Consider the following 57671-nt stretch of genomic DNA (forward strand, 5'->3'; position numbering starts at 1 on the left):
GGGCACCAAGTGGGACATCGCCCACGACAGGCTCAACGTCACGGCGGCGATCTTCCGCACCGAACTGGACAATGCCTGGGAATACCAGGACGGCGAATCCGCCCCGGTACGCGCGTTGCCCGCCAAGCGTGTAGACGGCATCGAACTGGGCCTGCAAGGCAATATCACCCCGCGCTGGACCGCCTACAGTGGTTTCTCGGCACTCAAAAGCACCCAGACCAAAGGCATCAACAAAGGCGCCGAAGCCAAGAACGTGCCCGACCTGACCGCCAACCTGTGGACCACCTACGCCGTCACCGACGCCCTGAGCCTCAGCTACGGCGAGCAATACGTGGGTCGACGCCGCTACACCGACAATAAATACGTCGGCGGCTTGAACAACAACAGCAGCTACGCCAACGGCCCGTCCGGCGTGTATGCGATCTACACCCGCGACCACGAAAAAGCCCCCGGCTACTGGCTGAGCAACCTGGCCGCGCAATACAAGGTGAACAAGGACACCACGGTCAACCTCAACCTCAACAACGTGTTCAATAAGTTTTATTACAGCCAGGTCGGCGCGTCCCTCGACGGCTTCCAGCTCTACGGCATCCCAGGCGCCGGGCGCACCCTCACCGCCAGCGTCGACTATGAGTTCTGACCCGTGCTGATCGAAATCCCGGCATTGCTCAGTGCCAGCGAAGTCGACATCACCGTGGCCGCCTTGCTCGATCAGCCCTGGGTGGACGGCAAGGTGACGGCCGGGCAGCGCTCGGCCATGGCGAAAAACAACCGGCAGTTGTCGCAGGATTCGCCGGTGGCCATTCGCATTGGCGAACAGATCCTGGCGCGGCTATCGGACAACGCGCTGTTTATGTCCGCCGCCTTGCCCAAGCGCATTTACCCGCCGCTGTTCAACCGCTACAGCGGCGGCGAGGCGTTCGACTGGCATATCGACAATGCCATTCGCGGCCTCAAGGGCGTGCGCGAACGGGTGCGCACCGACATCTCCGCCACCCTGTTCCTGGCCGACCCGGCTAGGTACGACGGCGGTGAACTGGTGATCCGCGACACCTTCGGCGAGCACGCGGTGAAGCTGCCCGCCGGCCACCTGCTGATCTATCCCGGCAGCAGCCTGCACAAGATCAACCCGGTGACGCGTGGCGAGCGCCTCGCCAGTTTTTTCTGGATCGAAAGCCTGGTGCGCGAAGACAGTCAGCGCCAGTTGCTATTGGACATGGACGTCGCGATCCAGACCCTCACCGCCCAACACGCCGACCATCACGCGCTGCTGCAACTGAGCGGCGCTTATCACAACCTGTTGCGGCGCTGGAGCGATGTCTGATGCGCCGCCTTCACCTGGAGTCCCTGCCATGTTGAAACCCCGTCACCTGCTCAAGCTGGGTGTGCTGTTCGGCGCCCTGGTCCTTGGCCACGCTGAAACCGCTGCCGCCCATGAAGTCACCGACGTGCTGGGCCGCAAGGTCGAAGTGGCTGACACCGTAAAGCGCGTTGTCCTAGGTGAAGGCCGGCTGATTTCGGCGTTTGCGTTGCTGGACAAGGACGCGCCCTTCCAGCGCATCGTCGGCTGGCAGAACGATTTGCGCCTGCTCGACCAACACACCTACAACGCCTACGTGGCGAAATTTCCCACAGTGAAAGACATCCCGCTGATCGGGCAAGCGTCGGAACAAAGCGTCAGCGCCGAGGAAATCCTTTCGCTGAAACCTGACCTGGCAGTGTTCAGCATTTCCGGTCACGGCCCGACCGAACACAGTCCGGTCGCCGATGTGCTGGCCAAGGCGGGCATTCCGGTGGTGTTCGTCGACTTCCGCATCAACCCGGTGCAGGGCACTCACACCAGCATGACCGCGCTGGGCCAGGCATTGGGGCGTGAAGCCCAGGCCAAGGCGTTCCTGGGTTTCTATGACCAGCACATCAAGGTGATCACCGATGCGGTCGCCACCTTGCCGGCAGGCCCGCGCCCGAGTGTGTTCCTCGAACTGCTGGCCGGCGTTTGGCAAGCGCCGGGGCATACCACCGGCAAGAGTGGCATGGGCGAACTGATAGCACTGGTCGGCGGGCGCAATATCGCCGCTGGCGTGGTGCCGGGTGCGTTGGGCGATATCAGCGTCGAGTACGCGCTCAAGGCCGACCCGGATGTGTATATAGCCACCGGCAACCGCAAGCCCGGCTTGATCCTGGGCGCGGGTGTTGGCGCAGATGAAGCCCACGAGGCGCTGGACCGGGTATTGGCGCGTCCCGAATTCGCCAATCTTCGTGCAATCCGTGAGGGCAATGCCCACGGCCTGTGGCATGACTTCTATAACTCACCGTACAACCTGCTGGCGATTGAATCGTTGGCCAAATGGGTGCACCCAGAGCTGTTCGCCAAGCTGGATCCGCAGGCGACCATGAACCAGATCAACGCGCAATTCCTGGGGATGCCGTTGCAGGGTGCCTATTGGATCGACAGCAAGCCCAAGTAACGTTTATCGCCCTATTGGAATGCAGTCAGTGTGGGAGCTGGCTTGCCTGCGAAAGCGGTGTCTCTGTCACCTCATTCAGTGACTGACACTCCGCTATCGCGGGCAAGCCCGCTCCCACATTTAGATCTTTATTGTTTTTGAAATTGTGTGAGCCCAATGACCACTCAAACCCTCGACCTTGCCAGCGCCACCCACGGCTACCGTCGCCTGTTGGCGCGGCGCGCCTGGCTGCTGGGCCTGCTCGGTACGGCGCTGGCGTGCGCCATCCTCGTGGACCTTGCCAGCGGCCCCTCGGGTATGGGCCTGCTGGCCTTGCTCGACGGCATCCTGCACCCCTCGCACCTGAGCGCCACCGACCAGGTGATCATCTGGAACGTGCGCCTGCCCTACGCGCTGATGGCGGTGCTGGTCGGGTGCGCGCTGTCGCTGGCCGGGGCCGAGATGCAGGCAATCCTCAACAACCCGCTGGCCAGCCCGTTTACCCTCGGCGTGTCGTCGGCGGCGGCGTTGGGGGCGTCATTGGTGATTGTGTTTCCGGTGACCACCCTGTGGGTGTCGGCCAATACCGCGATTTCCATCTCGGCCTTCATCTTCGCTGCGGCGTCGGTGTTTTTGCTGCAAGCCATGTCACGCCTGCGTGGCGCAGGGGTAGAAAGCCTGGTGTTGTTCGGCATCGCGCTGGTGTTCAGTTGCAACGCGGTGGTCGCCCTGTTGCAACTGGTGGCCACCGAAGACGTACTGCAACAATTGGTGTTCTGGACGTTGGGCAGTGTGACCCGCGCCAACTGGGACAAGCTCGGCATCCTGGCGCTGGTGGTCGCGGTGGTGCTGCCGTTTTCCTTTGCCGCCGCACCGCGCCTGACCCTGTTGCGCATGGGTGAAGACCGCGCGCAAAGCTTTGGCGTGGACGTGAAGCGCCTGCGGTTTTTCTCACTGCTGCGCATCAGCCTGCTGTCGGCCACCGCCGTGGCCTTTGTGGGCACCATCGGGTTTATCGGCCTGGTCGGTCCGCATATCGCGCGGATCCTGGTGGGCGAAGACCAACGCTTCCTGTTGCCGGCCAGCGCCCTGACCGGCGCTTTGCTGCTGTCGCTGTCGTCGATTGCCAGCAAGCTGATCATGCCCGGCGTGATTGTGCCGGTGGGCATCGTCACCGCGTTGGTGGGCGTGCCGATTTTCGTGGTGCTGGTGTTCAAGCGGGGGAGACAGTTATGAGCGAAGGTTTGAGCGTACACAACGCCCAAGTGAGTTACGGGCGCCGGCAGATCGTGTACGACCTGAGCCTGCCCACCCTGCCCCACGGCAGCCTGACCGCTCTGATCGGCCCCAACGGCGCGGGCAAGTCCACCCTGCTGCGTGCCGTGGCCGGGCTGGAAAAGATGCAAGGCGTTGTACGATTGGGTGACCTTGACCTGTCGGCCATGTCTGTCGCCGAGCGCGCGCGGCGGGTGACCTACATGCCGCAGAACCTGCCGCCGGGCCTGAGCCTCAGCGTGATGGAAAGTGTGATCGCCGCCTTGCGCGTAGCGAATGTCGAGGGCATCCCGTTGTCCAGCGACGCCTGCCTGCGTGAAGCCTTCGACGCCTTGCAACGCATTGGCATCGCACATTTGGCTGATCAACTGTTGAGCACGCTCTCCGGTGGCCAACGCCAATTGGTCAGCCTCGCCCAACTCATCGCGCGTCGCCCGCAGGTGATGCTGCTGGACGAACCCACCAGCGCCCTCGACCTCAATTACCAACTGAAAGTCATGGAGTGCGTGCGCGATTTGGTGCGCGAACACAACCTGATCGCCGTGGTGGTGCTGCACGACATCAACCTCGCCGCACGCTTCGCCGACCATATTGCCGTGCTGCGCCAGGGACGCTTGTATGCCAGCGGTGCAGCGAATGACGTGCTTAACCCACTGCTGTTTGCCGAGGTGTATCGCGTGCGGGCACGCATCGAGCGCTGTTCGCAGCACACCGTGCAGGTGTTGGTGGACGGCGCCTTTTAATTTGCTTCTAAGGGTATGCGCAAATGTTTCATTGAATTTTCGCACACCCAACATTACCTATACCTACAGGCATTCGCTCAAGCATCACCACTTTTGGAGAGCTTCATGATCGACCTGTATTACTGGACCACCCCCAACGGTCACAAAGTATCGCTGTTTCTGGAAGAAGCCGGCCTGCCCTATAAGGTGCACCCGATCAATATCGGCCAGGGCGAACAGTTCAAGCCTGACTTCCTGAAGATCGCTCCCAACAACCGCATTCCAGCCATCGTCGATCAGGATCCGACCGACGGTGGCGCGCCGATTTCGCTGTTTGAATCCGGCGCCATCCTGTTGTACCTCGCGGAAAAAACCGGCCAGTTCATTCCCAAAGACCTGCGTGGTCGCCAGGAAGCGCTGCAATGGCTGTTCTGGCAAATGGGCGGCCTGGGCCCGATGGCCGGCCAGAATCATCACTTCAGCCAGTTCGCGCCGGAGAAAATCCCTTACGCGATCAAACGCTACGTGGATGAAACCGCGCGTCTTTATGGAGTGCTCGACCGGCGCCTGGCGGACCGTGCGTTCGTGGCGGGTGAGGCCTACAGCATTGCCGACATGGCGATCTACCCATGGATTGTTTCCCACAAGTGGCAGAGCCAGCGCCTGGAAGACTTCCCACACCTGCATCGCTGGTTCAACAGCATCAAGGAGCGGCCGGCAACAGTGCGCGCGTATGAGCTGGTGCAGAAAGTGAACCCGCCCAAATCCTGAGTTGAAGCCTTGCTCGGTCCAAATGTGGGAGCGGGCTTGCTCGCGAAGGCGATCTGTCAGTCGACATATTCGGTGACTGACACTCCGCCTTCGCGAGCAAGCCCGCTCCCACATTATTCTGTGCAAGACTCAAGATCTAACGGTTAACCCAAACTCCCGCTTGCGTCGTTTCGCCGCGCTCACTAACGTAGCGCCTTTACTGACGCTACCCCCGCAGGAGCTTTGCCATGGCCTCGCCAGCCCTCTCACATTTTCTTCCCCGGTTCGGCGTTGCCGCGGCAGTGGCCAGTGCATTAAGCCTGGCCGGTTGCCAGCTCCAGAGCACCCAGGACACCCTGCCCCCGGTCGCTGGCGTACAGCCGCTCAAAGGCTTGGCGCAGAACGTATCGGTACGCCGCAATGCCCAGGGCATGCCGTTGATCGAAAGCAACACCTTCCATGACGCGCTGTTCAGCCTCGGTTATGTGCACGCCAGCGACCGCATCACCCAGATGGTCACCCTGCGCCTGCTGGCCCAGGGCCGCCTGGCGGAAATGTCCGGGCCCGAGGTGCTGGATGTCGACCGCTTCATGCGTGCGGTCAACCTGAAAAAAAGCGCCGGCGAGTTGTATAACGCGTCGAGTCCGCGCCTCAAACGCTTCTTCGAAGTGTATGCGCGTGGCGTCAATGCCTACCTGTTCCGCTACCGCGACAAGCTGCCGCCAGACCTGGCACAGACCGGCTACAAGCCCGAGTACTGGAAGCCGGAAGACTCGGCACTGCTGTTCTGCCTGCTGAATTTCAGCGAATCGGCCAACCTGCAGGAAGAAATTTCTTCGCTGGTGCTGGCGCAGAAAGTCGGCGTCGACAAACTCGCGTGGCTCACCCCAAGTGCGCCGGACGAAGCGATCCCGCTGGCCGAGGCCGAGAAACTCAAGGGCGTGAACCTGGGCCAGATCACCGGCTTGGCCGGGCTCGACGCGGTCGGCCAGCAACTGAGCAGCCTCAATTCACTGGCGGTGACCACGTCGAGCAACTGGGCGATCGGCCCGCAACGCAGTCGCAGTGGCAAAAGCCTGCTGGCAGGCGACCTCGCCGCCCAGCCGCAAGCACCGTCTCCGTGGAGCTACGTGCAGATCCGTGCACCGAAGTACCAGGCCGTGGGCACCTCGATTGCCGGCCTGCCGACCCTGCTGTCCGGTTTCAACGGCAAGGTCGCGTGGAGCATGAGCACAGTCAAGGGCGACACCCAGGACCTGTTCCTGGAAAAAGTCAGACGCCAGGGCAGCGCGTTGTACTACGAGAACAACGGCAAATGGCTGCCGGCCGGCGTGCGTAACGAAACCTTCTTCATCAAAGGCCAACGCTCGATTCGCGAAGTGGTGTACGAAACCCGTCACGGCGCCCTGCTCAACAGCAGCCAGGCGCTGACCACCGGCCTGGGCCTGGCCTTGCAAACTGCCGACTTCAAGGACGACAAGAGCCTGGATGCGTTCTTCGACCTGTCCCGCGCGCAGAACGCCGGCAAGGCCTCGGACGCAACCCGCGAGATTCGCGCCATTGCGCTGAACATGGTGTTTGCCGACGCCAGCAACATTGGCTGGCAAGTCACTGGCCGCTTCCCCAACCGCCGCGAAGGCGAAGGCCTGCTGCCCTCGCCGGGCTGGGACACGCGCTTCGATTGGGACGGTTACGCCGACGCGATGCTGCACCCCTATGACCAGGACCCGGCCCAAGGCTGGATCGGCACCGCCAACCAGCGTACCGCGCCGCGCGGTTACGGCATGCAGCTGTCCAACTCGTGGGACGCCCCGGAACGCAGCGAGCGCCTGGCGCAATTGGCCAATGCCGGCAAGCATGACAGCCGCAGCGTGATTGCCATGCAGTACGACCAGACCACCACTTTTGCTGCCAAGCTCAAGACCCTGTTCCAGGCACCGGGTATGGCCCAGCCGCTGAAACAGGCGATTGACGCGCTGCCTGCCGCCGACCAGGCCAAGGCACGTGAAGCGCTGGCTCGCCTGATGGCGTTCGACGGTCGCCTGGCGTCCACCTCCGCCGACGCGGCGCTCTACGAGCTGTTCCTGCAGGAAAGCACCAAGCAGATCTTCCTCGACGAACTCGGCCCGGAAAACAGCGCCAGCTGGAAGGCGTTTGTCAGCAATGCCAGCCTGTCCTACGCCGCCCAGGCCGACCACTTGCTGGGCCGTGAAGACAGCCCGTTCTGGGATGACGTGCGCACCCCGCAGAAGGAAGACAAACCGGCGATCCTCGCCCGCAGCCTGGCCGCTGCGATCACTGCCGGTGATAGCCAATTGGGGGCCGATCACAAGGCCTGGCAGTGGGGCAAACTGCACACCACCACTTGGAAAAACATCAATGGCCAGGTGATTCGCGGCCCACTGGCGTCCGGTGGCGACCACAACACCTTGAACCCGGCGCCGTACAGCTGGGGCCAGGACTTCACCACCACCCAGGTACCGGCACTGCGCATGATCGTCGACTTTGGCCAGGTGGAACCGATGATGGGCCAGGGTGGCACCGGCCAGTCCGGCAACCCGGCCAGCCCGAACTATGCCAACGGCATCGACCCTTCGCTCAAGGCGCAATACCTGAGCTTCCCGATGCAACCGCAGAACTTCGAGAAGGTGTATGGGAAGGCTCGGTTGACCCTGACGCCGGGCAAATAATCCGGCAAGTGTGGGGCGGGTTTTTACTGTGGTGAGCGAGCTTTTACTGTGGTGAGCGAGCTTTTACTGTGGTGAGCGGGCTTGCCCCGCGCTGGGTGGCGAAGCCGCCCTAAAACCAGGCGACCTGTTTCTGACTGGAAGCATGCGTTGACTGGATAGGGGCCGCTTCGCGCCCCAGCGCGGGGCAAGCCCGCTCGCCACAACAAGCCCGCTCACTACAATAGTTAATCGAACTTCTCATCGCCCGCCCGCCTCCTACCTGATAAGCCCATCGCCCCCGGCACGCCCATGGACCTTGTCATCGCCCGCCCCGAAGGCCTCTACTGCCCCGCCGGAGATTTCTACATCGACCCCTGGCGCCCGGTGGAGCGCTCGGTCATCACCCACGCCCATGGCGACCACGCCCGCACCGGCAACCAGCACTACCTGGCGGCAGCCCCCGGCGAAGGCATCCTGCGTTCACGGCTGGGCCAGGACATCAACCTGCAGACCCTGGCCTACGGCGAGACACTGGTCCACCACGGCGTCACCTTGAGTTTTCACCCCGCCGGGCATGTCTTGGGTTCGGCCCAGGTGCGCCTGGAATACCGGGGCGAAGTCTGGGTCGCATCCGGTGACTACAAAGTCGAGCCCGACGGCACCTGCGCGCCCTTCGAACCGGTGCGCTGCCACACCTTTATTACCGAGTCGACCTTCGGCCTGCCGATCTACCGCTGGCAGCCCCAGGCGCAGATCTTCGCCGGGATCAACGATTGGTGGCAGGCGAATATCGCCGCCGGCAAGGCCAGCGTGTTGTTCTGTTACTCCTTCGGCAAGGCCCAGCGGATCCTGCATGGCATCGACGCCAGCATTGGTCCGATCCTCAGCCACGGCGCGGTCGAGCCGTTGAACCGGGTGTACCGCGAGGCCGGCATCTATATTCCTGAAACCCTCTACGCCGGTGACTTCAAGAAAACCGACCCGCTGTTGCGCCAGGCCCTGATCATCGCCCCGCCGTCCGCAGGCGGCAGCAGTTGGATCAAGCGTTTCGGCGACTACAGCGACGCCTTCGCCAGCGGTTGGATGCGCCTGCGTGGTACCCGTCGGCGGCGCGGGGTCGACCGTGGCTTCGTGCTTTCGGACCACGCCGACTGGCCCGGCCTGTTGTGGGCCATCGAGCAAACCGGCGCCGAGCGGGTGATGGTTACCCACGGTTCCGTCGGTGTGTTGGTGCGCCACCTGCGGGAAAAAGGCCTGGATGCCCAGGGTTTCACCACTGAATACGGCGATGACGAAGAGGAGGCCAGCGCATGAAGGCCTTCGCCGAGCTGTACGCCAACCTCGACGCCACCACCTCCAGCAACGCCAAGCTGGCCGCGCTACAGGCCTACTTCCGCGATGCTGCGCCGGAAGATGCGGCCTGGGCCGTGTATTTCCTTTCCGGCGGACGCCCTCGGCAACTGGTGCCGACGCGCCTGCTGCGGGACATGGCCACTGAAGCATCGGGTATCGAGCCGTGGTTGTTTGAAGAAAGCTACCAATCAGTGGGCGATCTGGCAGAAACCATTTCCCTGCTGCTGCCGGAATCTACCTACACCTCGGAGGACGGCCTGGCGGTGTGGCTGGAGGAAAAACTCCTGCCCCTGCGTGGCTTGCCGCCATTGGAATTGGCCGAGCGTCTACCTGCGTTATGGGCGCAACTGGATCAACCCAGCCTGATGGTCTGCATCAAGTTGATCACCGGCAGCTTCCGTGTGGGCGTGTCCAAGCTACTGGTGACCCGCGCCCTCGCCGCAATGGCCGATCTGGACAGCAAGCGCGTGGCGCAACGGCTGGTGGGCTACACCGATCTGTCTAACCGTCCTACGCCGCAGGGTTATCTCAAGCTCATCGCCGCCGAATCGCCCGACGAACATGCGCAACGCGGCGGGCAGCCTTATCCGTTTTTTCTCGCCCATGGTTTGGCGCAACCAGTGGAGCAATTCAACGATTTGCTTGGCTCTCCCGCCGACTGGCAAGTGGAATGGAAGTGGGATGGCATCCGCGCGCAGCTGGTGAAACGTGACGGCCGCCTGTGGATCTGGTCGCGTGGCGAAGAATTGGTGACTGAGCGCTTCCCCGAACTGCATAGCTTGGTAAGCGGCTTGCCCGACGGCACGGTGATCGACGGCGAAATCGTGGTGTGGAAAGACGCGGTGCAGCCGTTCGCGCTGCTCCAACAACGGATTGGGCGCAAGACCCTGAGCAAAAAAGTGCTGGAGGACGCGCCAGTTGCGGTGCTGGCCTACGACCTGCTGGAACATCAGGGCGACGATTGGCGCAACCACACCCAGGCTGAGCGTCGCACGCAACTTGAGCAGGTAATTGCCCAGTGCAACCAGCCGGTATTACTGGCATCTCCCCTATTGACCGGTGCAACCTGGGAAGAACTGGCCGAACAACGCGAAGCCTCGCGCAGTCTCGGTGTGGAAGGCATGATGCTTAAAGCACGCGATGGCCTGTACGGCGTGGGCCGCACCAAGGACATGGGCGTGTGGTGGAAGTGGAAGGTGGACCCGTTCAGCGTCGATGCGGTGTTGATCTATGCCCAACGCGGTCATGGTCGACGCGCCAGCCTCTACAGCGACTACACGTTTGCCGTGTGGGACGGCCCGCCCGGCAGCGAACGCACGCTAGTGCCATTCGCCAAGGCCTACTCCGGCCTGACCGACGAAGAGATGCGCAAGGTCGATGCGATTGTGCGCAAGACCACGGTGGAAAAGTTCGGCCCGGTGAGCAGTGTTACCCCGAGCATGGTGTTCGAACTGGGGTTCGAAGGCATTGCCCTGTCCAAGCGGCACAAGAGTGGGATTGCGGTGCGGTTTCCACGGATGTTGCGGTGGCGGCAGGATAAAACCGTGGAAGACGCTGACAACCTCGCCACCCTGCAAGACCTCCTGACCTGATTCCTGGTTAAAAATGGCACAAATCCTTGTGGGAGCTGGCTTGCCTGCGATGGCGGCGTGTCAGTGAAAAATGAATTCGCTGATCCACCGCCATCGCAGGCAAGCCAGCTCCGACATTATTGATCTGCGCCAGAACCAAATTGGTGCACTGTTTTTTGCGCGCCCATTTTCGGGCATCTCCTACACTCAGCTCTCCCTTGTCCCACCTTTTAAAACGACCATTCGGAACTACATTCGGAACTATGGTGCAGAAATTGCTACTTGTGATCCGTCTGACACCGTTCAGTAACAGTCCTAAACGCGCCACAAGCGCTTATCTTGGTTTCCAGGGATTACATAATGAAAAAAGCATTGCTGACCCTTTCTGCACTGGCTCTGTGCATGGCCGCAGGTACCGCGCTGGCCAAGGAATACAAGGAACTGCGTTTTGGTGTCGATCCGTCCTACGCGCCGTTCGAATCCAAGGCCGCCGACGGCAGCCTGGTAGGCTTCGATATCGACCTGGGCAATGCGATCTGCGCCGAGCTGAAAGTGAAGTGCAAGTGGGTCGAAAGTGATTTCGACGGCATGATTCCAGGCCTCAAGGCCAACAAGTTCGACGGCGTGATTTCGTCCATGACCGTGACCCCGGTGCGTGAAAAGGCCATCGACTTCTCCAGTGAACTGTTCTCCGGCCCGACTTCGCTGGTGTTCAAGAAAGGTGCTGGCTACTCGACGCCTGAGTCCCTCAAGGGCAAATCCGTGGGCTACGAGCAAGGCACCATCCAGGAAGCCTACGCCAAGGCCGTACTGGATAAAGCCGGTGTGACCACCAAGGCCTACGCCAACCAGGACCAGGTGTATGCCGACCTGACCTCCGGGCGTCTCGACGCATCCGTGCAGGACATGCTGCAAGCCGAACTGGGCTTCCTGAAGTCGCCGGCAGGCGCCGGTTATGAAGTCAGCGCGGCCATCGACGACCCATTGCTGCCGTCGAAAACCGCCATCGGTATCAAAAAAGGTAACACTGAGCTGAAGGCGCTTTTGGATAAAGGTATCAAAGCGTTACACGATGATGGCACCTACGCCACCATCCAGAAGAAACACTTTGGCGATCTGAACCTGTACAGCGGCAAATAATGCCTGGAGCGCCCTTCCCCTGGAGGGGCGCTTTTTTATCGCCATAGGTCCTGATTTATGTTCGAAGAATTGTTGCAAACCCTCGGGTTGAGCGCGCTCAGCCTGAAGGGTTTCGGCCCGCTGTTGCTGCAAGGCACCTGGATGACCATCAAGTTGTCGGTGCTGTCGCTGGCCGTCAGCGTATTGCTGGGGCTGATTGGCGCCAGCGCCAAACTGTCCAGCCTGCCCTTCCTGCGCATCCCCGCCCAGCTCTACACCACGCTGATCCGCGGAGTGCCCGACCTGGTGCTGATGCTGCTGATTTTCTACAGCCTGCAAACCTGGTTGACCGGCCTCACCGACTTCATGGAATGGGAATACATCGAGATCGATCCATTCAGCGCCGGGGTGATCACCCTGGGCTTTATCTACGGTGCGTACTTCACCGAGACCTTTCGTGGCGCGATCCTCGCGGTGCCGCGCGGCCAACTGGAAGCCGCCACGGCTTATGGACTCAAGCGCGGCCAGCGGTTTCGCTACGTGACCTTCCCGCAGATGATGCGCTTTGCCTTGCCGGGTATCGGCAATAACTGGATGGTGATGCTCAAGGCCACGGCCCTGGTGTCGATCATCGGCCTGGCCGACCTGGTCAAGGCGGCCCAGGACGCCGGCAAGAGCACTTACCAGCTGTTCTATTTCCTCGTACTCGCCGCGCTGATCTACCTGTTGATCACCAGCGCGTCCAACTTTGTCCTGCGCCGCCTTGAACGTCGCTACTCCGCCGGCGCCCGGGAGGCCGTACGATGATCGAACTCTTGCAGGAATACTGGCGCCCCTTCCTTTATAGCGACGGCCAGCACATCACGGGGCTGGCCATGACGATGTGGCTGCTCACCGCAGCCCTGGTCATCGGCTTCCTGGTGTCGATCCCGCTGTCCATCGCCCGTGTGTCGCGCAAGCGCCTGGTGCGCTGGCCGGTGCAGTTCTACACCTACCTGTTTCGGGGCACGCCGCTCTATATCCAGTTGCTGATCTGCTACACCGGCATCTACAGCATCGCCGCCGTGCGCGAGCAGCCGTTGCTGGATGCGTTTTTCCGCGATGCGATGAACTGCACCATCCTGGCGTTTGCTCTCAACACCTGTGCCTACACCACGGAGATCTTCGCCGGGGCGATCCGCAGCATGGCCCATGGTGAAGTCGAGGCGGCCAAGGCCTACGGCTTGAGCGGCTGGAAGTTGTACGCCTATGTGATCATGCCGTCGGCGTTGCGTCGTTCGCTGCCCTACTACAGCAATGAAGTGATCCTGATGCTGCACTCGACCACGGTGGCCTTCACCGCGACGATCCCGGACATCCTCAAAGTGGCGCGGGATGCCAACTCGGCTACTTTCATGACCTTTCAATCATTCGGTATCGCTGCGCTGATCTACCTGACCGTGACCTTTGCCCTGGTCGGTCTGTTTCGTCTGGCAGAGCGCCGCTGGCTGGCTTTCCTCGGGCCGAGCCATTAAGCAGCTTTTCATTTTCAGGAGCATTCATGCGGCATCACGTCCATGAGCTGATCGCGCCGGTGCCAGGCACGGCGCGGCAGATTCACAGTTTTCACTTCGGCCCGGAACAGGCCGAGGGCAAGATCTACATTCAGTCATCGCTGCATGCCGATGAGCTGCCGGGCATGCTGGTGGCCTGGCACCTCAAGCTCCGCCTGGCAGAGTTGGCAGCGGCCGGGCGCCTGCGCAGCGAGATCGTGCTGGTGCCCATCGCCAATCCGGTGGGCCTGGAGCAGGTGTTGATGGATATCCCGCTGGGCCGCTACGAGCTGGAGAGCGGGCAAAACTTTAATCGCCTGTTTGTCGACCTCAGTGAAGCGGTGGGTGACCAGATCGAGGAACGGCTGGGGGACGATCCCCAGCGAAACGTCGAGCTGGTGCGCTCCGCGCTGTCCTCCACCCTCGCCGCGCAGCGTGCCGAGACCCAACTGCAATCCCAACGCCTGGTGCTGCAACGCCTGGCCTGCGATGCCGATATGGTGCTGGACCTGCACTGCGACTTCGAAGCGGTGGCGCATCTGTACACCACCCCCGAGGCCTGGCCGCAGGTGGAGCCGTTGGCGCGCTATATCGGTTCGGAGGCCAATTTGCTCGCGACCGATTCCGGCGGGCAATCCTTCGATGAGTGTTTCACCCTGGTGTGGTGGCAGTTGCAGCAACGTTTCGGCGAGCGTTTCCCGATCCCCATGGGCAGCTTTTCGGTCACCGTCGAGCTGCGCGGCCAGGGTGATGTCAACCATGGCCTGGCGAGCCTCGACTGCCAGGCGATCATCGATTACCTGATTCACTTCGGCGCCATTGCAGGCGATGCCGCACCGCTGCCCGACCTGCCCTACCCGGCCACGCCGCTGGCCGGCGTTGAACCGGTGGCGACCCCGGTGGGCGGCCTGCTGGTGTTCAGCGCCCTGCCGGGTGAATACCTGGAAGCCGGGCAACTGATCGCCGAAATCATCGACCCCATTTCCGACCGCGTAACGCCCGTGCACTGCCAAAAGGCCGGCCTGCTTTACGCCCGTTCGCTGCGCCGCATGGCCACTGCCGGGATGGTCATCGGCCATGTCGCTGGCACCGAGGCCTACCGCAGCGGCTATCTACTTTCGCCTTGAGGATGCATGCCCCATGTACAAATTGACCGTTGAAGGCCTGCATAAAAGCTATGGCGACAATGAGGTGCTCAAAGGTGTTTCGCTCAAGGCCAAGACCGGCGACGTGATCAGCCTGATCGGCGCCAGCGGCTCGGGCAAGAGCACCTTCTTGCGCTGTATCAACTTCCTGGAAACGCCCAACGACGGCGCCATGACCCTCGACGGCCAGCCGATCCGCATGGTCAGTGACCGCCACGGCATGCGCGTGGCCGATGACGCCGAACTGCAGCGCTTGCGCACGCGCCTGGCGATGGTCTTCCAGCACTTCAACCTGTGGAGCCACATGAGCGTGCTGGAAAACATCACCATGGCCCCGCGCCGGGTACTGGGTTGCAGCAAGAAGGATGCCGAAGACCGCGCCCGTCGCTACCTGGACAAGGTGGGTTTGCCGGCGCGCGTGGCCGATCAATACCCTGCGTTCCTGTCCGGCGGCCAGCAGCAACGCGTCGCCATCGCCCGCGCCCTGGCGATGGAACCGGAGGTCATGCTATTCGACGAACCCACCTCGGCCCTCGACCCGGAACTGGTGGGTGAAGTATTGAAGGTCATCCAAGGCCTGGCCGAGGAAGGCCGCACCATGATCATGGTGACCCACGAAATGAGCTTCGCACGCAAAGTATCGAGCCAAGTGCTGTTTCTGCACAAAGGCCTGGTGGAAGAACAAGGCGCACCCGAGGACGTGCTGGGTAATCCGAAGAGTGAGCGTTTGCAGCAGTTCCTGAGTGGTAACCTGAAATAATCTGTAGGAGCCGCTTACCGGAGAAGAGCATAGGTATCCACGCAACCCTGAAGCCCCAGCGCAACCCACGACGCGAAGCGAGCCGCCCTTGATCTTGATCTTGATCTTGATCTTGATCTCGCTTTTGATCTTAGGCGCCCCGTCAAACACGCTGGCCGGAATTCGACAGGGATTTGGGGGGTAAACCGGCAGGGATGCCGGTTTAGCCGCCCCGCGCCATGGATGGCGCGTGGCGGCGGCCCCCCAAATCACTGTCGGATTACGGGCACACCGAGCCTAGGCGAGGTGCCGAGTGTTGGGGCAAGAGCCTTTTGCTTACTTTTGGGCTTTTCAAAAGTGAGCCGCCGTAAGGGCGGAACCCATAGCAGCCGTTACCCAAATAACGGATATGTACCCGATCAGATCCAACATCCAGGTCGGCTGTCAGGCCGCCTTCGCAGGCAAGCCAGCTCCCACATTTTCGAATCGCGGGGTGACAGTTAGATTGTGGCCGGCTGTCAGGCTGCCTTCGCTGGCAAGCCAGCTCCCACATTTGGATCGCGGGGCAGCAGTTAGAGAGTGGTCGGCTGTGAGGCCGCCTTCGCAGGCCAGCCAGCTCCCACATTTTTGGATCGCGGGGGGACAGTTAGAGTGTGGTCGGCTGTCAGGCCGCTTTCGCAGGCAAGCCAGCTCCCACATCTTTGAATCGCGGGGTGACAGTTAGATTTTGGTCGGCTGTTAGGCCGTCTTCGCAGGCAAGCCAGCTCCCACATTTTTGGATCGCGGGGGGCAGTTGGAGAATGGTCGGCTGTGAGGCCGCTTTCGCAGGCAAGCCAGCTCCCACATTTTTGAATCGCGGGTGACAGTTAGATTTTGGTCGGCTGTTAGGCCGTCTTCGCAGGCAAGCCAGCTCCTACAGTTGGATCGCGGGGCAGCAGTTAGAGAGTGCTCGGCAGTTAGGCCACCCTCGCCAGCAAGCCAGCCCCTACAAGGATTACGTTAAACCTTTGATGCCCGGTGAAGGTCTGTGGAATAGACCTTCCAGAGTTCAGCCACCGCATGGCAAAACCCGTCGACTTCGCCAAACAATGGTTCGCCACTAAAGGCTGGAAGCCGTTCGCCTTTCAAAAAGACGTCTGGGCGGCGGTCAAGGGCGGCCAGTCAGGGCTGCTGCATGCCAGCACCGGCGCGGGTAAAACCTACGCACTGTGGTTCGCCGCCCTCAATCGCTTCGCCATGACTCGCCCACCCGCTACAGGTAAACGCAAACCACCCGCTGAGCCGCTGACGGTACTGTGGATCACGCCTATGCGTGCCCTCGCGGCCGACACCGCCCGAGCCCTGGAGGCGCCGCTTGAAGCCTTGCAGATTCCCTGGAGTGTCGGCCTGCGCACCGGCGATACCAGCAGCAGCGAGCGCGCCCGCCAGACCCGTCGCCAGCCCACCGCACTGATCACCACACCGGAAAGCCTGACCCTGATGCTGGCACGCGCCGACAGCGAAGTCAGCCTGGCGCACCTGCGCATGGTGGTCGTGGATGAATGGCACGAATTGATTGGCAACAAGCGCGGCGTGCAGCTGCAACTGGCACTGGCGCGGCTGCGGCGTTGGCATCCGGATGTGATGGTGTGGGGTATCTCGGCGACCTTGGGCAATCAATCCCACGCCTTGGAGGTATTGGTCCCACAAGGTGGCGGGGTCAATGTGCAAGGGAAAACGGCTAAACAATTGAAGGTCGACACCTTGCTGCCACCCGTCGCCGAGCGTTTTCCCTGGGCCGGGCACATCGGCCTGAAGATGCTGCCTCAAGTGGTGGCTGAGGTGGACGCCAGCAGCAGTTGCCTGGTGTTTACCAATACGCGGGCGCAGTCGGAAATCTGGTATCAGGCGATATTGGATGCACGCCCTGACTGGGCTGGGGTGATCGCCCTGCACCATGGCTCACTGTCGAGAGAAACCCGCGATTGGGTAGAACGAGCATTGAAAGACGGCCAGCTCAAGGCCGTGGTGTGCACATCGAGCCTGGACCTGGGGGTGGATTTCCTGCCGGTGGAACGGGTGCTGCAGATCGGCTCGGCCAAAGGCGTGGCGCGCCTGATGCAACGCGCCGGGCGTTCGGGGCATGCACCCGGGCGCCCCTCGCGGGTAACGCTGGTGCCGACCCACAGCCTGGAACTGGTGGAAGCCGCGGCGGCCCAGGATGCGATTGCCCAGCGGCGCATTGAAGCGCGCGAATCACCGCACAAGCCATTGGATGTGCTCGTACAACACTTGGTCAGCATGGCGCTCGGTGGCGGCTTTACGCCCGACGCGCTACTGGCCGAAGTGCGCGGTGCCTGGGCCTATCGCGACCTGACGGACGAAGACTGGGCCTGGGCCCTGGGGTTTGTGCGCCATGGCGGCTTGTCGCTGACGGCCTACCCGGATTACCGCCGCGTGGAGCCGGACGAGCACGGCATCTGGCGTGTGCCCGATGCGCGGCTGGCGCGTCGTCATCGGATGAGTGTCGGCACGATTGTCAGCGATGCCAGTATCCAGCTGAAGTTCTGGAGCAAGGGCGGTGGCGGCAAGAACCTGGGGAGCGTCGAGGAAGGCTTTATCGCGCGGCTCAAGCCGGGTGATGGCTTCTTGTTCGCGGGGCGATTGCTGGAGTTGGTGCGGGTGGAAAACATGACCGCCTATGTGCGCCGCAGCACCGCCAAAAAGGCTGCGGTGCCACGCTGGAATGGGGGGCGCATGCCGCTTTCCAATGAGCTGGCGCAAGCCGTGGTCGAGCGTTTTGATGCGGCGGCGCACGGGCACTATGAAGGCCCGGAAATGCAGGCGGTGCAAACCCTGCTGCAAACACAGTTGCGCTGGTCGGGCCTGCCGACACGCGAGCATTTGCTGGCCGAGGCGCTGAAGTCGCGAGAGGGGTGGCACCTGTTTCTGTACCCATTCGCCGGGCGCCAGGTGCACTTGGGCCTGGCAAGTCTACTGGCATGGCGGGTGAGCCAGCAGCAGGCCGTGACGTTTTCGATTGCCGTCAATGATTACGGGCTGGAGTTGTTGAGCGCCACCGCCGTGGATTGGCCGGTGTTGCTGAATGACGCGCTACTGAGCCCTGAGCATTTGCTGGAAGATGTGGCGGCCAGCCTGAATGCCGGGGAGTTGGCCCTGCGCCGCTTTCGCGAAATCGCCCGCATCGCCGGGCTGGTGTTTGCCGGTTATCCAGGAGCGCCGAAAAGTACGCGGCAAGTGCAGGCCTCCAGCGGATTGTTCTTTGAGGTGTTCAAGCAATATGACCCGCAGAACCTGCTGCTGACCCAGGCCGGGGAAGAAGTCCTACGCGACGAGTTGGATATTCATCGGCTGGAAGCGACATTGCGTCATCTTTCAGCGCTCAAACGCGACCTGCACCTGATTGAACGGCCTACGCCCTTGGCCTTTCCGCTGCTGGTAGAGCGAATGCGCGAAAGCTTGAGTTCGGAAAAACTCTCGGAGCGCATTGCACGGATGGTCAAGGACCTGGAAAAAGTCGCGGATAACGGGAAGCGCTGATGCATTGCTCACTGACGCTTGAGGGTGAAGAGTTGTGGCTGCTGGCGGAAAAGGCCGTGTATTGGCCTGCGCGCCAATGCCTGCTGATTGCCGATGTACACTTCGGCAAGGCTTCTGCCTATCGCAGCCTGGGACAGCCGGTGCCACAAGGGACTACCACCGAGAACCTGCAGCGCCTGGATCGGTTGCTGTCTACGCTACCGTGCGCGCAGGTGATCTTTCTCGGCGATTTCCTGCACGGCCCCGGGTCGCACGCCAGCGGCACCCTGAGCGCGCTGAGAGCCTGGCGCGCACGCCATCCCGACGTGTCGATGACCCTGATTCGCGGCAATCACGACAAACGCGCAGGGGACCCGCCTGTCGACTTGAGGATTGAGGTCGTCCCCGAGCCACTCCTGATGGGTCCCTTCGCCCTGCAGCACGAACCGGACGCCCATCCCAGCCATCATGTACTGGCTGGGCATGTTCATCCGGTGTATCGCCTGCGCGGCAAGGGTCGGCAGAGCCTGCGGCTGCCGTGCTTCCAGATCGGCACGCGGGTCAGCTTGCTGCCGGCGTTTGGCGCGTTTACCGGTGGCTTTGCGGTGGAACAGATCGATGACGGTCGAGTCTTTGTGATCGGCGACCACGAGGTATGGCCAGTGCGGTGACCGGCCTCCCAGGTATCAGGCGACAGGCGCGGGCGGCGGCTCGTCCGGCAGGGTTGGCTCACCGGGCTCGGTGGGTTGTGGGTAATCCGGCTCGGGTTGGCCTGGGATGCCGCCTGCATAAGCAGGATCGGCCATCAGGGACCAGGCCAGAACGCCAATCTGATTGGGTTCAAGCCGGGCAAGTTCTGCGCTGATTCGCGGGTCGATCTTCATAAGGTACTCCTCAAGCGTGGCTCGACGCGTTTTACACGCGCCGAGGCAGTACACCTAGATAGAGTCACTTTCTGCAGACTAATTCCCTTTGCACGTAAGACCTTTCGATCAAGCGCGTGGGAGGGTGACGCCGCGCTGGCCTTGGTACTTGCCTGCGCGGTCTTTGTAGGACACTTCACAGTCCTCGTCGGACTGCAGGAACAGCATCTGCGCCACGCCCTCGTTGGCGTAGATCTTCGCCGGCAAGGTGGTGGTGTTGGAGAATTCCAGGGTCACGTGGCCTTCCCACTCCGGCTCAAGCGGCGTCACGTTGACGATGATGCCGCAACGCGCGTAGGTGCTCTTGCCCAGGCAGATGGTCAGCACGTCGCGGGGAATACGGAAGAATTCCACGGTGCGCGCCAGGGCGAAAGAGTTGGGCGGAATGATGCACACGTCGCTTTTGACGTCGACGAAGCTCTTTTCGTCGAAGTTCTTCGGGTCGACGATCGCGGAATTGATGTTGGTGAACACCTTGAATTCATCGGCGCAGCGCACATCGTAGCCGTAGCTGGAAACGCCGTAGGAAATCACAGGGGCATCGCCTTGGCCACGGATCTGGCGCTCGACGAACGGTTCGATCATGCCGTGCTCTTGCGCCATGCGGCGAATCCACTTGTCCGATTTGATGCTCATGGCGGGTGTCCTGAATAGCGAGGTGGAAAAATTCTGTTGGGCATCTTACCGGGGCCGGCGTTGGGGTTCAAAGGCCACAAGGCTTTTCTTGACGAATGCGCCTGCTCCTATAAGCCACAGCCAGTGGGGCCGGGACCCGCATAGCCGTACAGGGTGACTGGAAATACCACCGCCAGTCACGAAATTGGAGAAACCTTCGGAAATACCATTGGCACGTTCCGGAAAAAGGGTTAAGGTGGCGCCACTGTGCTGCTTGTGTCACTGAGAATCTCTACACGATATGTTGAATTTCGATCCAACCATCTCCAAGAATTTTTCCTGCTCTTTGCACTCAGTCTCGGCCAGGGCTTTTCCTGAGTCGCAGTTAACTTTGTCCAAGGAGATACACCATGTCTAATCGCCAAACTGGTACCGTTAAGTGGTTCAACGATGAAAAAGGCTTCGGCTTCATCACTCCACAATCCGGTGACGACCTGTTCGTTCACTTCAAAGCTATCCAATCCGACGGCTTCAAAAGCCTGAAAGAAGGCCAACAGGTTTCTTTCATCGCTACCCGCGGTCAGAAAGGCATGCAAGCTGAAGAAGTTCAAGTTATCTAACTTGTACTGACTTAGTCGAAAAGACCCCGCCCTTAAAAGCGGGGTTTTTTTATGCGTGGGATTCGGTGCTACACCCTCCCCTGTAGGAGCCAGGCTTGCCGGCGATGGCGGTCTTGAGGGCCTCATCGCCGGCAAGCCGGGCTCCTACAGGGGCAGTTGTTGGCAACGAATGCTCAGCGCACAGCAAAACGCCCGGTGCATTCCCATGCACCGGGCGTTTTGTCATAGCGGTCTTATCAATCGTTACTGAAACAACGACTCACTCGACAAGCCATTCTTCTCCAGGATCTCACGCAAGCGCTTGAGCCCTTCCACCTGGATCTGCCGCACCCGCTCACGGGTCAGGCCGATCTCCAGGCCTACGTCCTCCAAGGTGCTGCTCTCATGGCCGCGCAGGCCGAAGCGGCGAATCACCACCTCACGCTGCTTGTCCGTGAGTTCCGACAGCCACTGGTCAATGCTTTGGGAAAGATCATCGTCCTGCAACAGCTCGCAAGGATCTGTAGGGCGATCATCCGTCAGGGTGTCCAGCAGAGTTTTATCCGAATCCGGACCCAGCGAGACATCGACCGAAGACACGCGCTCATTCAAGCCGAGCATGCGTTTGACCTCCCCTACCGGTTTCTCCAGCAGGTTGGCGATCTCTTCGGGCGAAGGTTCATGATCGAGTTTTTGGGTAAGCTCACGCGCCGCCCGCAGGTAGACGTTGAGCTCCTTGACCACATGGATCGGCAACCGGATCGTGCGGGTCTGATTCATGATCGCCCGTTCGATGGTCTGGCGAATCCACCAGGTGGCATAGGTTGAAAAGCGGAAGCCCCGCTCAGGGTCGAACTTCTCCACCGCCCGGATCAAGCCCAGGTTGCCTTCCTCGATCAAGTCCAACAGGGACAGCCCGCGATTGACGTAGCGCCGGGCGATTTTCACCACCAGTCGCAGGTTGCTTTCAATCATGCGCTTGCGCCCAGCCGGGTCGCCCTTTTGCGACAAGCGCGCAAAATGGACTTCTTCTTCGGGGGTCAGCAGAGGGGAAAAGCCGATTTCATTGAGGTACAGCTGAGTCGCATCGAGCGCCCGTGTGTAGTCAATGTACTTATGTTGCTTTAACGCGGTGGAGTTCTTGGATTTGGTGCGAACTGAAGGTACAGCAGGTCCCTCATTCGACATCGATTCCGTAGCGATACCGGTCTCCATAAGGAGAACCTCATCGTCGATGTCAAACTCCGGCGCTTCTTTACTGAGAGCCATTGTTATAGTCCTTTGGTGAGTTCGACCTCAAGCTCAAGCGACGCCTTTATCCTTGGCAACGCTGGAGCCTGTTCCTTCTACGTGAGGGAACAGGCTGTGCAACACATCAACGACGGGGTAGGAATTGCAGTGGATCTACAGGCTTCCCTTGACGGCGAATCTCAAAGTGCAGTTTCACCCGGTCCGTACCAGTTGACCCCATTTCGGCAATTGTCTGTCCGACTTTGACCTGCTGCCCCTCCCGAACCAACAGCCTACGGTTATGGCCGTAAGCACTGACGTAGGTATCGCTGTGTTTGATGATGACCAGCTCGCCGTAGCCCCGTAAACCACTCCCGGCGTACACCACTGTCCCATCAGACGCAGCTAAAACAGGCTGTCCCAAATCCCCGGCGATATCAATGCCTTTATTCAAACTACCGTTTGAAGAGAATTTTCCAATCAGCACCCCGTTTGAGGGCCATCCCCAACCGGTCGGCGCCGGCCCGGCAGGTGGCAACGGCGCGGGTGCCGGCTTGGCTGCAGGCGCAGGCGCAGCGGTGCCCGCAGGCCGGGTGATGATCGTGGTTTTGCTCGAAGACGATGGCGAAGATCCAGTGTTTGTCACAACTGCCGTAGGCGCTGAACCGGTACGACCGTCGAAGCGAATCGTCTGGCCGGGATGTATCGTGTAGGGCACAGGAATATTGTTACGAGCTGCGAGCGCCTTGTAGTCCCAGCCATAGCGGAAGGCAATCGAGAACATCGTATCGCCCTTGCGCACTACATATTGCCCGGTCGTCACCGTCGGTTTTTGCGGCGCCGCATTATTACGGTCAACCACCCGCGCGCCGCTGCTTGGCGAGCTGGAACACCCTGCCAGTACGGAACTGAAGACGAGGCCAAGCACCAGTCGATGAAAGCTTGTTTTACTCATACGCTGCGCAAGACCTGTGAGACTCACCCGCCGCTCCCTTTGTGGTGGCTGAACATGAACGCCTGTACCAGGCTTGAAATATGACGCAAGTATAACTGGGCATTGGCGTTTTACCGGCACACGTCTGAAACCCATCAATCAGCGTGTTGAATCGTGGCGCCGATCATGTTGACTCAATAGACCCCGCTGTAAGACACATCCCCGCCAGCAGAATTCACCGCCGGCAGAAATTGATCAGGCCAGCGGGCCATTGAGCAACGGCACAAACCGAACGGCCCCCAGTACATGCCGGGAAAAGCCTTCGTCCTCACGGATAATGAGCATCAACTGTTGCACCTCACCGGAGCCCACCGGGATTACCAGGCGCCCGCCGGGAGCGAGCTGATCGAGCAGTGCTTGCGGAACGTCGGTGGCCACGGCGGTCACGATGATGCCGTTGTAAGGCGCCAGCGCCGGCCAGCCTTCCCAGCCATCGCCCCAACGGAAGACCACGTTGCGCAGGTTCAGCTCCACCAGGCGCTCCTTGGCGCGGTCTTGCAACACCTTGATGCGCTCCACCGAGAATACCCGCTCCACCAGTTGCGCCAGCACGGCGGTCTGGTAGCCGGAGCCGGTGCCGATTTCCAGCACCTTGTCCAAAGGCCCCGCCGCCAGCAGCAGCTCGCTCATGCGCGCCACCATGTACGGCTGGGAGATGGTCTGGTTGTGGCCGATGGGCAGTGCCGTGTCTTCGTAGGCACGGTGGGCCAGGGCTTCATCGACAAACAGGTGCCGCGGCGTGCGCCGGATCACTTCCAGCACCTGGGCGTTGGACAAGCCCTCTTCGTACAAGCGCTGGATCAGGCGTTCGCGGGTACGCTGGGACGTCATCCCGATCCCCCGGCGCAGCAAGTCGTCTTGTTCACGGCCCATCAGCGCAGCCCCTCCAGCCAGCCATCGAGACCACTGAAGGCATCACTGAAGGTACGGTCAAACTGCAATGGGGTAATCGACACATAACCTTGCATCACCGCATGAAAGTCCGTGCCCTCTCCGCCGTCTTCGGCATCACCTGCTGCGGCGATCCAATAGCCTTCCTTGCCACGCGGGTCGACCACCTTCATCGGCGCCGCCGCACGGGCACGATGGCCCAGGCGCGTCAGCTGGATGCCGCGAATGTGATCAAGGGGCAGGTTGGGAATATTGACGTTGAGCACTGTGCGCGGCGGCAGATTCAGGGAGCCATGGGCCTCCACCAGCTTGCGTGCGAAATACGCAGCGGTGGGCAGGTTGTCCAGTTGGCGCGAGGCAAACGAAAAAGCGAACGCGGTACGCCCCAGGAAACGCCCTTCAAGCGCTGCCGCCACGGTACCGGAATACAGCACGTCATCCCCCAGGTTTGCACCCAGGTTGATGCCCGACACCACCAGATCCGGCTCCTGCTCCAGCAGGCTGTTGATCGCCAGGTGGACGCAGTCGGTGGGGGTGCCGTTCACACTGATAAAGCCATTGGCCAGGACTTGCGGGTGCAGCGGACGGTCGAGCGTCAGCGAACTGCTGGCGCCGCTCTTGTCCTGGTCGGGGGCAACCACCACGCACTCGGCATAATCTTCCAGCGCAGCATAGAGCGCGGCAAGGCCGGGTGCGGTGGCACCGTCATCGTTTGATATCAGAATACGCATGGGTTGTCCGTCTGCCCCACCGGCACCAGATCAACAAGCTCGCGCACCAAGGCAGTGGCGAAGCATCCGGCCGGCAGGACGAATTCCAATTGCAGAATGTCCAGCGAGGGATAATGCCACGTCAAACCGCCAATGGGCAGTCGCAGAATGCGACGTTCCTGGCTCATGCCCGCATTCACCAGCCAATCGCGCAGGTCTGCTTCATCGGCGGCAACCGCCTGTTCCAGCTCAAAGGTTGCACCACTGGCAGGTGAATCACCTTCGCCCCACTGGGGGCCGGTCGGGTGCAGGTCCAGGATCGCCAGGCGCGGGTCACTGCATTCGGCTTCGCCTGCCGGGAAAAAACTGCGACTGTCGGTAAACGCCAACAGGTCACCGACTTGGGCTCGCTGCCAGGAGCCGTCGGCCACACGTGCCGCCAGCACCTTGTTGAACAGGAAACTGCGCGCCGTGGACAGCAGGCGTGAACGCACATTGCGCTGCTCCGGCAAGGCTTTGCGCGCGGCCCACTCACGGGCATCGACGACGTTACCGCCGTTATGACCAAAGCGCTGGGCACCGAAATAGTTGGGAATGCCATGCTGGGCAATCAGCTGCAACCGTGCGTCGAGGGCGGCGGTATCACCGGCCAACTGCGTCAGGCGCAAGGTGAAACCATTGGCCGAGTGCGCGCCGCGCTGCAACTTGCGTTTATGGCGAGCGGTCTTGAGGATCTTGAGGGTGTCGTTTTGCGCAGCGCTCATGTCCGGGTCGGCCTTGCCTGGCAGCTGCACGCTGAACCATTGGCGGGTCAACGCCTGGCGATCCTTGAGCCCGGCATAGCTGACGGTGCGCAACGGCACGCCTGCCGCCTTGGCGATACGCCGCGCGGCTTCCTCGGTGTTGAGGCCACGCTTCTCCACCCACAACCAGAGGTGCTCGCCCTCGCCGGTCAACGGGATATCCAGCACTTCGTCAACCTGGAAGTCTTCGGCGGTCGCCTTCAGGACCGCGCTGCCCAGGACCTCGCCATAGGCCCGTGGCCCCAACAGTTGCAGATCATTCATGCGCGCAGCAACAAGGCAACGGAGTGCACGGCGATGCCCTCTTCACGACCGGTGAACCCGAGCTTTTCGGTGGTGGTGGCTTTCACGTTCACTTGATCCAGTTCAATTTGCAGATCCGCCGCGATCAACGCGCGCATCGACTCGATATGGGGAGCCATCTTCGGCGCCTGGGCCACGATGGTGTTGTCGACGTTGCCGACCTTCCAGCCCTGGGCATGGATCAGGCCGACCACATGGCGCAGCAATACACGGCTGTCCGCGCCCTTGAAGGTCGGGTCGGTGTCCGGAAAGTGCTTGCCGATATCGCCCAACGCCGCCGCGCCGAGCAAGGCATCGCTCAAGGCATGCAACACAACGTCGCCGTCGGAATGAGCCAGCAAACCATGGTGGTGAGCAATGCGCACGCCGCCCAAGGTAATGAAATCGCCTTCAGCGAAACGGTGCACATCGTAGCCGTGGCCAATACGCATAAAAAAACGCCCCGATTTAATTCAGGGCGTGATTCTACCTACTTTTGCCTCACATTAACCGAGCAAAGCACGGCCATGGTGTCGCAAATGATCTTCGATGAAGCTGGCGATAAAGAAGTAGCTATGGTCGTAGCCGGGTTGCAGGCGCAGTTCCAACGGATGGTTGGCCGCCTTGGCCGCTTGCTGCAGGGCTTCAGGCTTGAGTTGCACGGCGAGGAAATCGTCGCGGTCGCCCTGATCCACCAGCAGTGGCAGCTTTTCCGAGGCTTCGCTGATCAGCACGCAGGCGTCCCACTCGCGCCATTTTGAGCGTTCTTCGCCCAAATAACGCGAGAAGGCTTTCTGGCCCCACGGGCAATCCATTGGGTTGTTGATCGGCGAGAACGCCGACACCGACTGGTAACGCCCAGGGTTACGCAGGGCGCACACCAGCGCTCCGTGGCCACCCATGGAGTGGCCACTGATGCCGCGTTTGTCCGACGCCGGGAAATGCGCTTCAACCAACGCAGGCAATTCCTGCACCACGTAGTCATGCATCCGATAGTGCTTGGCCCAAGGTTCCTGCGTGGCATTCAGGTAAAAGCCTGCGCCGAGGCCGAAGTCCCAGGCGTTGTCCGGATCACCCGGCACGCCTGGCCCACGCGGGCTGGTGTCTGGCGCAACGATGATCAACCCCAGCTCGGCGGCCATGCGCTGGGCGCCGGCCTTCTGCATGAAGTTCTCATCGGTGCAGGTAAGCCCGGACAGCCAGTACAACACCGGCAACTTGCCGCCCTGCTCCGCTTGCGGTGGCAGGTAGACGGCGAAGGTCATGTCGCAACCGAGCACATCGGAATGATGCTTGTAGCGTTTATGCCAGCCGCCGAAGCTTTTCTGGCACGACAGGTTTTCCAGACTCATGGCCGACCTCAGAAGTGGATGACGGTACGAATGCTCTTGCCTTCGTGCATCAGGTCAAACGCTTTGTTGATGTCTTCCAGGCCCATGGTGTGGGTGATGAAGGTGTCCAGCGGGATCTCGCCGGCCTGGGCCATTTCCACGTAGCTCGGCAGTTCGGTACGGCCGCGCACGCCACCAAATGCCGAACCGCGCCAGACGCGGCCGGTCACCAACTGGAATGGACGGGTGGCGATTTCCTGGCCTGCACCGGCCACGCCGATGATCACCGACTCGCCCCAGCCTTTGTGGCAGCACTCGAGGGCGGCACGCATCAGTTGCACGTTACCGATGCATTCAAAGGAGAAGTCCACGCCGCCGTCAGTCAGGTCGACGATCACGTCCTGGATCGGACGATCGTAGTCTTTCGGGTTGATGCAGTCGGTGGCGCCCAATTGCTTGGCGATCTCGAACTTGGCCGGGTTGATATCGATGGCAATGATGCGGCCAGCCTTGGCCTTGACCGCGCCGATCACCGCCGACAGGCCAATGCCGCCTAGGCCGAAGATGGCCACGGTGTCGCCCGGCTTGACCTTGGCGGTGTTGATCACCGCACCGATGCCGGTGGTGACGCCACAGCCCAGCAAGCAGACTTTTTCCAGTGGTGCTTCTTTAGGAATCTTGGCCACGGAAATTTCTGGCAGCACGGTGTACTCGGAAAAGGTCGAGGTGCCCATGTAGTGGAAAATCGGCTGGCCCTTGTAGGAAAAACGCGTAGTGCCGTCCGGCATCAGGCCTTTGCCCTGGGTGGAACGGATGGCCTGGCAGAGGTTGGTCTTGCCCGACAGGCAGAATTTGCACTTGCCGCATTCCGGGGTGTACAGCGGGATCACATGGTCGCCGACAGCCACCGACGTCACGCCTTCGCCGATCGCTTCAACCACGGCACCGCCTTCGTGACCGAGGATCGACGGGAAGATACCTTCCGGGTCCGCGCCCGACAGGGTGTAGGCGTCGGTATGGCACACGCCGGACGCGACTACGCGCAACAGCACTTCGCCCGCCTTGGGCATGGCCACATCCACTTCGACGATCTCCAGGGGCTTCTTGGCTTCGAAGGCTACGGCGGCGCGGGACTTGATCATCCGGGTTTCTCCAGGGAGTTAAAAACTGAGACGTAGAGTGTAAAACATGGCTATCTGATTAATAATCCAGGCCAAAGCAAAACTTTATTGCTGTACAGGGACAATCACCATGCTGGAAAACCGCTGGGAAGGCATCGATGAGTTTGTCGCGGTGGCCGAATGCAGCCAGTTCACCGCAGCAGCGGAACGGTTGGGGGTGTCTTCATCGCACATCAGCCGGCAGGTCGCACGCCTGGAAGAACGCCTGCAAACGCGATTGCTGTATCGCAGTACGCGCAAGGTGACCCTGACCGAAGCGGGCCAGACCTTCCTGCAACACTGCCAACGCCTGCAGGATGGTCGCGAAGAGGCCCTGCGTGCGGTGGGCGATCTCACCAGCGAGCCCAAGGGCATGTTGCGCATGACCTGCGCGGTGGCGTACGGCGAGCGCTTCATCGTGCCGCTGGTCACACGGTTCATGGGGTTGTACCCGCAGTTGCGGGTGGATATCGAGTTGAGCAACCGCCAACTGGACCTGGTGCACGAAGGCCTCGACCTGGCCATTCGCCTGGGGCGTTTGCAAGATTCGCGCATGGTTGCCAGCCGACTGGCGCCGAGGCGCATGTACCTGTGCGCGTCGCCGTCCTACTTGGCGCGGTATGGTCGGCCACATAGCCTGTCGGAATTGAGTCGGCATAACTGCCTGATCGGCAGCTCGGATATCTGGCAACTGGCCCAGGACGGGCGGGAATTTTCTCAACGTGTGCAGGGAAACTGGCGCTGCAACAGTGGGCAGGCGGTGCTGGATGCAGCGTTGCAGGGTGTCGGGTTATGCCAACTGCCGGACTATTACGTGCTGGAGCATCTGCACAGTGGTGCGCTGGTGTCGTTGCTGGAGGCGCATCAACCGCCGAATACGGCGGTGTGGGCGCTGTATCCGCAGCAGCGGCATTTGTCGCCGAAGGTCAGGAAGTTGGTGGATTTCTTGAAGGAGGGGCTGGCTGGGCGGCCGGAGTACAGCCAGTGATTATTGGCTGTTTGTGCCGGTCTCTTCGCAGACAAGCCTGCTCCCGCATTGACTGCATTCCTGCAGGGTAAACGCGGTCAAATGTGGGAGCTGGCTGCCTGCGATGAAGTCGACGCGGTTTAACTGCCTACCCGCGATTCGCCCAGCGCAGCCGCAACCACTCCAGATCTTCCGGCCGGGTCACCTTGATATTGTCCGAGCGCCCTTCGATCAGGCGCGGCGCCTGGCCGGACCATTCCATGGCTGATGCTTCATCGGTGATGACTGCATCCGCCACCAGGCTGTCGGCCAAGGCACGGTGCAAAGCACCCAGGCGGAACATCTGCGGCGTGTAGGCCTGCCAGATCAGGCTGCGGTCGACGGTTTCCACAATGCGACCGTGCTTGTCGGCGCGCTTGAGGGTGTCGCGGGCCGGCACGGCCAATAGGCCACCGACCGGGTCATCCGCCAGTTCAGTCAAGAGTTTGTCGAGATCGTCACGGCTCAGATTGGGACGCGCAGCGTCGTGCACCAACACCCAGTCGTCGTCATGGGCGCCCAGGGCATTGAGTTGCAGCAAGGCATTGAGCACCGAGCCCGAGCGCTCCGAACCGCCGTCCGCACGCTGGATACGCGCGTCTGCAGCACAGGCCAGGGTCGGCCAATAAGGATCATCAGTCGCGAGACTGACCACCAGCCCCTTGAGGTTCGGATGGTCGAGAAAACAGCCGAGGCTGTGTTCGAGAATTGTGCGCCCGCCCAGTTGCAAGTATTGCTTGGGACGGTCCGCAGCCATACGGGCACCGACGCCCGCGGCAGGAATCACGGCCCAGAAGGCCGGCAAACGGTCACTCATTGGGCCAACTGGTAGAGGGTTTCGCCCTCCTTGACCATGCCTAGTTCATGACGGGCCCGCTCTTCAACGGTCTCCGTGCCTTTTTTCAGCTCAAGCACCTCGGCATCGAGGACGCGATTGCGTTCCAGCAGGCGTTCGTTTTCGGCGTGCTGGTCGGCAATTTGCTGGGTCAGGTCTTTTACCTGCGCAAAGCTGCCATTACCCACCCATAGGCGGTACTGCAGGCCAGCCAGCAACAAGAGCAAGACGAGGAACAACCAATTGGGACTGCGCATCGAATATCGGGTATCCAGTGAAAAAAGACCGCCATGCAAAACTTTTGCAGCAACTGATAGCACGAAGCCTGGAAAAACCAGGCTTGTGCTTGATAGCCATCAGATTAGCGTCGAATTACACACTGTCGTGAGTTTTCCGACGCAATCCGCCGACCTTTTACCATTTTTACCACGTAGCGATCAGCCGCGAAACTCGCCGCGACCGTTGTACTTGGCCTTGCCAGCCAGTTGCTCTTCGATACGCAGCAATTGGTTGTACTTGGAAACGCGGTCGGAACGGCACAGGGAACCGGTCTTGATCTGGCCTGCCGAGGTGCCCACGGCCAGGTCGGCAATGGTCGAATCTTCGGTTTCGCCGGAGCGGTGCGAGATCACGGCCGTGTAGCCCGCAGCCTTGGCCATCTGGATGGCTTCCAGGGTTTCGGTCAGGGTGCCGATCTGGTTGAACTTGATCAGGATCGAGTTGGCGATCTTTTTATCGATGCCTTCTTTCAGGATCTTGGTGTTGGTCACGAACAAGTCGTCGCCCACCAGTTGGATCTTCTCGCCGATCTTGTCGGTGAGGATTTTCCAGCCGTCCCAGTCGGACTCGTCCAGGCCGTCTTCGATCGAGATGATCGGGTAGCGCTGGGTCAGGCCCTTCAGGTATTCCGCGAAACCTTCGGAGTTGAACACTTGGCCTTCGCCGGACAGGTTGTATTTACCGTCCTCATAGAACTCGCTGGCCGCGCAGTCCAGGGCCAGGGTCACGTCGGTGCCCAGCTTGTAGCCAGCGTTGGCGACGGCTTCGGAGATCACTTTCAGTGCATCTTCGTTGGACGCCAGGTTCGGTGCGAAACCACCTTCGTCACCCACAGCAGTACTCAGGCCACGGGCCTTCAGCACAGCCTTGAGGTGATGGAAAATCTCGGTACCCATGCGCAGGCCTTCGGAGAAGGACTTGGCGCCAACCGGCTGTACCATGAATTCCTGGATGTCGACGTTGTTATCGGCGTGTTCGCCACCGTTGATGATGTTCATCATCGGCACCGGCATCGAGTAGACACCTGGAGTACCGTTGAGGTTGGCAATGTGAGCGTACAGCGGCAGGTCCTGGTCCTGAGCAGCGGCCTTGGCGGCTGCCAGGGACACGGCGAGGATGGCGTTGGCGCCCAGGCTGCCTTTGTTTTCGGTGCCGTCGAGCTTGATCATCGCGTGGTCCAGGGCTTTCTGGTCCAGCGGATCCTTGCCCAGCAACAGGTCACGAATCGGGCCGTTGATGTTGGCTACAGCCTTGAGTACACCCTTGCCCAGGTAACGGCTCTTGTCGCCATCACGCAGTTCCAGCGCTTCGCGCGAACCGGTGGAAGCACCGGACGGCGCGCAGGCGCTGCCGATGATGCCGTTATCGAGAAGCACGTCGGCTTCGACGGTGGGGTTGCCACGGGAGTCGAGAACTTCACGACCTTTGATGTCGACGATTTTTGCCATTGTTGTAAACACTCCAAAGTTGACGAAAACGACGCAGCTGAAGGAAATCTTTTGACCGACCGCAAGGGTGGAACAACGAGGCAGGCTTGCAGACGACAAGGCTCAGGCCCGCAGGCCTGAGCGTAAAGCGTGGGAAATTCTACCGGAGAAACGAAGCTTACGCGGTCTCTACCGTCGGAAAACTCTTGACCAGTTCGTCCAACTGCTTGAGCTGGGCCAGGAACGGCTCCAGCTTGTCCAGGCGCAGGGCGCATGGGCCATCGCACTTGGCGTTGTCCGGGTCCGGGTGGGCTTCCAGGAACAGGCCGGCCAGGGACTGGCTGATGCCCGCCTTGGCCAGGTCCAGCACCTGGGCACGGCGCCCACCCGCGGAATCGGCGCGACCACCGGGCATTTGCAGCGCGTGAGTCACGTCGAAGAACACCGGGTATTCGAACTGTTTCATGATGCCGAAACCGAGCATATCCACCACGAGGTTGTTGTAGCCGAAGCTCGAACCACGCTCGCAGAGGATCAACTGGTCGTTACCCGCTTCCACGCACTTGTTCAGGATGTGTTTCATCTCCTGGGGCGCGAGGAACTGGGCTTTCTTGATATTGATCACAGCGCCGGTCTTGGCCATCGCGACCACCAGGTCGGTCTGGCGCGACAGGAAGGCCGGCAACTGGATGATGTCGCACACCTCGGCGACCACGGCGGCCTGTTCAGGCTCGTGGACGTCGGTGATGATCGGCACGCCGAAGGCTTGCTTGATGTCCTGGAAGATCCGCATGCCTTCTTCAAGGCCTGGGCCGCGATAGGAGGTCACGGACGAACGGTTGGCCTTGTCGAAGCTGGCCTTGAACACGTAGGGGATACCGAGTTTCTCGGTGACCTTGACGTACTCTTCACAGACCTGCATCGCCATGTCGCGGCTTTCCAGCACGTTCATGCCGCCGAACAGCACCATGGGCTTGTCGTTGGCAATCTCGATGTCGCCTACGCGAATGATCTTCTGGGCCATCAGGTTTACGCCTTCTTCTGATGTTGCGTCAGTGCAGCTTTGACGAAACCGCTGAACAACGGGTGACCGTCGCGCGGCGTCGAGGTGAACTCAGGGTGGAACTGGCACGCCACGAACCATGGATGATCCGGCGCCTCGACCACTTCAACCAACGCGCCGTCACCGGAGCGACCGGAAATTTTCAGGCCGGCCTCTTTGATCTGCGGCAGCAGGTTGTTGTTCACTTCGTAGCGGTGACGGTGACGCTCGACGATCACGTCCTTGCCGTAGCAATCGTGAACCAGCGAGCCCGGTTCCAGCAGGCAATCCTGCGCGCCGAGGCGCATGGTGCCGCCCAGGTCGGAGGCTTCGGTACGGGTCTCGACGGCACCGGTGGCATCTTCCCACTCGGTGATCAGGCCGACGACCGGGTGACCGCTCTTGCTGTCGAACTCGGTGGAGTTGGCGTCTTTCCAGCCCAGCACGTTACGGGCGAACTCGATAACGGCCACTTGCATGCCCAGGCAGATGCCCAGGTACGGAACCTTGTTTTCACGGGCGTACTGCACGGCCGTGATCTTGCCTTCCACGCCACGCAGGCCGAAACCGCCGGGAACGAGGATCGCGTCCACACCTTCGAGCAAGGCAGTGCCTTGGTTCTCGATATCTTCGGAGTCGATGTAGCGCAGGTTGACCTTGGTACGGTTGCTGATACCGGCGTGGCTCATCGCTTCGATCAGCGACTTGTACGCGTCCAGCAGTTCCATGTACTTGCCGACCATGGCGATGGTGACTTCGTGCTCAGGGTTGAGCTTGGCGTCGACCACGGCTTCCCACTCGGACAGGTCCGCGCCATTGCATTGCAGGCCGAAACGCTCGACCACAAAATCGTCCAGGCCTTGCGAGTGCAGGATGCCCGGGATCTTGTAGATAGTGTCGGCGTCTTCCAGCGCGATTACCGCACGTTCTTCAACGTTGGTGAATTGCGCGATCTTGCGACGCGAGGAAATGTCGATCGGGTGATCGGAGCGGCATACCAGCACGTCCGGCTGCAGGCCGATGGAGCGCAGTTCCTTGACCGAGTGCTGGGTAGGCTTGGTTTTGGTCTCGCCGGCGGTGGCGATGTACGGCACCAGGGTCAGGTGCATCAGCATCGCGCGCTTGGCGCCGACTTCGAAACGCAACTGGCGGATGGCTTCGAGGAACGGTTGGGACTCGATGTCACCCACGGTGCCGCCGATCTCGACCATGGCCACGTCGGCATCGCCGGCACCCTTGATGATGCGGCGCTTGATTTCGTCGGTGATGTGCGGGATTACCTGGATGGTTGCACCCAGGTAGTCACCACGACGCTCCTTGCGCAGCACGTGCTCGTAGACACGACCGGTGGTGAAGTTGTTGTTCTGGGTCATGGTCGTGCGGATGAACCGCTCGTAGTGGCCCAGGTCCAGGTCAGTCTCGGCGCCGTCGTGGGTGACGAACACTTCACCGTGCTGGAACGGGCTCATGGTGCCCGGGTCAACGTTGATGTACGGGTCCAGCTTGAGCATGGTGACCTTAAGTCCCCGCGCCTCCAGGATGGCCGCCAATGAAGCGGAGGCAATGCCTTTCCCCAATGAAGAAACAACACCGCCCGTGACGAATATGTAGCGCGTCATGAAAAACCCTAGAAGTCTGCGTTAAAGCGGTCCGAGCCGCCGGGGAAAGCGAAGGAAGGCCGAAGCCCCCGATCACCTGCATTAATCACAGTGCACCTTTCAAAAAAACCGCCGCGTGGTGACAGACCAGCAATGAAGCACCGGTACGTTGATCGCTACACATTTTTTGGAATCGCCCAGCAAAGACTGCTTGGTAATCGGCAACTGCTGCGATTCAGTCGAATCCACAGAAGTTGTATCAAGAAGGGAGCGTAGTCTACCGGAAAGGCTCTATCAGCTCAAACCTTGATCGCAGGTCTGTGGCATCCAATGTAAATGCCAGTCATCACTCGGTGCAGGCCAGAGTCCCGCGAGGCTGGGCGCACCCAGCAATTGCTGGCCTTGGTACAGCAGCGGCAATCTGCCACGGACGAAGCCTGGCAAGCCACTTTCGTTAAGCAGGCGCTTCAAGTCACGCCGACCGCGACCTGGCACATCGATGATTTCGCCGCCCTGGCGGTAGCGGATCTGCAGCGGACCTTCAGGCGCCTCGCCAATCAGCTTTAGCTGACCATTGCCGGGTAACTCTAGTGGGTTTTGCGGATCGGGCCAGCTCACCGCTGCGTCGGAAAATTCCGATCCTGTAGACGGCAGCCACCAGATGCGCTGGCCACACCGGTGCAACTCGCCGTCGGCCAAGCGCCATAGGGGCTGTGCATCGCCCTTGGCGTCACGCAGGGAGTGCCAACCGGCCCAGTGGTCGCTGTCGGGCAAGCGGGTCAGTGGCGCCAGCCAATGGCGCAGGGCATTGCGTTGGCGGGCGTCGGACAGCTCGCACAGCGGCGCAAGTGCCAAGGACGGCAGGTGCAGCCAGGGAAATGGCGAAGCCTGGCCGGCAGCACGCAGGTCCAACTGTGCCAACTCTTCCAACAACCCCTGCGCCTCACTCAGGTGCTCGGCGGTGCGGCCCAGGTTGGCAACAGCCTGGGGCCAGCGCGCCGTCAACGCAGGAAACACGCGGTGACGCAGGTAATTACGGGAGAACCGCGGATCGGCGTTGGAAGGATCCTCAATCCATTTGAGTTGATGCGCGTGGGCATACGCCTCCAATGCTTCGCGGGGTACATCGAGCAACGGTCGTACCAGGTAGCCACCCGCCAAAGGACGCTGCGCCGGGATCGCCGCCAGCCCGCGCACACCCGCCCCGCGCAATAGGCGGAATAACAAGGTTTCCGCTTGATCATCGCGATGCTGGCCCGTCAGCAACACCTGCCCTGCCCCGGTCACCTCGGTGAATGCCTGGTAACGCGCGTCACGGGCAGCACGTTCAAGGCTGGCGCCAGGTTGTACCTGCACGCGCATCACGCGCAACGGCAGGCCGAGGGCGTCGCAGATCGACTGGCAGTGAGCAGGCCACGCGTCGGCGGCAGCTTGCAGGCCATGGTGGACATGGACAGCGCTGAGGGGGGGCAGGGTTTCGGTGTTGGCCAGATGGGCCAGGAGATGCAGCAAGACGGTGGAATCAAGGCCACCGGAGAATGCGATGTGCCAGGCCGGGGCGTTGCGCCAGGGTGACAGAGCTTGCAGGAGTTTGGCGGGAAGAGATGTTTTCATCACAGGTTACCGCCGCAAATCTGGAATACGTTAGCCAAGCATACACAAAGCAAATGTGGGAGCGGGCTTGTGTGGGAGCGTGGCTTGCCCGCGATGCAGGCGCCTCGGTTTTGCAGTTGCACCGAGGTGATGCTATCGCAGGCAAGCCAGCTCCCACACAAGCCGGCTCCCACATTGGGTATTGCTGGGTCTTACAGACCGTAGCTCATCAGGCGCTCATAACGACGGGCCAGCAGCGCGTCGTTATCCAGCTTCTTGAGCATTGCCAGTTGCGAGCCCAGCTCGGCGCGGATAGTCGCCGCCGCAGCAGCCGGGTCACGGTGGGCGCCGCCCAAAGGCTCGGCGATCACTTTGTCCACGATACCCAGGCCTTTGAGGCGATCAGCGGTGATGCCCATGGCTTCGGCAGCATCTGGTGCCTTTTCGGCGGTTTTCCACAGGATCGAGGCGCAACCTTCCGGCGAGATCACCGCGTAGGTCGAGTATTGCAACATGTTCAACTGGTCGCAGACGCCGATGGCCAGCGCACCACCGGAACCACCTTCACCAATCACAGTGGCGATGATCGGGGTTTTCAGGCGGGACATGACGCGCAGGTTCCAGGCGATAGCCTCGCTCTGGTTGCGCTCTTCTGCGTCGATACCTGGGTAGGCGCCCGGGGTATCGATGAAGGTCAGGATTGGCATCTTGAAGCGCTCGGCCATTTCCATCAGTCGGCAAGCCTTGCGGTAGCCTTCCGGGCGCGGCATGCCGAAGTTGCGGCGGACTTTCTCGCGCACTTCACGGCCTTTCTGGTGACCGATCACCATCACCGGCTGGTCGTCCAGGCGAGCGATACCACCCACGATGGCCGCGTCGTCGGAGAAGTGGCGGTCGCCATGCAGCTCGTCGAACTCGGTGAAGATGTGCTGAATGTAGTCCAGGGTATAGGGACGGCGCGGGTGGCGGGCCAGGCGCGCAATCTGCCAGCTGGTCAGCTTGCCGAAGATGTCTTCGGTGAGCGTGCTGCTCTTGTCTTGCAGGCGAGCGATCTCATCGCCGATGTTCAGCGAATTGTCATTGCCGACCAGGCGCAGTTCTTCAATCTTGGCTTGCAGGTCAGCGATCGGCTGTTCGAAATCAAGAAAATTCGGGTTCATAAGCGTCCGTCTTGGGTCGACGGCCAGGGCGTGCCTGGCCAGCCGGTTGTCTATTCGCGCCCTACCTTAAGGGAGAGGCGCGTTTAGGTCGAGATTAAATGTTTAGTCGAGATCAGACATCTCTGACCGTCAACGGTATTGGAGGAAGACGTTGTCTCGCCCGAACTGGTCACGCAAAGCTTGAATCAAGCCATCTGCGGGATCAATTCGCCAGGTCTCGCCAAACTGCAACATGGCCTTGGCGTCATTGCCGGTGTACTCCATGGTCACCGGGCACGCGCCGCGGTGGCGTTTGAGCAGGTCGCCCAACCAGCGTAGCTGATCGCCCTTGAGCGCTTCGGTTTTCACCTTCAAGCGCAAGCTTTCGGCCAAATTGGTGCGCGCATCTTCCATGCTCATCACCCGCTTGATCCGCAGGCGCAGGCCGCCGGAGAAGTCATCGTTGCTGACCTCCCCTTCCACCACCACCATCGCGTCGGTCTGCAACAGCGACTGAGCGGAATGGAACGCGTCGGCAAACAGCGACGCCTCGATACGGCCCGAACGGTCGTCGAGGGTGATGAACCCCATCTTGTCGCCCTTCTTATTCTTCATCACCCGCAGGGCGATGATCATGCCGGCGACGGTCTGTGTGTCCCGCGCTGGCTTCAGGTCGATAATGCGCTGACGGGCGAACCGGCGGATCTCACCTTCGTATTCGTCAATCGGGTGACCGGTGAGGTACAGGCCCAAGGTATCTTTCTCGCCCTTGAGACGTTCCTTGAGCGTCAGTTCCTTGGCCTTGCGATGGTTGCCATAGACGTCTGCGTCTTCTTCGACGAACAACCCGCCAAACAGGTCGGCATGGCCGCTGTCATGGGTACGCGCGGTCTGCTCGGCGGCTTTGATCGCTTCTTCCATGGCGGCGAGCAATACCGCGCGGTTGCGGTCGATATTGGCCTGGTAGGCCTTGGGCTCATCATGGAAATACGGGCCGAGACGGTCGAGAGCACCGCTGCGGATCAGGCCGTCGAGTGTCCGTTTGTTGATGCGCTTGAGGTCCACCCGTGCGCAGAAGTCGAACAGGTCTTTGAATGGCCCGTCCAGGCGCGCTTCGGTGATGGCTTCCACCGGGCCTTCGCCGACGCCCTTGATCGCGCCCAGGCCATAGATGATGCGGCCTTCGTCGTTCACCGTGAACTTGAACTCCGAAGCGTTCACGTCCGGCGCATCGAGGCGCAGCTTCATGGTGCGCACTTCTTCGATCAAGGTCACGACCTTGTCGGTGTTGTGCATATCCGCCGACAGTACCGCAGCCATGAACGGCGCCGGGTAGTGGGCTTTCAGCCAGGCGGTCTGGTACGACACCAGGCCGTAGGCGGCGGAGTGGGATTTGTTGAAGCCGTAACCGGCGAATTTCTCTACTAGGTCGAAGATGTTACCCGCGAGGTCCGCGTCGATATTGTTGGTCGCGCAGCCCTCAATGAAACCGCCGCGCTGCTTGGCCATTTCCTCGGGTTTTTTCTTACCCATGGCTCGACGCAGCATGTCCGCGCCACCCAGGGTGTAACCGGCCATCACCTGAGCGATCTGCATCACCTGTTCCTGATACAGGATGATGCCGTAAGTCGGCGCCAACACAGGCTTGAGGCCTTCGTATTGGTAGTCCGAGTGCGGGTAAGCCAGTTCGGCACGGCCGTGCTTACGGTTGATGAAGTCGTCCACCATGCCCGATTGCAGCGGGCCTGGACGGAAGAGGGCCACCAATGCGATCAAGTCTTCGAGGCAGTCGGGCTTGAGCTTTTTGATCAGCTCTTTCATACCGCGCGACTCAAGCTGGAACACCGCCGTGGTTTCGGCTTTTTGCAGCAGGGTGTAGGTCGGCTTGTCATCCAGCGGGATGAAGGCGATATCCAGCGGTTCCTCACCGACCTTGGCGCGGTCGCGGTTGATGGTCTTGAGCGCCCAGTCGATGATCGTCAGGGTCCGCAGGCCGAGGAAGTCGAACTTCACCAGGCCGGCCGCCTCCACGTCATCCTTGTCGAACTGGGTTACCAGGCCATCGCCTTCTTCGTCGCAATAGATCGGCGAAAAGTCAGTGAGCTTGGTGGGTGCGATCACCACGCCACCGGCGTGTTTACCGACGTTACGCACCACGCCTTCGAGCTTGCGCGCCATGTCCCAGATTTCGGCGGCTTCTTCATCGACCTTGATGAAGTCGCGCAGGATCTCTTCCTGCTCGTAGGCTTTCTCCAGGGTCATGCCGACTTCGAACGGGATCATCTTCGACAGGCGATCCGCCAGGCCGTAGGACTTGCCCTGCACGCGTGCCACGTCGCGGATTACAGCTTTTGCGGCCATGGAACCGAAGGTGATGATCTGGCTTACTGCGTTGCGACCATATTTCTCGGCCACGTACTCGATCACGCGGTCACGGCCGTCCATGCAGAAGTCGACGTCGAAGTCGGGCATGGAAACCCGTTCCGGGTTAAGGAAACGTTCGAACAGCAGGTCATATTCCAGCGGGTCGAGGTCGGTAATTTTCTGCACGTAGGCAACCAACGACCCAGCACCTGACCCCCGGCCCGGACCTACCGGTACGCCGTTGTTCTTGGCCCACTGGATAAAGTCCATCACGATCAGGAAGTAACCGGGGAAGCCCATCTGGATGATGATATCCAGCTCGAAATTCAGCCGGTCAACGTAGACCTGACGCTTGGCGTCGTAATCCTCGGTGGTGTCCTTGGGCAGCAGAACGCTGAGGCGCTCTTCCAGCCCGTCGAAGGACACCTTGCGAAAATACTCATCGATGGTCATGCCATCGGGAATCGGGAAGTTGGGCAGGAAGTGCTTGCCCAGCTTCACTTCGATATTGCAGCGTTTGGCAATCTCGACGGAGTTTTCCAGGGCCTCGGGCAGGTCGCTGAACAACTCGGCCATCTCTTCGGCGCTTTTGAGGTACTGCTCCTCGCTGTAGTTCTTCGAGCGACGCGGGTCATCCAGGGCCCGACCTTCGCCGATGCATACGCGGGTTTCGTGGGCTTCGAAGTCTTCCTTCTTGATGAAACGCACATCGTTGGTCGCCACCAGCGGCGCGCCCAGCTTGTCGGCCAGGGCCACGGCGGCGTGCAGATGCTCTTCATCGTTGGGGCGGTTGGTACGCTGGACTTCCAGATAGAAACGATCAGGGAAGACCTGCATCCACTCCTTGGCCAGTACTTCGGCTTCTTGAGGGTTGCCACCCAGCAGCGCGATACCGATCTCGCCCTCTTTGGCGGCCGACAGCATGATCAGGCCTTCGCTGGCCTCGGCGACCCATTCGCGCTCGATAATGATCGAGCCATTACGCTGGCCGTCGATAAAGCCACGGGAAATCAATTCGGTGAGGTTGCGATAACCCACGCCGTTCATCGCCAGCAGGCTGATGCGGCTCAGGGGGTTATCCGGGTCTTTGTTGGACAGCCACAGGTCGGCACCGCAAATCGGCTTGATACCGGCGCCCATGGCGTTCTTGTAGAACTTGACCAGGGAACACATGTTGTTCTGATCGGTAACCGCTACCGCAGGCATGTTCATGCCCACCAGGGTTTTGACCAGCGGTTTGATCCGTACCAGGCCGTCGACCAGGGAGTATTCAGTGTGCAGGCGTAGGTGAACGAATGAAGCCGGCATAGTGATCCTGTCTAGAAACGTGGAGACAACAAGGCCCGGATTGTACCGGGCCTTGGCAAAAACATCAGCCTTGCGACTAAACCTCGCTGAAGCTCTCGCGCAGCTCGTAAGCCTGGCGCACTGGGGCGAACGAGCGGCGGTGAATCGGCGTCGGGCCAAGGCGAGCCAGGGCTTCCAGATGAACGGGCGTCGGGTAGCCTTTATGACCGCCGATGCCGTAGCCGGGGTAGATCAATTCGAACGCGGCCATTTCCCGGTCACGACTGACTTTGGCCAGGATTGACGCGGCGGCGATGGCAGGCACCTTGCTATCACCCTTGACCACCGCCTCGGAAGGCATGGCCAGCTTGGGGCAGCGGTTACCGTCGATCATCGCCATTTTCGGGGTGATGTGCAGCCCCTCGACTGCACGCTGCATGGCCAGCATGGTGGCGTGCAAAATATTCAGCTGGTCGATTTCTTCAACTTCAGCCCGGGCGATATGCCAGCTCAGGGCTTTCTCACAGATCTCGTCGTAGAGCTTTTCGCGGCGCGCTTCGGTGAGTTTCTTCGAGTCGTTGAGGCCGAGGATCGGACGGTTTGGATCGAGGATCACTGCCGCCGTGACCACGGCGCCGCACAAAGGCCCGCGCCCGACTTCGTCAACACCGGCCACCAGTTCGTGGGCTTCGGCAACCAGGCTGAAATCCAGGCCCATCTGCGTCGTCATAAGGCTTCCTGTTGCTTGCCGATCAGGGTCAATACGGCGTCGGCTGCCTGGTTCGACGCATCACGACGCAGGGTGCGGTGGATGTCGTCGAAGCCGCGGGTCTGTTCTTCGCCGCCGTCGATCAAGGGTAGTAGAGTTTGCGCCAGGGCCTCGGGCGTTGCATCGTCCTGCAACAACTCCGGCACCAATAGGCGCTGGGCCAGCAGGTTGGGCAGGGAGATGTAAGGGCTTTTGACCATGCGCTTGAGGATCCAGAAGGTCAGCGGCGCCAGGCGGTAGGCCACCACCATCGGGCGCTTATACAGCAAGGCTTCCAGGGTGGCCGTACCCGAGGCGATCAGCACCGCATCACAGGCGGCCAGGGCCAGGTGTGACTGGCCATCGAGCAAGGTCAACGGCAGGTTGCGACCTTCCAGCAGTGTTTCGATCTGCGCACGACGTTGCGGGCTGGCGCAAGGCAGCACGAAACGTATGCCCGGCTTCAAGGCCAGCAGACGTTCGGCAGCATCGAAAAACACCGAGGCCAGTCGCCCCACTTCGCCACCACGGCTGCCAGGCATCAGCGCGACCAGCGGGCCGTCGGGCAAGCCCAGCTCGGCACGCGCGGCCGCGCGATCAGCCTGCAGGGGAATCGCGTCGGCCAGGGTATGCCCGACAAACCGCACCGGCACGCCCTTTTCTTCGTAGAACCTCGCCTCGAACGGCAGCAAGGTCAGCATCAGGTCGCAGCCCTCGCGGATCTTGAGCACGCGCTTCTGCCGCCACGCCCAGACGGACGGGCTGACGTAGTGCACGGTCTTGATGCCGGCCTGGCGCAGTTTGAGTTCGATATTGAGGGTGAAGTCCGGCGCGTCGATGCCTATGAACACATCGGGCTTTTCTTCGATCAAGGTCTGGATCAGCAGCTTGCGACGGGCCAACAACTCGCGCAGGCGACCCAGCACCTCGACCAGCCCCATGACCGACAGACGCTCCATGGGGAAGTAGGAGGTGAGCCCTTCAGCCTGCATCAGCGGGCCGCCGACACCGATGAATTCCACCGCCGGGTGCTGGGCCTTGAGGGCCCGCATAAGGCCTGCGCCCAGAATGTCGCCGGAAGCTTCCCCGGCCACCAGCGCGATACGCAGATTAGCCATGATTAGCGGGTGATGCCGCGAGTCGACGCCTGGATCGAGTCGCGGAACACCGCGACTTCCGGGAACAGCGCTGCCGGCTCGGCCAGTTGAGTCAACGCCTGGTCGACCGTGAGCCCTTGACGATAAACCACCTTGTAGGCACGGCGCAGGGCGTGGATCGCGTCTTCGCTGAACCCGCGACGGCGCATGCCTTCGAAGTTCATGCTGCGGGCTTCGGCCGGGTTGCCGAATACCGTAACGAACGCCGGAACATCCTTGCCGATGGCAGTGCCCATGCCGGAAAAGCTGTGGGCGCCGATATGGCAGTACTGATGCACCAGGGTGAACCCGGACAGGATCGCCCAATCGTCAACGTGCACATGGCCCGCCAACGCGGTGTTGTTGACCAGGATGCAGTGGTTGCCAATGACGCTGTCGTGACCGATATGGGCATAGGCCATGACCAGGTTGTGATCACCCAGCGTGGTCTCGGCCCGGTCCTGCACAGTGCCACGGTGAATGGTCACGCCTTCACGGATGATGTTGTGATCACCGATTACCAGGCGTGTCTCTTCACCCTTGTACTTCATGTCCGGGGTGTCTTCGCCTACCGAGGAGAACTGGTAGATGCGATTGTGTTTGCCAATGCGGGTCGGACCCTTGAGGATCACGTGCGGCCCGATGACAGTCCCCTCGCCGATTTCCACACCTGCGCCGATGATCGACCAGGGGCCGACCTCAACGTCGGCGGCCAGAACGGCCGACGGATCGATGATTGCGCGAGGGTCAATCAAACTCATAGTTTGCGTTCCGCACAGATGATCTCGGCGGAGCACACCGGCTTGCCGTCCACCGAGGCCTGGCATTCGAACTTCCAGATCTGGCGCTTGCAGCTGATGAACTTGGCTTCCAGGATCAACTGGTCACCCGGGGTCACCGGGTTGCGGAAACGCAACTTGTCGGAGCCCACGAAATAGTAAAGCGTGCCGTCGGCAGGCTTGAGGTCGAGCATTTTGAAACCAAGGATACCGGCAGCCTGGGCCATCGCTTCGATGATCAACACGCCCGGCATGATTGGATGCGCGGGAAAGTGACCGTTGAAGAATGGTTCGTTGATGCTGACATTCTTATAGGCACGAATGCGCTTTTCCTCGACGTTGAGGTCCACTACACGGTCCACCAACAGGAACGGGTAACGGTGAGGCAGGTATTCGCGAATCTCGTTGATGTCCATCATTTCGGGGGGAAGCCTGTAATAAAGATTGGGGGCGGGCGAACTAAAAGCACGCCCCGCTAGCAAATCAAGGAGGCAGTCTAGCGGCTGTGCACACTTGATATGGAAATGGTATCAGCCTTCTGATGAAGCATTACCGCCAGGGGTCACGTCCCCAACACGCTTTTCCAGCTGTTTGAGGCGTCGAGCCATGTCGTCGAGCTGCCTCAACCGTGCTGCACTCTTGCGCCATTCAGCCGCAGGCTGCATGGCGGTACCGGACGAATAGGCCCCGGGCTCGGTAATCGAGTGGGTGACCATGGTCATGCCGGTGATGAAAACGTTGTCGCAAATTTCGATATGCCCCACCAGCCCAACGCCACCGGCGAGCATGCAGTGCTTGCCGATCTTGGTGCTGCCGGAGATACCCACGCACGCCGCCATGGCGGTGTGATCGCCAATCTGTACGTTGTGGGCGATCTGGATCTGGTTGTCGAGCTTCACACCGTTACCGATCACGGTATCGGCCAGGGCCCCGCGATCGACAGCAGTGTTCACGCCAATTTCCACGTCGTCGCCGATCAGTACGCCGCCGACCTGGGCAATCTTGTTCCAGATGCCCTTGGCATTGGCAAAGCCAAAACCTTCACCGCCGATCACGGCACCCGACTGGATGACGACGCGCTCACCGATACGCACATCGTGGTACAGGGTCACGCGCGGTGCCAGCCAACCGTCTGCGCCAATCTCACAGCGCGCGCCGATAAAGCAATGGGCACCCACGGTGACACCCGCCCCAATGCGTGCGCCGCTCTCGATCACCGCAAAGGCGCCGACGCTGGCCGCAGGGTCAACCTGGGCATCATCGGCGATCACCGCAGACGGATGAATACCGCTGGCGGCCTTGGGCTTGGGATCGAACAGGTGCGACACCCGCGCATAAGCCAGGTAGGGGTCAGGCACCACCAGCGCATCCCCGGCAAACCCTTCGGCGTCAGCAGCTTTCAGCAACACGGCTGCGGCTTGGCTGTCGACCAGGTATTTACGGTATTGGGGGTTTGCGAGGAAGCTCAACTGAGCTGGGCCAGCCTCCTGCAAGGTGGCTAGCCCAGTAATTTCTTTCTCCGGGGAGCCACGCAAGGTGGCCCCCAGGAACTCGGCCAACTCGCCGAGCCTGATAGTCGCGGTCATGGCTTACTTCAGCTGGTTCATGCGCTCGATCACCTGGCGGGTGATGTCGTATTGAGGCTTGACGTCGATTACAGCACCACGCTCAAACACCAGGTCAAAGGCACCTTTCTTGATGACTTCTTCCACAGCGCTGTCGAGTTTCGGCTTCAGCTGTTTCAGCATTTCACGGTCAGCAACAGCCTTGGCTTCGTTCAGCTCCTTGGACTGGAACTGGTAGTCACGGGCCTTTTGCTTGAATTCAAGCTCCAGACGCTCGCGCTCGCCTTGCTGCATCTTGTCGCCACCGGCAACCAGGCGGTCCTGGATGCCCTTTGCGCTGCTTTCCAGGGTCTTGAGCTTGGTCAGTTGCGGACCGAACTTCTTCTCGGCGTCCACGGCGTACTTCTTGGCCGCATCGGATTCCAGCAGGGCCATCTGATAGTTCAGCACGGCGATTTTCATTTCGGCGAAGGCCGGGGTCGCTACCAGCACGGTTGCCAGCAGAACCAATTGAGTCAACTTACGCACGATGTACTCCTACAGAATCCGTTGTCGTTATCTTGGGTCAGACGCTTAGAACGTCTGGCCGAGGGAGAATTGGAAAATCTGGGTTTCAGCGTTATCCGGTTTCTTGATCGGCATGGCCAGAGCAAAGCTCAATGGGCCAAGCGCAGTCACCCAGGTCACACCCACACCCACGGAGCTTGCCAGGTTACTGAGGCTCACGTCGTTGCACTGTGTGTCGGACTTCACGCCGCTCGGGTTACGGATCTGCTCGCACTTGGAGTCGAACACGTTACCCACGTCCCAGAATACCGACGTACGCAGGGAACGCTGATCTTTCACGAACGGCAGCGGGAAGAGGATCTCCGCACCACCCTGGATCAACACGTTACCACCGAACGGCAGCGGGTCATTGTCAGAGTCAGCCACAGTACCCTGGTTACCGGTTACACCCACACCACGGCTTGGTGTACCACGTGGGCCCAAGGTGCTGTCCTTGAAGCCACGTACGGAGTTGAAGCCACCCGCGTAGTAGTTCTCGTAGAACGGTAGACCATTGGTGGAACCATAACCATCGCCATAGCCCAACTCGGTGTGCAGGCGCATGGTGTAATTGTCGCTCAACGGCGTGAACAGCTGGCCACGGTAGTCGAGCTTGAAGAACGACAGGTCACTGCCCGGCGTGGTGGTTTCCAGGGTCAAGCTCTGGGAATGACCACGGGTAGCCAGTACACCTTTGTTCAGGGTCGACTCGGACCAGCCGGCAGACGCCTTGAAGTTCAGGAACTTGTCGCCTTCACGACGGGTGAAGTCAAAGATTTCGTCCACGGTGTATACACCGGTCTTGATCTCATCCTGTTGCGCAGTCAGGCCGAAGGTCAGGCGCGAGGTCTCGCTGATCGGGTAACCAACGTTGACACCGGCACCGAGGCTGTCGATTGCATAGCTTGCAACGTCAACGTCGAGGTCTTTGTAGTCGGTGGTGCGGTAGAAGGCGTTGTAGCCCAGGCTCACACCGTCAGCAGTCCAGTAGGGGTCGGTGTAACCGAAGTTGTATCGGCTCTGGTATTCGCTTCGCGTCAGACCGATGGACACACGGTTACCGGTACCCAGGAAGTTGTTCTGGGTGATCGAACCACCGAGGATCAGACCGGCGCTCTGTGCGAAGCCGACACTGGCGGTGATGGAACCCGATGCTTGTTCTTCAACGGCGTAGTTCACGTCGACCTGGTCATCCACACCCGGTACAGCCGGGGTTTCGACGTTGACTTCCTTGAAGAAGCCCAGGCGCTCGAGACGGGTCTTGGACTGGTCGATCAGGTAGGTCGACGCCCAGCCACCTTCCATCTGACGCATTTCACGACGCAGTACTTCGTCCGCAGACTTGGTGTTGCCGCGGAAGTTGATACGGTTCACGTAGGCACGCTTGCCCGGGTCGACGACAAAGGTGATGTCCACGGTGTGGTCATCATCGTGCGGCGTCGGTACGCCATTGACGTTGGCGAAGGTATAGCCTTCGTTACCCAGGCGGCGGGTGATCAGTTCGGAAGTGGTGGTCATCAGCTTGCGCGAGAACACCTGGTCTTTCTGCACCAGCAACAGCGCCTTGACCTGGTCTTCAGGCACTTTAAGGTCGCCGCTCAGTTTTACGTCACGAACCTTGTATTTCTCGCCTTCGTTGACGTTGACGGTGATGTAGACGTGCTTCTTGTCCGGGGTGATGGACACCTGGGTCGAAGCGATATCCATATTGATATAGCCACGGTCCAGGTAGTAGGAACGCAGGCGTTCCAGGTCACCGGAGAGTTTTTCACGGGCGTACTTGTCATCGTTCTTGAAGAACGACAGCCAGTTGGTGGTCTTGAGTTCGAACAGGTCGATCAGGTCGTCATCAGCGAACTTGGTATTGCCCACCACGTTGATGTGCTGAATCGCCGCCACGGTGCCTTCGTTGATGTTGACCTTGAGGCCGACACGGTTACGCGGCTGCGGGACCACTTCCGTTTCCACGGTCGCAGAATAACGACCCTGGGCAACGTACTGGCGTTGCAGCTCGTTACGCACACCTTCGAGGGTGGCGCGCTGGAAGATCTCGCCTTCGGCCAGGCCGGATTGTTTCAGACCTTTCATCAGGTCTTCAGTAGAGATCGCCTTGTTGCCTTCGATCTCGATACTGGCGACGGAAGGTCGCTCGACCACGGTGATGACCAGGACGTTACCTTCGCGACCCAGTTGGATGTCTTGAAAGAAACCGGTTTTGAACAGCGCACGAGTGGATTCCACCAGGCGACGGTCATCAGCCTGTTCCCCAACGTTCAACGGCAAAGCACCAAAGACGCTACCTGCGGAAACCCGCTGGAGGCCGTTGACGCGAATATCGGAGATGGTGAAGGACTCGGCGTGAACTTCGGCGATCATCAATACGGTGAGAACCGCAGTTAGCAGCAGACGTTTCATGAAGTCCTTTCTTATTCCAACTGGCAATAAACAAACTGCCGCAAAATGCGGCAGATTCGCAATTCAGCGAAGCGTTACAGTCGACCCAGATCGTTGACCAAGGCTAATAACATCACCCCGACCACCAAACTGATACCGATCTGTATCCCCCAACCCTGCACCCGATCCGACAAGGGACGACCACGCGCCCACTCGACCAGATAAAACAACAGATGCCCCCCATCCAATACTGGAATGGGCAGCAAATTCAGAACGCCCAGGCTAATACTCAGATAAGCCAGGAAATTCAGGAAATCCGCGACACCCGACTGGGCAGAAGCGCCCGCCACTTTAGCAATGGTTATCGGTCCACTCAAGTTTTTTACCGAGAGCTCGCCGAACAACATTTTCTTGAGGGATTCGAGGGTCAGCACGCTCATGGTCCAAGTGCGTTTCGCACCCTCGCCAATCGCCGCCAACGGCCCGTAGCTCACCTCACGCACCATCGATGGCGGCCAGTCGACACCTTTGACCCCGGCACCCAGGTAACCCCCGGCCGCCTTGGCTTCCCCACGAACCGACAAGGCCACAGGGACGTCGATTTGAGCACCGTCGCGCTCAACTTTCAGCACAATTTTGGTATCAGGCCGTACACGAACCAGATCGACCACCTGCTGCCAGTCACCCAATGGCTGGCCATCGAGGGCCAACAGGCGATCGCCGGTCTTGAGGCCGGCGGCCTGGGCCGGACCTTTCGGATCCAGCTCGGCAAGCACCGGTGGCAGGGCCGGACGCCATGGACGTATGCCCAGGGACTTGATCGGGTCAGGCTCGTCAGCGCCCTTGAGCCAATGGTCGAGGGCCAGTTCACGCGGGGTCTCGGTGGTGGAATCCTGCTCGCGCACCACGACATTGACGATGCCGCTTTCACCCAGGCGACGCACCAACTGCAAATTGACCGCGCCCCAACCGGTGGTGGGTTCGCCATCAATGGAAACAATTTCTTGCCCGGCAACCAGCCCGGCCTTGGCGGCAATACTGTCTGACTCGACCGCGCCGATCACCGGACGGACCTGCTGGCTGCCCAACATGGCCAGGACCCAGAAGAACACCATCGCCAACAGGAAATTGGCAATCGGGCCGGCAGCGACAATGGCGATACGCTGACGAACGGTCTTGCGGTTGAAGGACTGGTCCAACTGATCCGCCGGAACTTCGCCTTCACGCTCATCGAGCATCTTGACGTAGCCGCCCAACGGGATGGCCGCAATCACGAACTCGGTGCCATGGCGGTCGTGCCAGCGCACCAGCGGCATGCCGAAACCGACGGAGAAGCGCAATACCTTGACGCCGCAACGACGCGCCACCCAGAAGTGGCCAAATTCGTGGAAGGTAACCAGCACACCCAGAGCAACCAGGGTGCCGACAATCATGTAAAGCGCACTCATCTAATTTCTCCGCATTCCAATCCAGTGCCTGAAGGCTCAAAGCCGCCTGCAGACTAACGCGCGTTGCGGTTCAACCATTGTTCCGCCAGGGCCCGAGCCTTGGCATCGGCCTCGAATACCGCCCCCAGGTCGTTCACCGCCACGACCGGTTCGAGCGCCAGGACGTCCTCGATGATACTCGCGATCTGCGGAAAGCGGATGCGCCGTTCGAGAAACGCCGCCACGGCCACTTCGTTGGCCGCATTCAGCATCGCCGGCGCGCTGTTACCCGCCTCGGCCGCTTGCCGCGCCAGGCGCAGGCAAGGAAAGCGCTGCTCGTCCGGCGCCTCGAAATCCAGGCGAGCCACGGCGAACAGGTCCAGGGGCGCCACGCCGGAATCAATCCGCTCCGGCCAGGCCAGCGCATTGGCAATCGGCGTGCGCATATCGGGGTTGCCCAACTGCGCCAGGACCGAACCATCCACGTAGTCGACCAGGGAATGAATCACACTTTGCGGGTGAATCACCACCTCGACCTGATCCGGGCGTGCATCGAACAGCCAGCAGGCCTCGATCAACTCAAGGCCCTTGTTCATCATACTGGCCGAATCCACGGAGATCTTGCGCCCCATGGACCAGTTCGGGTGAGCGCACGCCTGGTCGGGCGATACGTGCTCCAGCTCATCCAGTGGTGTTTGCCGGAACGGACCACCCGAGGCGGTCAGCAGGATTCGACGCACACCCACCTGGCTCAAGCCGCGCGCGTAGTCGCCGGGCATGCACTGGAAGATCGCGTTGTGTTCACTGTCGAGGGGCAACAGCACGGCGCCGCTTTTGCGCACCGCCTGCATGAAGAGTGCGCCGGACATGACCAGCGCTTCTTTATTGGCCAGCAGGATCTTCTTGCCAGCGTCAACGGCCGCCAGGGTGGGACGCAGACCCGCAGCGCCTACGATAGCCGCGACCACAGTGTCTACCTCGGCATCGGCCGAAACCTGGCACAACCCCTCCTCGCCTACCAATACTTGAGTCGCGAGCCCGGCAGCCCGCAGATCATCCTGCAGCCCCCGTGCCGCAGCGGCTTCTGGCACCACCGCGAAACGCGGCGCATGACGCACGCACAAGGCCAGCAGTTCGCTCAGGCGGGTAAACCCGGTGAGTGCGAAGACCTGGTAGCGATCAGGGTGACGCGCAATCACGTCCAGGGTGCTCAGCCCCACCGAGCCGGTTGCCCCCAGCACGGTCACTTGTTGCAGGCGGCTCACGAAGCAGTCATCCACAGCAGGACAGCAAAGATCGGGATGGCTGCGGTCAAGCTGTCGATGCGGTCCAGCACACCGCCATGACCCGGCAGCAGGTTACTGCTGTCCTTGATCCCGGCCTGGCGCTTGAACATGCTTTCAGTGAGGTCACCCACCACCGAAATGAACACGACGATGGCCGTGGCCAACAGCGCCAGGAAAATCTCCTTCGCCGCCCAGCCACGCACGATACCGACGACCAGCGCGATCACCAGCGTCAACGCCAGCCCGCCATAGACCCCTTCCCAGCTCTTGCCCGGACTGACCGCCGGCGCCAGCTTGCGCTTGCCGAAGGCCCGACCGGAAAAGTAGGCGCCGATATCAGCCCCCCAGACCAGCACCATGACCGCCAGGATCAGCCAGTTACCCAGTGGATAACGCTTGATATCCACCAGCCCTTGCCATGCCGGCAGCAGGATCAGCAAACCAATCACCAGCTTGCAGGCAACACTGGACCATTGGCTGCTGGTGCGCGGATAGGTCAACACCAGGAACGTTGCCAGCGCCCACCACAGCACCGCCGCCCCCAACACCCACGGCGCAATGTCCGGCAGGATGTACAGGAGAAACGCCAGGGCAGCCACGACCGCGGCATACACCACGCGTGGCAACTGGGCACTGAAACCCGCCAGGCGCGCCCATTCCCAGGCACCGAGGGTGACGACCAGGCCGATAAACAGCGCAAAGCCGGAACCGTCGAGCAGGAAAAACCCACACAAGGCGATCGGCAACAGGATCAGTGCTGTGATGATTCGTTGTTTAAGCATTTAAACCCGGGCTCCAGCTTCGATCTGCTCGCTCGTTTTACCGAAGCGACGCTGACGGGAAGCGAAATCGGCCAGCGCATTGCGCATGGCATCGTGTTTGAAGTCCGGCCAGAACAGGTCGGAGAAGTACAGCTCGGTGTAGGCCAACTGCCACAACAGGAAATTGCTGATGCGGTGCTCGCCACCGGTACGGATGCACAGGTCCGGCAACGGCAGGTCGCCGGTGACCAGGCAGGTTTGAAGCAGTTCGGGCGTGATGTCGTCGGGCCGCAGATGACCGGCCTGCACTTCACGCGCCAAGCGTTGTGCGGCCTGGGCGATGTCCCACTGACCACCGTAATTGGCTGCGATCTGCAGCACAAAGCGGTTTGCGCCAGCAGTGATAGCCTCGGCTTCGCGCATGGCAGCTTGCAGCTCCGGATGGAAACGTGAGCGATCGCCAATGATGCGCAGGCTGATGTTGTTGTCGTTGAGGCGCTTGGCCTCACGACGCAGGGCCTTGAAGAACAGGTCCATCAAGGCACTGACTTCTTCGGCGGGCCGCTGCCAGTTCTCACTGGAGAAGGCAAACAAGGTCAACACTTCGACCTTGGCCTCGGCACACACCTCGATCACAGCCCGTACCGCATCGACACCCGCTTTATGCCCGGCAACACCCGGCATAAAGCGTTTCTTCGCCCAGCGATTATTCCCATCCATGATGATCGCGACATGGCGCGGCACCACAGAGGGTACAGTCTGCTTGGTCTTTTCCATGAAGGTGTCCTGACCCCTTATACGGCCATCAGGTCCTTTTCTTTTTCTTCCGTGGCCTTGGTGATCTGGGCCTCGGCATCCTTGGTCAGCTTGTCGATGTCAGCAGTGGCACGACGCTCTTCGTCTTCGCTGATTTCCTTGTCCTTGACCAGCTTCTTCAGGTCACCCAAGGCATCGCGGCGAATGTTGCGCACAGCAACACGAGCATCTTCGGCAGCGCTGCGTGCCTGCTTGGTGAAGCCCTTGCGGGTTTCCTCGGTCAGGGCCGGCATGGAGATCAGCAGCAACTCACCCAGGTTGGTCGGGTTAAGGTTCAAGCCAGCGCTCTGGATAGCCTTGTCGACAGCAGCCAGCATATTGCGCTCGAAAGCCACGACCTGCAGGGTGCGCGAGTCTTTAACGGTGACGTTGGCCACACTGCTCAGCGGGGTGTCGGCACCGTAGTAAGGCACCATCACGCTGCCCAGGATGCTCGGGTGCGCCTTGCCGGTACGAATCTGGCCGAATGCGTGGCTCAGAGACTCCAGGGATTTCTGCATACGCGCTTGGGCGTCTTTCTTGATTTCGTTGATCATTGTTGGCCTTCCTCGATCAGAGTCCCTTCTGCGCCGCCGTGTACGATATTCAGCAGGGCGCCGGGCTTGTTCATGTTAAATACGCGCAGCGGCATCTTGTGGTCGCGGCACAGGCAAATAGCCGTCAGGTCCATCACGCCCAGCTTGCGATCCAGTACTTCATCGTAGGTCAGATGATCGAACTTCTCGGCATGCGGGTCTTTGAATGGGTCTGCGGTGTACACACCGTCTACCTTGGTGGCCTTGAGCACCACGTCGGCATCGATCTCGATAGCACGCAGGCACGCTGCCGAGTCGGTGGTGAAGAACGGGTTACCCGTGCCAGCGGCGAAGATCACCACTTCCTTGGCGTTCAGGTGGCGCATGGCTTTGCGGCGGTCATAGTGATCGGTCACGCCGACCATGGAAATAGCCGACATCACGATAGCCGAGATATTGGCGCGCTCCAGGGCGTCGCGCATGGCCAGGGCGTTCATCACAGTGGCCAGCATGCCCATGTGGTCGCCGGTGACCCGATCCATGCCGGCCGCACTCAGTGCCGCGCCGCGGAACAGGTTGCCGCCACCGATCACTAGGCCGACCTGTACGCCGATACCGACCAGTTGGCCGACTTCCAGCGCCATGCGGTCGAGCACCTTGGGATCGATCCCGAACTCTTCCGAGCCCATCAGGGCCTCGCCGCTAAGCTTGAGTAGAATGCGTTTATAGCGAGCCTGATAACCACTGCCCTGCTGAGCCATTGCGAATCTCTCCTGCGGCGTATTTTTTAAAAATTCTTGGCGAGCCGTTTACGGCTTGCGTTCACTCTAGCTGGACGCTGCTACAGCGCCATCGGAACACGGCTTTGTAAGCCAGTTCCGAGGGGAAGCCAATTAAAATCAGCCTTCCCATTTGAAAAGAGGCTGCGCGCGTGAGCGGGCAGCCTCTTTCGGGCGACAGTTGAAAACTGTCTTATTGCTTGGCGGCAGCCAGCTGGGCAGCAACTTCTTCAGCGAAGTTGTCGACCGGCTTCTCGATGCCTTCGCCTACTTTGTAGTAGGTGAAGGAAACGATTTCAGCACCGGCCTTCTTGGCCAGTTCGCCAACCTTGATTTCAGGGTTCTTGACGAACGCCTGCTCAACCAGGCTTGCTTCGGCCAGGAACTTGCTGATACGGCCCTTGACCATATTCTCAACAATGTTTTCTGGCTTGCCTTTGATTTTTTCTTCGTTCAGCTGCAGGAACACAGCTTTTTCACGCTCGATCGCTTCGTCAGAAACTTCCGAAGGCAGCAGGAACTCAGGGTTGCTGGCAGCAACGTGCATCGCGATGTCTTTGGCCAGCTCAACGTCGCCGCCTTTCAGAACAACCGCTACACCGATTTTGTTGCCGTGCAGGTAACCACCAACCACATCACCCTCAACGCGAGTCAGGCGACGGATGTTGACGTTTTCGCCAACCTTGCCGACCAGTACCAGGCGAGCAGCTTCTTGAGCTTCGATCAGAGGCTCAACGGTAGTCAGCTTGTCAGCGAATGCTTTTTCAACGCTGGCAGCAACGAATGCCTTGAAGTCGTCCTGCAGAGCCAGGAAGTCGGTCTGCGAGTTCACTTCCAGCAGAACGGCGGATTTACCGTCTTCTTTCAGAGCGATTGCGCCTTCAGCAGCCACGTTGCCGGCTTTCTTGGCAGCCTTGATGGCGCCGGAAGCACGCATGTCGTCGATGGCTTTTTCGATGTCGCCGCCGGCCTTGGTCAAGGCCTTTTTGCAATCCATCATGCCTTCGCCGGTACGCTCACGCAGTTCTTTGACCAACGCTGCAGTAATCTCTGCCATTTCAAAATCCTCTTGGATAGGTTTTCAACCATTCCACCCGATCAAACGGGCGATCAATTCTTCCCGAATTACCCTTGTAGGCCGCTGCACGTTACAGATGATGCAGTTGCGCTGCCGACAAATGGTTTTCGAGGTGGCAAAAAGGGGGCCAAGCCCCCTTTTTGCTTACTGAGTCAACGCCAGGGCGCTAATTACTCAGCGGCAGCTACCGGAGCTTCTTCAACGAACTGCTCGGTACCACCAGCAACGTGGTTGCGACCACGGATTACAGCGTCAGCCATCGAACCCATGTACAGCTGGATAGCGCGGATTGCGTCATCGTTGCCTGGGATGATGTAGTCAACGCCTTCCGGGCTGCTGTTGGTATCGACTACGCCGATAACCGGGATGCCCAGCTTGTTGGCTTCGGTGATCGCGATGCGCTCGTGATCAACGTCGATAACGAACAGTGCGTCAGGCAGACCGCCCATGTCCTTGATACCACCCAGGGAACGATCGAGCTTTTCCAGGTCACGGGAGCGCATCAGCGCTTCTTTCTTGGTCAGCTTGGCGAAAGTACCGTCTTCGGCTTGCACTTCAAGGTCACGCAGACGCTTGATGGAAGCACGGATGGTTTTGAAGTTGGTCAGCATGCCGCCCAACCAGCGGTGATCGACGTACGGCGAACCGCAACGTGCTGCTTCTTCAGCAACGATCTTGCCAGCGGAACGCTTGGTGCCGACGAACAGAATCTTGTTTTTGCCCTGGGCCAGGCGCTCTACGAAAGTCAGCGCTTCGTTGAACATTGGCAGGGTTTTTTCAAGGTTGATAATGTGGATCTTGTTACGCGCGCCGAAAATGTATTTACCCATTTTCGGGTTCCAGTAACGGGTCTGGTGACCGAAGTGCACACCGGCCTTCAGCATATCGCGCATGTTGACTTGGGACATGATAGTTCCTTAATAAGTCGGGTTTGGCCTCCACGTATCCCAATGACCAACCAGCGGCATCAAGGCCTCCGGCACCCAGGTCATCGTGTCGACACGTGTGTGGATTTAAGCTTTGCGGGGTATCCCCGGAAAGCGGCGCATTTTATACCACAGCATCGGCAAAAACGGAACACGCAATCACATTTGGTGCCGGACGCTTTGGTGTAACCCCTTGAATAGAGCCGAGATAGCCCTACCTTATAGAGAGAAGCGATCATCAGAGGCTCATGATTTGACGCCATCGTCTGTTAGAATCGCGTTTTTTGTGGCTTGTGCGAATTCTGTAACCTTTTGTCGCACGCCCGTAAACCGTATTGATTTCAGCGCGTCGCGCTAGAGAGAGCCTGTATGACCGTTAGCTTGAAAACCGCCGAAGACATCGCTGGCATGCGCATCGCCGGCAAACTGGCTGCCGACGTGCTGGAAATGATTGCCGAACACGTCAAGCCCGGCGTTACCACCGAAACCCTCAACCAGATCTGCCACGACTATATTGTCAACGTGCAGGGCGCCATTCCTGCGCCGCTGAACTACAAGGGCTTCCCCAAGTCGATCTGCACCTCGGTCAACCACGTGGTCTGCCACGGGATTCCGGGTGACAAGCCGTTGAAGGACGGCGACACCCTGAACATCGACGTCACCGTGATCAAGGACCGCTACTTCGGCGATACCAGCCGCATGTTCCACGTCGGCAACGTGCCGGTGTGGGCCGAGCGCCTGTCCCAGGTGACCCAGGAATGCATGTACAAGGCCATCGAAATCGTCAAGCCTGGCTGCCGCCTGGGCGACATCGGTGAAGTGATCCAGAAGCACGCCGAAAAGAACGGCTTTTCGGTGGTGCGCGAATTCTGCGGCCACGGCATCGGCACCGTCTTCCACGAAGAGCCGCAGATCCTGCACTACGGCCGTGCCGGCACCGGCATGGAACTGAAGGCCGGCATGACCTTCACCATCGAGCCGATGATCAACCAGGGCAAGGCCGACACCAAAGTGCTGGGCGACGGCTGGACCGCGATCACCAAGGATCGCAAGCTCTCGGCCCAGTGGGAGCACACCCTGCTGGTCACCGAAACCGGCTACGAGATCTTCACGCTGCGTGCGGACGACACGATCCCCCGCGTTTCCGCGTAAGGATCACCCAGGTTTTCCCCCACTGTGTTGTGACTGACTGTTAGATAGAAAGGAAAACCGATCGATGCCCCAGGTGGATCCCGAACTCTTCGACCGTGGCCAGTTCCAGGCCGAACTGGCCCTGAAGGCGAGCCCTATCGCCGCGTTCAAGAAAGCTATCCGCCAGGCCCGCGAGGTGCTCGACGAGCGCTTTCGCAGTGGCCGGGACATTCGCCGGCTGATCGAGGACCGCGCCTGGTTTGTCGATAACATTCTGCAAAAGGCTTGGGAACAGTTCAGTTGGAGCGAAGACGCCGACATCGCCCTGGTGGCGGTCGGCGGCTACGGGCGTGGCGAGTTGCACCCCTACTCCGACATCGACCTGCTGATCCTGCTGGACAGCGCCGACCATGAGATCTTTCGCGATTCCATCGAGCGTTTTCTGACGCTGTTGTGGGACATCGGCCTGGAAGTCGGCCAAAGTGTGCGTTCAGTGGACGAATGCGCCGAAGAGGCCCGCGCCGACCTCACCGTGATCACCAACCTGATGGAAAGCCGCACTATCGCTGGCCCCGAGCGCCTGCGCCAGCGCATGCTCGAAGTCACCAGCACCGCGCACATGTGGCCAAGCAAGGACTTCTTCCTGGCCAAGCGTGCCGAGCAAAAGGCCCGGCACCACAAGTACAACGACACCGAATACAACCTGGAACCCAACGTCAAAGGCTCGCCGGGCGGACTGCGGGATATCCAGACGATTTTGTGGGTGGCCCGTCGCCAATACGGCACCCTCAACCTGCGCGCCCTGGCGGGCGAAGGCTTCCTGGTAGAGAGCGAA

General features: G+C 60.4%; 53 protein-coding genes (2 of these 53 running past the window's edge). 20 read left to right on the top strand and 33 right to left on the bottom strand.

Annotated features, from left to right (window positions below):
* The 16 genes from KHP07_RS01830 to pdeM form a co-directional block, all read left to right on the top strand.
* Window positions 1-640: the final stretch of a TonB-dependent receptor gene (locus KHP07_RS01830; RefSeq protein WP_214496502.1), read on the top strand. 1742 nt of this gene lie to the left of the window's left edge; 640 of the gene's 2382 nt are visible here — the last part of the coding sequence; its start codon lies off the left edge, out of view; its stop codon occupies window positions 638-640.
* 3 nt (window positions 641-643) lie between these two features.
* Window positions 644-1324 carry a Fe2+-dependent dioxygenase gene (locus tag KHP07_RS01835; RefSeq protein WP_214496503.1) on the top strand — a complete coding sequence of 227 codons (681 nt, stop codon included), beginning with the start codon at window positions 644-646 and terminating at the stop codon, window positions 1322-1324.
* A 28-nt stretch (window positions 1325-1352) separates the two neighbouring features.
* Entirely contained in the window at window positions 1353-2468 is a 1116-nt protein-coding gene (locus KHP07_RS01840) for an ABC transporter substrate-binding protein (protein WP_099493752.1), read from the top strand.
* 156 nt (window positions 2469-2624) lie between these two features.
* Entirely contained in the window at window positions 2625-3683 is a 1059-nt protein-coding gene (locus KHP07_RS01845; protein ID WP_214496504.1) for a FecCD family ABC transporter permease, read from the top strand.
* On the top strand, window positions 3680-4465 hold the full coding sequence (locus KHP07_RS01850; RefSeq protein WP_214496505.1) for an ABC transporter ATP-binding protein: 786 nt from the start codon (window positions 3680-3682) through the stop codon (window positions 4463-4465). The genes KHP07_RS01845 and KHP07_RS01850 overlap by 4 nt, the downstream gene beginning before the upstream one ends.
* Before the next feature lie 105 nt (window positions 4466-4570).
* The gene (locus tag KHP07_RS01855) at window positions 4571-5215 is read left to right on the top strand and encodes a glutathione S-transferase N-terminal domain-containing protein (RefSeq protein WP_078047230.1); all 645 of its coding nucleotides are present in this window, start codon (window positions 4571-4573) and stop codon (window positions 5213-5215) included.
* 227 nt (window positions 5216-5442) lie between these two features.
* On the top strand, window positions 5443-7884 hold the full coding sequence (locus tag KHP07_RS01860; RefSeq protein ID WP_214496506.1) for a penicillin acylase family protein: 2442 nt from the start codon (window positions 5443-5445) through the stop codon (window positions 7882-7884).
* A 288-nt stretch (window positions 7885-8172) separates the two neighbouring features.
* Window positions 8173-9177, top strand: a complete 1005-nt coding sequence (locus KHP07_RS01865) for a ligase-associated DNA damage response exonuclease (RefSeq protein WP_078047228.1) — start codon at window positions 8173-8175, stop codon at window positions 9175-9177.
* Window positions 9174-10808, top strand: coding sequence for an ATP-dependent DNA ligase (locus tag KHP07_RS01870; protein ID WP_214496507.1), 1635 nt, complete (start codon window positions 9174-9176; stop codon window positions 10806-10808). The genes KHP07_RS01865 and KHP07_RS01870 overlap by 4 nt, the downstream gene beginning before the upstream one ends.
* Window positions 10809-11147: 339 nt before the next feature.
* Complete coding sequence (locus KHP07_RS01875; protein WP_027604451.1) at window positions 11148-11927, top strand: transporter substrate-binding domain-containing protein; 780 nt, start codon at window positions 11148-11150, stop codon at window positions 11925-11927.
* 57 nt (window positions 11928-11984) lie between these two features.
* A complete protein-coding gene (locus KHP07_RS01880) occupies window positions 11985-12713 on the top strand; it encodes an ABC transporter permease (RefSeq protein WP_025855156.1) in 729 nt (242 codons plus the stop codon).
* Complete coding sequence (locus tag KHP07_RS01885; RefSeq protein WP_078047226.1) at window positions 12710-13420, top strand: ABC transporter permease; 711 nt, start codon at window positions 12710-12712, stop codon at window positions 13418-13420. The genes KHP07_RS01880 and KHP07_RS01885 overlap by 4 nt, the downstream gene beginning before the upstream one ends.
* A 26-nt stretch (window positions 13421-13446) precedes the next feature.
* Complete coding sequence (locus KHP07_RS01890; RefSeq protein WP_214496508.1) at window positions 13447-14565, top strand: succinylglutamate desuccinylase/aspartoacylase family protein; 1119 nt, start codon at window positions 13447-13449, stop codon at window positions 14563-14565.
* A gap of 13 nt (window positions 14566-14578) precedes the next feature.
* Window positions 14579-15343, top strand: coding sequence for an ABC transporter ATP-binding protein (locus KHP07_RS01895; RefSeq protein ID WP_012722621.1), 765 nt, complete (start codon window positions 14579-14581; stop codon window positions 15341-15343).
* Window positions 15344-16381: 1038 nt separating this feature from the next.
* Window positions 16382-18862: a ligase-associated DNA damage response DEXH box helicase gene (locus KHP07_RS01900; RefSeq protein WP_214496509.1), complete on the top strand. Its 2481-nt coding sequence runs from the start codon at window positions 16382-16384 to the stop codon at window positions 18860-18862.
* Complete coding sequence (gene pdeM / locus KHP07_RS01905; protein WP_214496510.1) at window positions 18862-19512, top strand: ligase-associated DNA damage response endonuclease PdeM; 651 nt, start codon at window positions 18862-18864, stop codon at window positions 19510-19512. The genes KHP07_RS01900 and pdeM overlap by 1 nt, the downstream gene beginning before the upstream one ends.
* A gap of 15 nt (window positions 19513-19527) precedes the next feature.
* On the opposite strand, the gene KHP07_RS01910 is transcribed toward pdeM, so the two are convergent.
* Together KHP07_RS01910 and dcd are read right to left on the bottom strand one after the other, a co-directional pair.
* On the bottom strand, window positions 19528-19725 hold the full coding sequence (locus KHP07_RS01910) for a hypothetical protein (RefSeq protein WP_010212420.1): 198 nt from the start codon (window positions 19723-19725) through the stop codon (window positions 19528-19530).
* Window positions 19726-19833: 108 nt separating this feature from the next.
* A complete protein-coding gene (gene dcd, locus KHP07_RS01915; protein WP_034109068.1) occupies window positions 19834-20400 on the bottom strand; it encodes a dCTP deaminase in 567 nt (188 codons plus the stop codon).
* 389 nt (window positions 20401-20789) lie between these two features.
* On the opposite strand from dcd, the gene KHP07_RS01920 reads away from it, so the two are divergent.
* Window positions 20790-20999, top strand: a complete 210-nt coding sequence (locus KHP07_RS01920) for a cold-shock protein (protein ID WP_002554837.1) — start codon at window positions 20790-20792, stop codon at window positions 20997-20999.
* Between the two features lie 243 nt (window positions 21000-21242).
* On the opposite strand, the gene rpoS is transcribed toward KHP07_RS01920, so the two are convergent.
* The 8 genes from rpoS to KHP07_RS01960 all read right to left on the bottom strand — a co-directional run bounded on the left by rpoS (window position 21243) and on the right by KHP07_RS01960 (window position 28361).
* Complete coding sequence (gene rpoS, locus KHP07_RS01925) at window positions 21243-22247, bottom strand: RNA polymerase sigma factor RpoS (RefSeq protein ID WP_025855149.1); 1005 nt, start codon at window positions 22245-22247, stop codon at window positions 21243-21245.
* Between the two features lie 106 nt (window positions 22248-22353).
* Complete coding sequence (locus KHP07_RS01930) at window positions 22354-23190, bottom strand: peptidoglycan DD-metalloendopeptidase family protein (protein ID WP_099493742.1); 837 nt, start codon at window positions 23188-23190, stop codon at window positions 22354-22356.
* Between the two features lie 207 nt (window positions 23191-23397).
* Window positions 23398-24033: a protein-L-isoaspartate(D-aspartate) O-methyltransferase gene (locus KHP07_RS01935; protein ID WP_010563544.1), complete on the bottom strand. Its 636-nt coding sequence runs from the start codon at window positions 24031-24033 to the stop codon at window positions 23398-23400.
* A gap of 41 nt (window positions 24034-24074) precedes the next feature.
* The gene (gene surE / locus KHP07_RS01940) at window positions 24075-24824 is read right to left on the bottom strand and encodes a 5'/3'-nucleotidase SurE (RefSeq protein ID WP_078047221.1); all 750 of its coding nucleotides are present in this window, start codon (window positions 24822-24824) and stop codon (window positions 24075-24077) included.
* On the bottom strand, window positions 24812-25870 hold the full coding sequence (truD, locus tag KHP07_RS01945; protein ID WP_214496511.1) for a tRNA pseudouridine(13) synthase TruD: 1059 nt from the start codon (window positions 25868-25870) through the stop codon (window positions 24812-24814). Before truD ends, surE begins: the two co-directional genes overlap by 13 nt.
* Window positions 25867-26340: a 2-C-methyl-D-erythritol 2,4-cyclodiphosphate synthase gene (gene ispF / locus KHP07_RS01950; protein ID WP_078047219.1), complete on the bottom strand. Its 474-nt coding sequence runs from the start codon at window positions 26338-26340 to the stop codon at window positions 25867-25869. The genes truD and ispF overlap by 4 nt, the downstream gene beginning before the upstream one ends.
* A 54-nt stretch (window positions 26341-26394) precedes the next feature.
* A complete protein-coding gene (gene fghA, locus KHP07_RS01955) occupies window positions 26395-27240 on the bottom strand; it encodes an S-formylglutathione hydrolase (RefSeq protein WP_078047218.1) in 846 nt (281 codons plus the stop codon).
* An 8-nt stretch (window positions 27241-27248) separates the two neighbouring features.
* Window positions 27249-28361: an S-(hydroxymethyl)glutathione dehydrogenase/class III alcohol dehydrogenase gene (locus tag KHP07_RS01960; protein ID WP_078047217.1), complete on the bottom strand. Its 1113-nt coding sequence runs from the start codon at window positions 28359-28361 to the stop codon at window positions 27249-27251.
* 109 nt (window positions 28362-28470) lie between these two features.
* Between KHP07_RS01960 and KHP07_RS01965 the strand changes: the two genes are divergently transcribed.
* Window positions 28471-29367: a LysR substrate-binding domain-containing protein gene (locus KHP07_RS01965; RefSeq protein ID WP_078047216.1), complete on the top strand. Its 897-nt coding sequence runs from the start codon at window positions 28471-28473 to the stop codon at window positions 29365-29367.
* 127 nt (window positions 29368-29494) lie between these two features.
* Here the strand turns inward: KHP07_RS01965 and ispD are convergent, their stop codons facing one another.
* From ispD to rpsB, 23 genes are all read right to left on the bottom strand, one after another.
* The gene (gene ispD / locus KHP07_RS01970) at window positions 29495-30202 is read right to left on the bottom strand and encodes a 2-C-methyl-D-erythritol 4-phosphate cytidylyltransferase (protein WP_214496512.1); all 708 of its coding nucleotides are present in this window, start codon (window positions 30200-30202) and stop codon (window positions 29495-29497) included.
* Complete coding sequence (ftsB, locus tag KHP07_RS01975) at window positions 30199-30477, bottom strand: cell division protein FtsB (protein WP_003172294.1); 279 nt, start codon at window positions 30475-30477, stop codon at window positions 30199-30201. The genes ispD and ftsB overlap by 4 nt, the downstream gene beginning before the upstream one ends.
* A gap of 180 nt (window positions 30478-30657) precedes the next feature.
* On the bottom strand, window positions 30658-31947 hold the full coding sequence (gene eno, locus KHP07_RS01980) for a phosphopyruvate hydratase (protein ID WP_003189193.1): 1290 nt from the start codon (window positions 31945-31947) through the stop codon (window positions 30658-30660).
* Window positions 31948-32104: 157 nt separating this feature from the next.
* Entirely contained in the window at window positions 32105-32950 is an 846-nt protein-coding gene (gene kdsA / locus KHP07_RS01985; RefSeq protein ID WP_010212442.1) for a 3-deoxy-8-phosphooctulonate synthase, read from the bottom strand.
* A 5-nt stretch (window positions 32951-32955) separates the two neighbouring features.
* The gene (gene pyrG / locus KHP07_RS01990; protein WP_010212443.1) at window positions 32956-34587 is read right to left on the bottom strand and encodes a CTP synthase; all 1632 of its coding nucleotides are present in this window, start codon (window positions 34585-34587) and stop codon (window positions 32956-32958) included.
* Between the two features lie 273 nt (window positions 34588-34860).
* Window positions 34861-36180: a tRNA lysidine(34) synthetase TilS gene (gene tilS, locus KHP07_RS01995; protein WP_214496513.1), complete on the bottom strand. Its 1320-nt coding sequence runs from the start codon at window positions 36178-36180 to the stop codon at window positions 34861-34863.
* Window positions 36181-36371: 191 nt separating this feature from the next.
* On the bottom strand, window positions 36372-37319 hold the full coding sequence (locus tag KHP07_RS02000) for an acetyl-CoA carboxylase carboxyltransferase subunit alpha (RefSeq protein ID WP_078047213.1): 948 nt from the start codon (window positions 37317-37319) through the stop codon (window positions 36372-36374).
* Between the two features lie 129 nt (window positions 37320-37448).
* Window positions 37449-40970, bottom strand: a complete 3522-nt coding sequence (gene dnaE, locus KHP07_RS02005; protein WP_078047212.1) for a DNA polymerase III subunit alpha — start codon at window positions 40968-40970, stop codon at window positions 37449-37451.
* A 76-nt stretch (window positions 40971-41046) separates the two neighbouring features.
* Window positions 41047-41679 carry a ribonuclease HII gene (rnhB, locus tag KHP07_RS02010; protein WP_078047211.1) on the bottom strand — a complete coding sequence of 211 codons (633 nt, stop codon included), beginning with the start codon at window positions 41677-41679 and terminating at the stop codon, window positions 41047-41049.
* A complete protein-coding gene (gene lpxB / locus KHP07_RS02015; RefSeq protein WP_099493739.1) occupies window positions 41676-42815 on the bottom strand; it encodes a lipid-A-disaccharide synthase in 1140 nt (379 codons plus the stop codon). Before lpxB ends, rnhB begins: the two co-directional genes overlap by 4 nt.
* A gap of 2 nt (window positions 42816-42817) precedes the next feature.
* A complete protein-coding gene (gene lpxA, locus KHP07_RS02020; protein ID WP_016976867.1) occupies window positions 42818-43594 on the bottom strand; it encodes an acyl-ACP--UDP-N-acetylglucosamine O-acyltransferase in 777 nt (258 codons plus the stop codon).
* Window positions 43591-44031 (bottom strand): 3-hydroxyacyl-ACP dehydratase FabZ, encoded by a 441-nt coding sequence (gene fabZ / locus KHP07_RS02025; RefSeq protein ID WP_003172281.1) that lies wholly within the window; start codon window positions 44029-44031, stop codon window positions 43591-43593. The genes lpxA and fabZ overlap by 4 nt, the downstream gene beginning before the upstream one ends.
* A gap of 111 nt (window positions 44032-44142) precedes the next feature.
* Window positions 44143-45198, bottom strand: coding sequence for a UDP-3-O-(3-hydroxymyristoyl)glucosamine N-acyltransferase (gene lpxD, locus KHP07_RS02030; protein ID WP_078047209.1), 1056 nt, complete (start codon window positions 45196-45198; stop codon window positions 44143-44145).
* Window positions 45199-45201: 3 nt separating this feature from the next.
* Window positions 45202-45705 carry an OmpH/Skp family outer membrane protein gene (locus KHP07_RS02035; protein WP_003219314.1) on the bottom strand — a complete coding sequence of 168 codons (504 nt, stop codon included), beginning with the start codon at window positions 45703-45705 and terminating at the stop codon, window positions 45202-45204.
* A 45-nt stretch (window positions 45706-45750) separates the two neighbouring features.
* Entirely contained in the window at window positions 45751-48138 is a 2388-nt protein-coding gene (bamA, locus tag KHP07_RS02040; RefSeq protein WP_078047208.1) for an outer membrane protein assembly factor BamA, read from the bottom strand.
* A 74-nt stretch (window positions 48139-48212) separates the two neighbouring features.
* Window positions 48213-49565 carry a sigma E protease regulator RseP gene (gene rseP, locus KHP07_RS02045; protein ID WP_214496514.1) on the bottom strand — a complete coding sequence of 451 codons (1353 nt, stop codon included), beginning with the start codon at window positions 49563-49565 and terminating at the stop codon, window positions 48213-48215.
* A 53-nt stretch (window positions 49566-49618) separates the two neighbouring features.
* Window positions 49619-50809 carry a 1-deoxy-D-xylulose-5-phosphate reductoisomerase gene (gene ispC / locus KHP07_RS02050; RefSeq protein ID WP_078047206.1) on the bottom strand — a complete coding sequence of 397 codons (1191 nt, stop codon included), beginning with the start codon at window positions 50807-50809 and terminating at the stop codon, window positions 49619-49621.
* Window positions 50806-51612: a phosphatidate cytidylyltransferase gene (locus KHP07_RS02055; protein ID WP_214496515.1), complete on the bottom strand. Its 807-nt coding sequence runs from the start codon at window positions 51610-51612 to the stop codon at window positions 50806-50808. Before KHP07_RS02055 ends, ispC begins: the two co-directional genes overlap by 4 nt.
* Window positions 51613-52368 carry a polyprenyl diphosphate synthase gene (gene uppS / locus KHP07_RS02060; RefSeq protein WP_016974405.1) on the bottom strand — a complete coding sequence of 252 codons (756 nt, stop codon included), beginning with the start codon at window positions 52366-52368 and terminating at the stop codon, window positions 51613-51615. It lies immediately after the preceding gene.
* Window positions 52369-52385: 17 nt separating this feature from the next.
* Window positions 52386-52943: a ribosome recycling factor gene (frr, locus tag KHP07_RS02065; protein WP_025855128.1), complete on the bottom strand. Its 558-nt coding sequence runs from the start codon at window positions 52941-52943 to the stop codon at window positions 52386-52388.
* On the bottom strand, window positions 52940-53683 hold the full coding sequence (gene pyrH, locus KHP07_RS02070; RefSeq protein WP_003172271.1) for a UMP kinase: 744 nt from the start codon (window positions 53681-53683) through the stop codon (window positions 52940-52942). Before pyrH ends, frr begins: the two co-directional genes overlap by 4 nt.
* A 211-nt stretch (window positions 53684-53894) precedes the next feature.
* Complete coding sequence (gene tsf / locus KHP07_RS02075; protein WP_078047204.1) at window positions 53895-54758, bottom strand: translation elongation factor Ts; 864 nt, start codon at window positions 54756-54758, stop codon at window positions 53895-53897.
* A gap of 191 nt (window positions 54759-54949) precedes the next feature.
* Window positions 54950-55687, bottom strand: coding sequence for a 30S ribosomal protein S2 (gene rpsB / locus KHP07_RS02080; protein WP_003189158.1), 738 nt, complete (start codon window positions 55685-55687; stop codon window positions 54950-54952).
* 387 nt (window positions 55688-56074) lie between these two features.
* Between rpsB and map the strand changes: the two genes are divergently transcribed.
* Together map and KHP07_RS02090 are read left to right on the top strand one after the other, a co-directional pair.
* Window positions 56075-56857 (top strand): type I methionyl aminopeptidase, encoded by a 783-nt coding sequence (gene map / locus KHP07_RS02085; protein ID WP_016975842.1) that lies wholly within the window; start codon window positions 56075-56077, stop codon window positions 56855-56857.
* A 64-nt stretch (window positions 56858-56921) separates the two neighbouring features.
* Window positions 56922-57671, top strand: the 5' end (the start) of a protein-coding gene (locus KHP07_RS02090) for a [protein-PII] uridylyltransferase (RefSeq protein WP_078047203.1). 1953 nt of this gene lie beyond the right edge of the window; the window shows 750 of its 2703 coding nt (coding positions 1-750); it begins with the start codon at window positions 56922-56924; its stop codon lies beyond the right edge, outside the window.

Origin of the sequence: Pseudomonas sp. VS40 (genome assembly GCF_018587885.1) — a bacterium.
In the GTDB taxonomy this organism is placed as follows: domain Bacteria; phylum Pseudomonadota; class Gammaproteobacteria; order Pseudomonadales; family Pseudomonadaceae; genus Aquipseudomonas; species Aquipseudomonas pergaminensis.

Bases quoted from the DNA above. Each gene is read 5' to 3' on its own strand.
- KHP07_RS01880 (WP_025855156.1), top strand. From the start codon at position 11,985: ATGTTCGAAGAATTGTTGCAAACCCTCGGGTTGAGCGCGCTCAGCCTG.
- rpsB (WP_003189158.1), bottom strand. From the start codon at position 55,687: ATGTCCCAAGTCAACATGCGCGATATGCTGAAGGCCGGTGTGCACTTC.
- dcd (WP_034109068.1), bottom strand. From the start codon at position 20,400: ATGAGCATCAAATCGGACAAGTGGATTCGCCGCATGGCGCAAGAGCAC.
- eno (WP_003189193.1), bottom strand. From the start codon at position 31,947: ATGGCAAAAATCGTCGACATCAAAGGTCGTGAAGTTCTCGACTCCCGT.
- KHP07_RS01860 (WP_214496506.1), top strand. From the start codon at position 5,443: ATGGCCTCGCCAGCCCTCTCACATTTTCTTCCCCGGTTCGGCGTTGCC.
- KHP07_RS01900 (WP_214496509.1), top strand. From the start codon at position 16,382: ATGGCAAAACCCGTCGACTTCGCCAAACAATGGTTCGCCACTAAAGGC.
- lpxD (WP_078047209.1), bottom strand. From the start codon at position 45,198: ATGACCGCGACTATCAGGCTCGGCGAGTTGGCCGAGTTCCTGGGGGCC.
- pyrG (WP_010212443.1), bottom strand. From the start codon at position 34,587: ATGACGCGCTACATATTCGTCACGGGCGGTGTTGTTTCTTCATTGGGG.
- fghA (WP_078047218.1), bottom strand. From the start codon at position 27,240: ATGAGTCTGGAAAACCTGTCGTGCCAGAAAAGCTTCGGCGGCTGGCAT.
- lpxB (WP_099493739.1), bottom strand. From the start codon at position 42,815: ATGGCTAATCTGCGTATCGCGCTGGTGGCCGGGGAAGCTTCCGGCGAC.
- pyrH (WP_003172271.1), bottom strand. From the start codon at position 53,683: ATGGCTCAGCAGGGCAGTGGTTATCAGGCTCGCTATAAACGCATTCTA.
- KHP07_RS01895 (WP_012722621.1), top strand. From the start codon at position 14,579: ATGTACAAATTGACCGTTGAAGGCCTGCATAAAAGCTATGGCGACAAT.
- uppS (WP_016974405.1), bottom strand. From the start codon at position 52,368: ATGGAAAAGACCAAGCAGACTGTACCCTCTGTGGTGCCGCGCCATGTC.
- KHP07_RS01890 (WP_214496508.1), top strand. From the start codon at position 13,447: ATGCGGCATCACGTCCATGAGCTGATCGCGCCGGTGCCAGGCACGGCG.
- KHP07_RS01855 (WP_078047230.1), top strand. From the start codon at position 4,571: ATGATCGACCTGTATTACTGGACCACCCCCAACGGTCACAAAGTATCG.
- pdeM (WP_214496510.1), top strand. From the start codon at position 18,862: ATGCATTGCTCACTGACGCTTGAGGGTGAAGAGTTGTGGCTGCTGGCG.
- rpoS (WP_025855149.1), bottom strand. From the start codon at position 22,247: ATGGCTCTCAGTAAAGAAGCGCCGGAGTTTGACATCGACGATGAGGTT.
- kdsA (WP_010212442.1), bottom strand. From the start codon at position 32,950: ATGGCCCAGAAGATCATTCGCGTAGGCGACATCGAGATTGCCAACGAC.
- truD (WP_214496511.1), bottom strand. From the start codon at position 25,870: ATGAATGATCTGCAACTGTTGGGGCCACGGGCCTATGGCGAGGTCCTG.
- rnhB (WP_078047211.1), bottom strand. From the start codon at position 41,679: ATGACGACGCAGATGGGCCTGGATTTCAGCCTGGTTGCCGAAGCCCAC.
- bamA (WP_078047208.1), bottom strand. From the start codon at position 48,138: ATGAAACGTCTGCTGCTAACTGCGGTTCTCACCGTATTGATGATCGCC.
- tsf (WP_078047204.1), bottom strand. From the start codon at position 54,758: ATGGCAGAGATTACTGCAGCGTTGGTCAAAGAACTGCGTGAGCGTACC.
- map (WP_016975842.1), top strand. From the start codon at position 56,075: ATGACCGTTAGCTTGAAAACCGCCGAAGACATCGCTGGCATGCGCATC.
- dnaE (WP_078047212.1), bottom strand. From the start codon at position 40,970: ATGCCGGCTTCATTCGTTCACCTACGCCTGCACACTGAATACTCCCTG.
- KHP07_RS01845 (WP_214496504.1), top strand. From the start codon at position 2,625: ATGACCACTCAAACCCTCGACCTTGCCAGCGCCACCCACGGCTACCGT.
- tilS (WP_214496513.1), bottom strand. From the start codon at position 36,180: ATGAAAACATCTCTTCCCGCCAAACTCCTGCAAGCTCTGTCACCCTGG.
- KHP07_RS01935 (WP_010563544.1), bottom strand. From the start codon at position 24,033: ATGACGTCCCAGCGTACCCGCGAACGCCTGATCCAGCGCTTGTACGAA.
- KHP07_RS01865 (WP_078047228.1), top strand. From the start codon at position 8,173: ATGGACCTTGTCATCGCCCGCCCCGAAGGCCTCTACTGCCCCGCCGGA.
- lpxA (WP_016976867.1), bottom strand. From the start codon at position 43,594: ATGAGTTTGATTGACCCTCGCGCAATCATCGATCCGTCGGCCGTTCTG.
- KHP07_RS01965 (WP_078047216.1), top strand. From the start codon at position 28,471: ATGCTGGAAAACCGCTGGGAAGGCATCGATGAGTTTGTCGCGGTGGCC.
- KHP07_RS02055 (WP_214496515.1), bottom strand. From the start codon at position 51,612: ATGCTTAAACAACGAATCATCACAGCACTGATCCTGTTGCCGATCGCC.
- fabZ (WP_003172281.1), bottom strand. From the start codon at position 44,031: ATGATGGACATCAACGAGATTCGCGAATACCTGCCTCACCGTTACCCG.
- frr (WP_025855128.1), bottom strand. From the start codon at position 52,943: ATGATCAACGAAATCAAGAAAGACGCCCAAGCGCGTATGCAGAAATCC.
- KHP07_RS01875 (WP_027604451.1), top strand. From the start codon at position 11,148: ATGAAAAAAGCATTGCTGACCCTTTCTGCACTGGCTCTGTGCATGGCC.
- KHP07_RS02000 (WP_078047213.1), bottom strand. From the start codon at position 37,319: ATGAACCCGAATTTTCTTGATTTCGAACAGCCGATCGCTGACCTGCAA.
- ispD (WP_214496512.1), bottom strand. From the start codon at position 30,202: ATGAGTGACCGTTTGCCGGCCTTCTGGGCCGTGATTCCTGCCGCGGGC.
- KHP07_RS01920 (WP_002554837.1), top strand. From the start codon at position 20,790: ATGTCTAATCGCCAAACTGGTACCGTTAAGTGGTTCAACGATGAAAAA.
- rseP (WP_214496514.1), bottom strand. From the start codon at position 49,565: ATGAGTGCGCTTTACATGATTGTCGGCACCCTGGTTGCTCTGGGTGTG.
- surE (WP_078047221.1), bottom strand. From the start codon at position 24,824: ATGCGTATTCTGATATCAAACGATGACGGTGCCACCGCACCCGGCCTT.
- KHP07_RS01870 (WP_214496507.1), top strand. From the start codon at position 9,174: ATGAAGGCCTTCGCCGAGCTGTACGCCAACCTCGACGCCACCACCTCC.
- KHP07_RS01840 (WP_099493752.1), top strand. From the start codon at position 1,353: ATGTTGAAACCCCGTCACCTGCTCAAGCTGGGTGTGCTGTTCGGCGCC.
- KHP07_RS01885 (WP_078047226.1), top strand. From the start codon at position 12,710: ATGATCGAACTCTTGCAGGAATACTGGCGCCCCTTCCTTTATAGCGAC.
- ftsB (WP_003172294.1), bottom strand. From the start codon at position 30,477: ATGCGCAGTCCCAATTGGTTGTTCCTCGTCTTGCTCTTGTTGCTGGCT.
- KHP07_RS01960 (WP_078047217.1), bottom strand. From the start codon at position 28,361: ATGATCAAGTCCCGCGCCGCCGTAGCCTTCGAAGCCAAGAAGCCCCTG.
- KHP07_RS01910 (WP_010212420.1), bottom strand. From the start codon at position 19,725: ATGAAGATCGACCCGCGAATCAGCGCAGAACTTGCCCGGCTTGAACCC.
- ispF (WP_078047219.1), bottom strand. From the start codon at position 26,340: ATGCGTATTGGCCACGGCTACGATGTGCACCGTTTCGCTGAAGGCGAT.
- KHP07_RS01850 (WP_214496505.1), top strand. From the start codon at position 3,680: ATGAGCGAAGGTTTGAGCGTACACAACGCCCAAGTGAGTTACGGGCGC.